Source organism: Streptomyces sp. NPDC001604, from assembly GCF_042893475.1.
Lineage (GTDB): Bacteria > Actinomycetota > Actinomycetes > Streptomycetales > Streptomycetaceae > Streptomyces.
This window is the reverse complement of sequence record NZ_JBIAUY010000004.1, coordinates 181,018-236,800: the sequence shown is the minus strand read 5'-3', so window position 1 is coordinate 236,800 and position 55,783 is coordinate 181,018. Positions and strand designations below refer to the sequence as shown.

The following is a 55,783-nucleotide window of genomic DNA, read 5'->3' as shown; positions in this document are numbered from 1 at the left end:
ACCCCCGAGATGATCCAGAACCTCAGCGCGGCGGCCGGAGAGCGGGTCTCCGTCTCCTTCACGCCGACCCTCGCACCGATGCCCCGCGGCATCCTCGCCACCTGCAGCGCGAAGGCGAAGCCGGGCGTGACCGCCGAGTCCGTGCGCGCCGCCTACGAGAAGGCCTTCGCCGACGAGCCCTTCGTCCATCTGCTGCCCGAGGGCCAGTGGCCCGCAACGGCGTCCGTCTACGGTTCCAACGCCGTTCAGGTGCAGGTCGCGTACGACGAGGCGGCGGGCCGCATCATCGCGATCAGCGCCATCGACAACCTGACCAAGGGCACCGCGGGCGGTGCCGTCCAGAGCATGAACCTCGCCCTCGGACTCGACGAGTCCACGGGGCTTTCCACGATCGGAGTCGCACCGTGAGCGACGCACGTGCAGCCACCGGGCCGCAGACAACGACGATGGCCGCACCGCTGCGCTGCACGGGCGGAGAAGCGAACAAGGAGACACAGTGAGCGTCACGGCAGCCAAGGGATTCACGGCGGCCGGCATCGCCGCCGGAATCAAGGAGAACGGCAACCCGGACCTGGCCCTCGTGGTCAACAACGGTCCCCGCCGCGCCGCCGCCGGTGTCTTCACCTCCAACCGTGTGAAGGCCGCACCCGTGCTGTGGTCCGAGCAGGTCCTGAAGAGCGGCCAGGTCTCCGCCGTCGTCCTCAACTCCGGTGGCGCCAACGCCTGTACGGGCCCGAAGGGCTTCCAGGACACGCACGCGACGGCAGAGAAGGTGGCCGAGGTCCTGGGCCGCGGCGCCATCGAGGTCGCCGTGTGCTCCACCGGCCTGATCGGCGTCCTGCTCCCGATGGACAAGCTGCTCCCGGGCGTCGAGACGGCCGCCGCCCAGCTCTCCGAGCACGGCGGCGAGAAGGCCGCCATCGCCATCAAGACCACGGACACCGTCCACAAGACGTCCGTCGTCACCAAGGACGGCTGGACCGTGGGCGGCATGGCGAAGGGCGCGGGCATGCTCGCCCCGGGCCTCGCCACCATGCTGGTCGTCCTCACCACCGACGCCGCCCTCGACAGCGACGTACTGGACAAGGCGCTGCGGGCGGCGACGCGCACGACCTTCGACCGCGTCGACTCCGACGGCTGCATGTCCACCAACGACACCGTCCTGCTGCTGGCCTCCGGCGCCTCCGAAGTCACCCCGGAATACGAGGAGTTCGCGGAGGCCGTACGGACCGTCTGCGACGACCTCGGCCAGCAGCTGATCCGCGACGCCGAGGGCGCCAGCAAGGACATCAAGGTCGAGGTGATCAACGCGGCGAGCGAGGACGACGCCGTCGAGGTGGGCCGCTCCATCGCCCGCAACAACCTCCTCAAGTGCGCCATCCACGGTGAGGACCCCAACTGGGGCCGCGTGCTCTCCGCGATCGGCACGACGAAGGCCGCCTTCGAGCCGGACCGGCTGAACGTCGCCATCAACGGCGTCTGGGTCTGCAAGAACGGCGGCGTGGGCGAGGACCGCGAGAAGGTCGACATGCGCTACCGCGAGGTGCACATCGTCGCCGACCTCGCCGCCGGGTCCGAGACCGCCACGATCTGGACCAACGACCTCACCGCCGACTACGTCCACGAGAACAGCGCCTATTCGTCATGAGCACCACTCGTAAGCACACCGCGCTCCCCAAGGCCCAGATCCTCATCGAGGCGCTGCCCTGGCTGGTCAAGCACAACGGCAAGACGGTCGTCATCAAGTTCGGCGGCAACGCCATGATCGACGAGGACCTGAAGGCCGCCTTCGCGCAGGACGTCGTCTTCCTGCACCACGCCGGTCTCAAGCCGGTCGTGGTGCACGGCGGCGGTCCGCAGATCAGCGCCGCCCTCGACCAGCACGGCATCGTCAGCGAGTTCAAGGCCGGCCTGCGCGTCACCACCGAGGACGCCATGGACGTCGTACGGATGGTGCTCGCCGGACAGGTCCAGCGCGAGCTGGTCGGGCTGCTCAACCAGCACGGCCCGCTGGCCATCGGCCTCACCGGCGAGGACGCGCACACCATCACCGCCACCAAGCACCAGCCCGAGATCGACGGCGAACTGGTCGACATCGGGCGGGTGGGCGAGATCACCGCGATCGACACGGGCGCGATCGAGGCTCTGCTCGCCGACGGCCGCATCCCGGTCGTCTCGTCGATCGCCCGCAGCCAGGACGACGGACATGTCTACAACGTCAATGCTGATACGGCGGCTGCGGCACTCGCTGCTGCTCTTGGAGCGGAGACTCTCATGGTCCTCACGGACGTCGAGGGTCTCTATGAGGACTGGCCGAACAGCGACGAGGTGATCAGCCGCCTCACCGCCTCCCAACTGGAGAAGCTGCTGCCGGAGCTGAGCTCCGGCATGGTGCCGAAGATGGAGGGCTGTCTGCACGCCGTCCGCAACGGCGTCACCACCGCCCGCGTCATCGACGGCCGGGTCCAGCACTCGATCCTGCTGGAGATCTTCACCGACGAGGGCATCGGCACGATGGTCGTGCCCGACGAGAATCCGCACGTACAGGGGGAGTCGTGAGCAACCAGGAACTGACCGCGCGGTGGCAGGGCGCGCTCATGAACAACTACGGCACCCCGCTGCTGCCCCTGGTGCGCGGCGAGGGCGCCAAGGTGTGGGACGCCGACCGCAAGCAGTACGTCGACTTCGTCGGCGGCATCGCGGTCAACGCGCTCGGCCACGCCCACCCGGCGATCGTCGAGGCCGTCAGCACGCAGATCGCGTCCCTGGGCCACATCTCCAACTTCTTCATGTCCGAGCCGACCGTGGCCCTTGCCGAGCGGCTGCTGCAGCTGTTCGGGCGGGACGGCAGGGTGTTCTTCTGCAACTCGGGCGCCGAGGCCAACGAGGCCGCCTTCAAGATCGGCCGGCTGACCGGGCGGACGCACATCGTCGCCACCGAGGGCGCCTTCCACGGCCGCACCATGGGCGCCCTCGCGATGACCGGCCAGCAGGGCAAGCGGGAGCCGTTCCTGCCGCTGCCGGGAGACGTCACGCATGTGCCGTACGGCGACGCACAGGCGCTCGCGGCCGCGGTCACCGAGGAGACCGCGCTGGTGATCCTGGAGCCGATCCAGGGCGAGATCGGCGTCGTCGTACCGCCCGCCGGGTATCTCAAGGCCGCCCGTGCGATCACCGCCGCGACCGGTGCGCTGCTGGTCCTGGACGAGGTGCAGACCGGAGTCGGTCGTACCGGCCACTGGTTCGAGTACCAGGCCCACGAGGGCGTCCTGCCGGACGTCGTCACGCTCGCCAAGGGCCTCGGCGGCGGGCTGCCGCTCGGCGCGACCGTGGCCTTCGGGCGCGCCGCGGAGCTGCTGCAGCCCGGGCACCACGGCACGACCTTCGGCGGCAATCCGGTCGCCTGCGCCGCCGGGCTCGCCGTCCTGGACACGATCGCGAACGAGGGGCTGCTGGAGAACGTCAAGCAGCAGAGCGAGAAGCTGCGGGACGGAATCGAGGCACTGGGCCACCCGTTGATCGACCATGTCCGGGGTGCGGGCCTCCTCCTGGGTATCGTGCTCACCGAGCCGCTCGCGCCCCAGGCGCGCCAGGCGGCTCAGGAGGCCGGATTCCTGGTGAACGCACCCGCCCCCGACGTCGTGCGGCTGATGCCGCCGCTGACTCTCGGCGACGACGAGGTGGACGCGTTCCTTCAGGCGCTCCCCGGCATCCTGGACCAGGCCAACGGGGACGGATCCGGAGAATGAGACGACGATGAGTCACGCGCAGGACGACGCACAGCACGCCGGGCCTGCCGTGCCGCAGACCCGCACCGCACGCCACCGCCGCATCGTGGACATCCTCAACCGGCAACCGGTGCGGTCACAGAGCCAGTTGGCGAAGTTGCTGGCCGACGACGGGCTGAACGTCACGCAGGCGACGCTGAGCCGGGATCTCGACGAGCTGAACGCGGTGAAGATCCGCAACAACGACGGTGACCTGATCTATGCGGTGCCGAGCGAGGGGGGTTTCCGGACCCCTCGGGCGCCGCTGGGGGAGTCGGCGAAGGAAGAGCGGATGCGGCGGTTGTCGCAGGAGCTGCTGATTTCTGCCGAGGCGTCGGCGAATCTTGTGGTGCTGCGGACGCCGCCGGGGGCTGCGCAGTTCTTGGCCTCGGCGATCGATCAGGCCGAGCTGCACGACATCCTTGGCACGATTGCCGGTGACGACACGTTGTTGCTGATCAGCCGGGATCCCAGTGGGGGGAGTGCGCTGGCCGAGCATTTGCTGAGGCTGGCTCAGAACGGGCATTGAGGGGGGTGGTTGCTGCCGTCCGCCGACTGCGACTTCGTCGTGGCTGGTCGCGCAGTTCCCCGCGCCCCTTCAGGGCGCTCCCGTCACCCGAGGCGAGATGCCAGGCCCCCTGTGCATCTCACCTCGTCGCCCGCCGTGATCAGTAGGGCCTCCACGTCCGGGAGGGACTCCAGCCAGCGCAGGCCCTGGTTGGAGCCCATGGCGAAGGCTGCTGTGGCCCAGCAGTCCGCCCAGGTCAGCTTGGGGGCCACCACGGTGACCGCCACCAGGTCGGTGACCGCGGAGCGGCCCGTGCGGGGGTCGACGATGTGGGCGCCGCGCTCGGCGGTGCCGGAGGTGGCCACCGCCAGCTCGTCGGCGCCGGCCGCGGAGACGACCGCCGCGAGGCCGCCCGGGCGCAGCGGGTCCGCCACCCCGACCCGCCAGGGCCGGTGCGGTTCGGGCATGCCGAGCAGCTGGACGTCCCCGCCGCCGTTCATGCTCACGCCGCTCACGCCGGGGGTGGCCGCCAGCAGCCGGGCCGCGCGCTCGGCGGCCCAGCCCTTGACGATGCCGGTCGGGTCCAGCCGCCCTTCGTAGCGCAGGCTGAACCAGCCGTCGCTCACCCGCTCCGCCTCGGCGCCCAGTGCGAGCACCTCGGCGACCTCGGGGGCGCACTGCTCGACGGCCAGCTCACCGCGTGCGAGCCGGGAGACCTGGCTGTCGTCGCGGTAGGTGCTGAACACCTCGTTCACCCGGTGCAGTCCGGCGATCGCCTCCGCCAGCGCCGCCTGCACCGCACCGGGCTCCCCGCCGCGGACGTCGAAGGAGAAGACGGTCCCCATGACCTCCTCCGCATGACGCACCGCGGCGGGAGCTTCTGCCGACTCGGCCACCGACTCAGCCACCGGCCTGGTCCAGCGCCGACTGCAGCGACTGCATGTAGCCGCTGCTGGTGTAGGTGGCACCCGACACCGCGTCGATCTTCGCGCTGCCGGCCGCCACCGCCTCCTGGTTGAGCTTCGGGATGGCCATTGCGGTCTTCTGGTCGCTGAGGCCGCCCTTGGGCGCCTGCACCGCGTCGGCCTTGGTGATCTTGCCGCCCGCGACGGTGATCCGGACCTGGACCGGCCCGTACTGGGTCTGCGCGACACTGCCGGTCACGGTCTTGGCCTGGGTGCTCGCGGAGCCCGAGCCCTGGGAGCTGCCGGACGCGGAACCCCCGCCGCTCTGCGAGGAACCGCCGCTGCCCTGCGAGGAACCGGCGCTCGCCTTCATCTTGTCGATCGCCGACTGCAGCGACTGCTTGTAGCCGTTGCTCGTGTACGTCGCCCCCGAGACCGAGTCGATCTGCGCGCTCTGCGCGGCGACCGTCTCCTTGGTCAGCTTCGGAATGGAGAGGGCGGTCTTCTGGTCGCTGGTGCCGCCCTTGGGCGCCTGGATCGCCTCAGCCTTGGTGATCTTGCCGTTGCTGACGGTCAGCCGGACCTGGACGTTGCCGTACTGCGTCTGGGCCACACTGCCGTCGACCGTGCCGCTCCCGGCGCCCGCCGTGCCGCCCTGCGGCGAGTCCTGCGCGGCCGCGGTCTGCTGCGGGGCCGCGCCGGCCGCCTGGGCGTTCGGGTCGGACGCCGGTTTCAGCGACAGCAGCAGTACGACGCCCGACACGGTGGCGGCGGTGGCCAGCACGACACGCCGGATGGGGTGACTCTTCTTCATCGCTTTCCCAGACTCCTGAAGTCCCGTCGCTCACATCTCGAACGACTCGTGATGGATGCGGCGGGCGGGCACTCCCGCCCCGCGCAGTGCTTCGTACACGCCCTGCGCGAACCCGGCAGGCCCGCACATGAAGACGTCGTGCTGTTCGATGTCCGGCAGCTTCTGCCGCAGCCGCTCCGCCGAGATGTCCGGGCGCTCCCCGTCCGGGCTGTTGACCGCGTACATCAGCCGGGCGCCGCGGTCGTCGGCGATGGCGGCGAGTTCGTCCCACAGGGCCAGATCCTGGGTGGTGTTGGCCCGGTACAGGAGCGTGATGTCGCCGGAGGCGCCGGGCAGGGTCTCGAACAGCGCCCGCATCGGCGTGATGCCGACGCCGCCGGCCACCAGCAGTACCTTGCCGCGGCTGCGCCGCTGCGCGGTCATCGCGCCGTAGGGGCCCTCGGCCCACACCCGGGTACCGGGCGTCAGCTCGCGCAGCCGGGCGCTGTGGTCGCCGATCGCCTTGACGGTGATCCGCAGCATGTCGGGACGCGGTGCCGCCGACAGCGAGTACGGGTGGGAGGAGAACCGCATGCCCGGCGCGAGGAACCGCCACCGGAAGAACTGCCCGGCCTCCGCGCCCATCCGGTGCAGCTTCCGCCCGCCGATCAGCACCGACACGATGCCCGGGGTCTCCTCGATCACGGCCTCGACGCGCATGCGGTGCCGCAGGTTCAGCCGGATCGGGGTGAGGATCCGGTACCAGATCACCAGCGCGGTCACCGACCCGTACAGCACGTACCAGAAGGTCTTCGCGGTCGGCTCGACGGCGAAGTCGTTGCCGGTGGTGATCTGGTGCCAGAACGTCAGGAACACCGCGCCGTACGTCAGCAGGTGGACGTGGTACCAGGTGTCGTACGGGATCCGGCGGCGGACCGGGCCGATCGACGTCAGCCCGATGACCACGAAAAGGCCCGTGCCGATGGCCGCCTTGCCCATGTCCGGCAACTGGTTGATGGAGTCGATCGTCTGCTGGACGATGTCGCCGAGCGATTTGCCCGCCTGCAGCGCATAGCCCCACATGATGAGGAAGATGTGCGCGAAGACCAGGCAGAGCGTGTAGCGGCCGCTCATCGCGTGCCAGCGCGCCACCCGGTCGGAGCCGACGCGCCGTTCGAGAGCGGGCACCCGGGCCATCTGCAGCACCACGAGCGCCATCAGATAACCCGCCAGCAGACCGGTGATCCGGCCCGCGTTGAGGATCTTGCCGTTCTGGTCGGCGATGGACGGCGTGTTGTGCCACCACAGCCACAGCACACCGACCGCGCCCGCCCATACGGCGAGCAGCAGGACGGTCGCCGGGGAGCGGCGCGGGCGGATGCGGCGCATCGTCTGGCGGCGGGCGGCGCGGCCGCCTGCGAGCGTGGTGGTCACTGTTCCTCCGGGGCGGGGGCAAGGGGGCTGTCGTGGTCCCTTGGCCCAGAGATACGTGGCGCGACGCCGGTGCGTTCAGCCGCGTGCCGAGTCCAGCGCGGACTGGAGTGACTGGCGGTAACCGTCACTTGTGTACGTGGCCCCGGAGACGGTGTCGATGTTCGCGCTCTGGGCCTGCAGCGCCTCGCTCCTGAGCCGGGGGAGGGCAAAGCTGTTGATCTCCTGGTCCCGCGGGTTCTCCGTCGGGTAGGTGACGGCGGTCACCTCGGTGAGCCTGCCGTTCTTGAGGGTGATACGGACCTGGACGGGGCCCCAGCGGGTCTGGACCGTGTCGCCGGTGACGGTCCTGGTGCCGGTGGCCGCGGCAGCGCTCGAACTGCCGGAGGGCGCGGGCACCGCCAGGGCCGCCGCCGGTGTCGAGTGCGGCTTCAGGGACAGCAGCAGCACCATCCCGGAGACGGTGGCGGCGCTCGCCAGCACGATCCGGCGCAGCGGGCGGTTCTTCTTCAACGCGTGCACTTCGCCTGCCTCACAGCTCGAACGACTCGTGGTGGATACGGCGGTCCGGCACACCCGCGGTGCGCAGCTCCTCGTACAGCTCGCGGGCGAAGCCGTGCGGGCCGCAGATGTAGACGTCGTGGCCCACGAGGTCGGGGAAGGACGCGCGCAGGGACTGGGCGGTGAGGCTGGGGCGCCGGCCGTCCGGCCCGTTGAGCGCGTACAGCACCTTGGCCCCGCGCCAGCGGGCGATGGCCTCCAACTCCCCGCCCAGCGCCAGGTCTTCGGCCGTGCGCGCCCGGTACAGAAGGGTGACCTCGCCGGGCAGCGTCTCGAACAGGGCCCGCAGCGGTGTGATGCCGACGCCGCCCGCGATCAGCAGCGACTTCTGCGCGGTCTGCCGGTCCTGGGTCAGCGACCCGTAGGGGCCCTCCGCCCACACCCGGGTGCCCGGCCGCAGCAGCGCGACGGCCGCGCTGTGGTCGCCGAGCGCCTTGACCGTGATCCGCATCAGGTCCTGGCGGGGCGTCGCCGACAGGGAGTACGGCGTCGACGCCCAGCCCATGCCCTCGCCGAGGAAGCGCCAGCGGAAGAACTGCCCGGCCCGCGCGCCCAGTTCGTCCAGCCGCTCGCCCCGTACGACGACGGAGTACACGCCCGGCGCCTCCTTGTGCACCGACTCCACCCGCAGCCGGTGCCGCAGGTTGAGCCGCAGCGGTACCAGGAGCCGGAACCACAGCACCAGGGCCGCGACGCCCAGGTACAGCGCGTACCAGGCGGCCGTGGCCGCGGTGTGGCCGTTGAACTCGTTGCCCAGGGTCAGCTGGTGGAAGAAGGCCAGGAACACCGCCAGGTACGTGAGCAGGTGGACGTAGTACCAGAACTCGTAGGAGAGCCGACGGCGGGCGGCGCGCGCCGAGGTGATGCCGACCGCGAACAGGATGACCGTCCCGGCAGTGGCTTTCAGCATGTCCGGGTAGTCCAGGACCACGGTGAGCGTCTCGTGCCAGACCGAGGCGCGGTCCTGGGCGGCGTACCCGAGGAGGATCAGCACGATGTGCGCGACCAGCAGGCACACGGTGTAGCGGCCGGCCATCGCATGCCAGCGGGCCACCCGGTCCGAGCCGATCCGCCGCTCCAGCAGCGGCACCCGCGCCATCAGACCGACCAGCACGGCGCAGGCGTACCCGCACAGCAGCCCGGCGATCCGCCCGGCCCCGGTCAGCCAGCCCGCCGCGCCCACCACCGACCCGGTGTCCGTCCACCACAGGGCGACCACGGCCGCCGCCCCGGCCCACAGCAGGGCGAGCACGGGGCCCGCGGGGGAGCGCCGCGCGGCCGGTGCCACGGCCGGTGCCGTCCGCCGCTCGTACACGGTGGTCATGTGTGCGTCCTTTCGCCTGTGTCCGGACGCAACTGTGCCGCCGCAACCTCTCAGCAGCCTCTGAACCGGCACCCTCTGAGCCCACTCAGAGGAAACTCAGAGCACCGGCGGCCGCCGCCCGCCCCGGCGAGGGGGGATCCTGGTAGGGCGATGAACACCACCCGCTCGGGCCGCCCCGCCCTCACCCGCCCCGACGGCACTCCGCTGCGCGTCCTCGTCGTCGACGACGACCCGGATCTCGCGGAGGTGCTCTCGGGTGCCCTGCGCTACGAGGGCTGGCAGGTCCGCTCGGCAGGCGACGGCGCCACCGCGCTGGCCGAGGCGCGGGAGCTGATGCCGGACGCCGTGGTGCTGGACGTGATGCTGCCCGACACCGACGGCTTCGCCGTGCTGCGCTCCCTGCACACCGTGAAGCCCGATGTGTGCGTGCTCTTCCTCACCGCACGGGACGCGGTCGAGGACCGCATCGCCGGCATCACGGCGGGCGGCGACGACTATGTCACCAAGCCCTTCAGCCTGGAGGAGGTCGTCGCCCGGGTCCGCGGACTGCTGCGCCGCGCCGGCATGGCACGCCAGCTGGACGAGGGCCCGCGGCTGACCGTGGGCGACCTGGTGATGGACGAGGAGGCCCGCGAGGTGACCCGGGCGGGCGAGCTGGTCGAGCTGTCGCCCACCGAGTTCGAACTGCTCCGCTTCCTGATGCGCAACCCGCGCCGCGTGCTCAGCAAGGCACAGATCCTCGACCGGGTCTGGTCCTACGACTTCGGCGGCCGCGCCCACGTCGTCGAGCTGTACATCTCCTATCTGCGCAAGAAGGTGGACGCGGGCCGCGAGCCGATGATCCACACGGTGCGGGGGGCCGGATACGTGCTCAAGCCGGTGACGCCATGAGGGTGCAGTGGCGGCGGCTGCCCCGGCCACGCACGCTCCGGGCCCGGCTCACCGTCGGCCTGGTGGTGCTGCTCGCGGTCAGCTGCGCGGCGGTGGGCCTCGCCGCCGTGATCGAGCTGAACGGCTTCCTCACCAGCCGCCTCGACGAGCAGCTGCAGCAGACCGGGAACCGATTCGCGGTGAGCCTCGAACACGGTGGCCAGTTGCCCAGCGACCACGACGCGGACAACCGCGGCGACGACCGCAGACAGGCCGCCGGCACCTTCGGCGCCCGCCTGGTCGACGGTACGGCCACCAACGCCGCGGTCATCCGGACCGGCGGAGTCGTCGACGTCACGCTGACGGCCAGGGACACCAGGCAGCTCGCCGCGGTCCCGGTCGACGGCAGGGGCCACAGCGTCCGGCTCTCCACGCTGCACGGCTACCGGGTGTCCGCGTCCAGGGGCCTCGACGGCGACGTCCTGATCACCGGGCTGCCGCTGGAGCCCGTGGAGGCCGCCGTCCACCGCCTCGAACTGGTCGCCGGGATCGTCTTCGGAGCCGCCCTCACCCTCACCGGCGTGGCGGGCGCCCTCTGGGTGCGCTGGTCCCTCAGACCGCTGAGCCGGGTCGCCGCGACCGCCACCCGGGTCAGCGAACTCCCCCTGGCAAGCGGCGAGGTGGCCCTGCCGCCGCGCGCCCCCGAGTCCGACCCGCGCAGCGAGGTGGGCACGGTGGCCGCCGCCTTCAACCGCATGCTGGGCCACGTGGAGGACGCCCTCACCCATCGGCACGCCAGCGAGGAACGGCTGCGCAGCTTCGCCGCCGACGCCAGCCACGAACTGCGTACCCCGGTCGCATCCGTCCGAGGCCACGCGGAACTGGCCCTGCTCCACCCCGGCCCGGTACCGCCGGAGATCACCCGAGCCCTGGAGCGCATCGCCGCCGAGTCGGGCCGCATGGGCGAGATGGTCGACGAGATGCTGCTGCTGGCCCGACTGGACGCGGGCCGCCCCCTGGAACGGCAACCCGTCGACCTCACCATGCTGGTCCTGGACGCCGTGACCGACGCCCGGGCCGCGGGCCCCGGGCACCGCTGGAGCCTGGAGCTGCCGGAGGAACCGGTCACGGTGAACGGCGACGCGCACCGGCTCCAGCAGGTGTTGGCCAACCTGCTGACCAACGCGCGAGTGCACACACCCGTGGGCACGAAGGTGACGGTGTCCCTCGACACCGAGGGCACCACCGTCCTCCTCAAGGTCCACGACGACGGCCCGGGCGTCCCCGAGGACATCCAGCCGGGCGTCTTCGAACGCTTCACGCGAGCCGAGCACCGCCGCCGCAAGGACGCCCCCGGCGGGGGCGCGGGCCTGGGCCTGTCGATCGTGGCAGCGGTGGCGGAGGCACACGGGGGGAGTGTGAGCCTGGAGAGCAGCGCGGGCTCGACCACCTTCTCCGTACGGCTCAGTACCGCGTGATCGCCGTACTCCCGCTCGCTGTTCCGACGGCGATGTGCGGCTCCTTCCCGGGAACCGCCCACTGGAGAATCGCCCGCATCGCGGACCTGGGCACGGACACACAACCCGCGGTGGCCCCACGCCCGTTGACATGCAGGAAGATGCCGGCGCCCCGCCCCCGTACGCGCTGGTGGTAGTTGAAGCCGATGACGAACGCATAGGCGTACTGCGTCCCGTACGAGGCGAGGTGCTCGGACTCGGACGCACGGCAGTCGGCCGGGCGCGGATCGGTCCAACGGTTGTAGGACGTCGAGGGGATGTCCTCGCACCACCACGAACTCTGCTTCACCGCACGGTACTTGTACCGGGTCCCGCGCGGCGCGGCCAAGATGCCGAAGGCGTACGGCAGGTCGTACAGCCCGGTCGGAGTCGTGTTCGTGTTCTGCCGGCGCGACGCCCCCTCCACGAGCCCCTTCGCCCCGTATCGCGCGGACGCCGAACCGGCCTTCACCCACCGGCCGCCCCGCAGGTCCCACCAGGTGACCGTGCCGGTCGTCGAGGCCGCCTTCGGGGCCACGGCGGTGATCAGCTGCGTACCGCCGCCCGTGTCGGCCATGCGGGCGGGAAGAGGCGCACCGGAGGCCGAGGCGGCCGGCACGGCACCGAGGACCAGGAGCGAGGCGCACACCAGGGCGCCGGCGACGAGAGCTGATCGCATGGCTCAGACCGTAGACGGGGGCAGCGGCAACGGCAGCCCGGGTAGGCCATCCAGGCTCGTGGCGATGTGCTCCTTCTTGGCGAAGTACTCGCCGAGCGAGGTGTCGTCCTCGCGCGCGAAGCGCTTGCCGTGCAGGTCGCGGTCCTCGTCGTAGGTCATGAACGGCACGGCGTAGCCGCAGGTGTCGCGGACGAGTTCGGCCGTCACGAGGATGACCGCCCGCAGGCCGTGCGGGGCCGGGTCGATGTCCGGGAAATGGGCGAGCAGTTCCTTGAAGCGGGGGTCGTCGCGGAAGACGGGCTCTCCGCGGCCGTGCACCCGCACGATGTTCGGCGGGCCCTGGAAGGCGCACCACATCAGCGTGATACGCCCGTTCTCCCGCAGATGCGCGATCGTCTCCGCGTTGGATCCGGCGAAGTCCAGATAGGCCACGGTGAGTTCGTCGATCACCGCGAAGGAGCCCTTGAGGCCCTTGGGGGAGAGGTTGACCGTGCCGTCGCCGGAGAGGGGCGCGGTCGCGGTGAAGAAGAGGGGCTGCGCCTCGATGAACCTGCGCAGCCTGCCGTCTATGCGTTCATAAGTCTTTCCCACGCCTCAAGATTATGAACGCAAACCTTTCGCCTGTCTAAAGGAATTATGGGCTCCGCTTGCAGGCCACCGGCCGTGGCCGCCCCGGCCGGCGCTGGATCGGGGCGGCCACAGCGCCTGCCACTCCTGTTACTTGGTGAGCGTGCAGGCGGCCAGGGAGTCCAGGCCGGTCGGCTTGGCGGAGGTGCGGCCGATAGCGATCGCGATGCGGTCGATGGTCGACTTCCGCTTGTCGGCCAGCGGGCCGAGGATCGCGTTCTGCACGAAGTTGGGGCCGCCCTGGCCGACCGTGCTCTGCAGCCGGTTGTTGGCCTCCTGGATCTGCGTCTGCAGCAGGGTGAGGTTGCGGGTGACCTCGGCCTGTGCGGAGGCGGGGATCGCCGGGAGCTTGGAGGCGACGTCCGGGCAGCTGATGGTGCCCGCGGCGGAGGCGCCGGAGCCGGCGTTGCCCGCGTTGACGTTGCCCTTGTTGGCGTTGCCCGCGTTGGCGTTCCCCTTGTTGGCGTTGCCCTTTGCGTTGCCCTTGTTGGCGTTGCCGGAGTTGGCGCCGGCGTTCGCGCCACCGGCGTTCAGGGTGCACGGCGCGAGCGCGTCCAGGCCGGTCGGCTTGGCCGCCGTACGCCCGATGGCGGTGGCGATGCGGTTGATCGTGGCCACCCGCTTGTCCTTGAGGGGCCCCAGGATGGCGTTGTTCACGAAGTTCGGGCCGCCCTGGCCGACCGTGCTCTGCAGCCGGTTGTTGGCCTCCTGGATCTGCGTCTGCAGCAGGGTGAGGTTGCGGGTGACCTCGGCCTGTGCGGAGGCCGGGATCGCCGGGAGCTTCGAGGCCACGTCCTGGCAGGTGATGGTGCCGGGGGACGCGGCCAGGGTCCGGGCGTTGTTCGCGCTGCCCTTGGACGGCGTCCCGGCGAGGGCGGAACCGGCGATCACCGCTCCGGACAGCGCCACCGCGGCAGCGCCACCGATGATCGCGACGCGACGCTTGTTGTACTTCGGAAGAGCCCTGGACATGCGGATGCCTCACTTGGGTCAGGAGTGGGTTTACAGACGCGGCGCCGGCGTTCGGGGTGAAGTACGAGTAAGCGGTTTCGTTTGTTCAACCGTCTTTCAGGACTTCTCCACACCCCGGGCTCCCGCCCGAGCTCGATTGACGAATCATGCAGAGCACTGCATACTCATGCATGTCAGTGAACGCGGTGTGAGGAGACCCCCGTGACCGAGCGCGTCGTACTCGCCTACTCAGGCGGTCTGGACACCTCCGTCGCCATCGGCTGGATCGCCGAGGAGACGGGCGCCGAGGTCATCGCCGTCGCGGTCGACGTCGGCCAGGGCGGCGAGGACCTGGACGTCATCCGCAAGCGCGCCCTCGCCTGCGGTGCCGTGGAGGCCGAAGTCGCCGACGCCAAGGACGAGTTCGCCGAGGAGTACTGCCTCCCGGCGGTCAAGGCCAACGCCCTCTACATGGACCGCTATCCGCTGGTCTCCGCGCTCTCCCGGCCGACGATCGTCAAGCACCTGGTCGCCGCCGCCGAGAAGCACGGCGCCACCACGGTCGCCCACGGCTGCACCGGCAAGGGCAACGACCAGGTCCGCTTCGAGGCCGGCATCGTCGCCCTCGCCCCCGGCCTCAAGTGCATCGCCCCGGTCCGCGACTACGCGATGACCCGCGACAAGGCGATCGCCTTCTGCGAGGAGAAGCAGCTCCCGATCGCCACCACCAAGAAGTCCCCGTACTCCATCGACCAGAACGTCTTCGGGCGCGCGGTGGAGACGGGCTTCCTGGAGGACATCTGGAACGCCCCGATCGAGGACATCTATGAGTACACCTCGAACCCGGCGACCCCGCGCGAGGCCGACGAGGTGATCATCACCTTCGAGCAGGGCGTCCCGGTCGCGATCGACGGCAGGCCCGTCACCGTCCTCCAGGCGATCCAGCAGCTCAACGAGCGCGCCGGCGCCCAGGGCATCGGCCGCATCGACATGGTCGAGGACCGCCTCGTCGGCATCAAGTCCCGCGAGGTGTACGAGGCCCCGGGCGCGATCGCCCTCATCACGGCCCACCAGGAGCTGGAGAACGTCACCGTCGAGCGCGAACTCGCCCGCTACAAGCGGCAGGTGGAGCAGCGCTGGGGCGAACTCGTCTACGACGGCCAGTGGTTCTCCCCGCTCAAGCGGGCCCTCGACGGCTTCATCGACGAGGCGAACCAGCATGTGAACGGCGACATCCGCATGACCCTGCACGGCGGCCGGGCGGTCGTGACGGGCAGGCGCTCCGGGTCGTCCCTGTACGACTTCAACCTGGCCACCTACGACACCGGCGACACCTTCGACCAGGCCGCGGCCAAGGGCTTCATCGACATCTACAGCCTGTCGTCGAAGATCGCGGCCCAGCGCCAGTCGCAGGCATAGCCTGACGTGACCTCGCGCGAGCGAGACTGTGCGCAATACCGACCAATCCTCCCTAGGAGCAACGCAAGTGAGCAGCAACAGCGGTGACGTACGGCTCTGGGGCGCCCGTTTCGCCGACGGTCCCTCCGAGGCCCTGGCGAAGCTGTCCGCCTCCGTCCACTTCGACTGGCGGCTGGCGCCGTACGACATCGCCGGTTCGCGAGCCCACGCGCGCGTGCTGCACAAGGCGGGCCTCCTCACGGACGACGAGCTGACCCGCATGATCGCCGGACTCGACCAGCTCGAGGCGGACGTGGCCGACGGCTCCTTCGTGGGCACGATCGCCGACGAGGACTGCCACACCGCGCTGGAGCGGGGCCTCCTGGAGCGCCTCGGGCCCGACCTGGGCGGCAAGCTCCGCGCGGGCCGCTCCCGCAACGACCAGGTGACGACCCTCTTCCGGATGTACCTCCGGGACCACGCCCGCACCATCGCCGGCCTGATCGCCGACCTCCAGGACGCCCTGATCGGCCTGGCGGAGGCGCACCCGGACGTGGCGATGCCGGGCCGCACCCACCTCCAGCACGCCCAGCCGGTCCTCTTCGCCCACCACGTCCTGGCCCACGCCCAGGCGCTGTCCCGGGACGCGGAGCGGCTGCGCCAGTGGGACGAGCGCACGGCGGTCTCGCCGTACGGCTCGGGCGCCCTCGCCGGCTCCTCCCTCGGCCTGGACCCGGAGGCGGTCGCCAAGGACCTCGGCTTCGAGCACGGCAGCGTCGGCAACTCCATCGACGGCACGGCCTCCCGCGACTACGTCGCCGAGTTCACCTTCATCACCGCGATGATCGGCGTCAACATCTCCCGGATCGCGGAGGAGATCATCCTCTGGAACACGAAGGAGTTCTCCTTCGTGACCCTGCACGACGCGTTCTCGACGGGCTCGTCGATCATGCCGCAGAAGAAGAACCCGGACATCGCCGAGCTGGCGCGCGGCAAGTCCGGCCGCCTGATCGGCAACCTGACCGGTCTCATGGCCACGCTCAAGGCCCTCCCGCTCGCGTACAACCGCGACCTCCAGGAGGACAAGGAGCCGGTCTTCGACTCCATCGACCAGCTGGAGCTGCTGCTCCCGGCCTTCACCGGCATGATGGCGACGCTCACCGTGCACCGCGAGCGCATGGAGGAGCTGGCCCCGGCCGGCTTCTCCCTCGCCACCGACATCGCCGAGTGGCTGGTCAAGAAGGGCGTCCCGTTCCGTGTGGCGCACGAGGTCGCCGGCGAGTGCGTGAAGGCCGCCGAGGCCGAGGGCAAGGAGCTGGACGAGCTGACGGACGAGCAGTTCGTCAAGATCTCCGCCCATCTGACCCCCGAGGTGCGCACCGTCCTGAACGTGCCGGGCGCCCTGGCCTCCCGCAACGGCCGCGGCGGCACGGCGCCCAGCGCCGTCGCCGTCCAGCTCGCCGAGGTGAAGGCGGACGTGGCGGCACAGCACGCATGGGCCACGGCCAAGCAGGTCTGACCGCCGCACCGCAGCGCACAGCAGGGCCCGGACAACGCGTCCGGGCCCTTCGTGCTGCCCGGGCCGTCAGGTAACGGATGAGATTCAGCCACTGGCCGAAACCTTGACGTGGCTCTACTCGGAGGTAACGATTCCGGTTACCCGGTCGACAATGCCGAACGCCGGTCGATCGCAGCCGAGCATGAAAGGGACGTCATGCGCGCCCGAGGTACCAGACGAACCGCCCGCCTTCTCGCCGTCACCGCCATAGCGGCCTTGTGTGCCTTCGGGCTCACCGCCCCCGCGGGCGCCGCCGACACCCCACCGCCCGGCTCCAACGACTGGTCCTGCAAGCCGGACTCGGCCCATCCGCAGCCGGTCGTCCTGGTGAACGGCACCTTCAAGACCTCGTCCGAGAACTGGCTGACCCTCTCGCCCGCGCTGGCGAACGCCGGTTACTGCGTCTTCTCCTTCGAGTACGGCGGCCTGGAGACCGCCCCGATCCCGGACTCGGCGGCCGAGCTGCGGGACTTCGTGAACGCCGTGCTCGGCGCGACCGGCGCCAAGAAGGTGGACATCGTCGGGCACAGCCAGGGCGGCATGATGCCCCGCTACTACGTGAAGTTCCTCGGCGGCGCGACCAAGGTCGACGACCTCGTCGGCATCGTGCCGTCCAACCACGGCACCACCAACCCCCTCGCCCTCGCGGCCGGCGCCACCGTCTGCGACTCCTGCGTCGACCAGACCGCCGGCTCGGACTTCCTGCAGAAGCTCAACTCCGACCCGGAGACCCCGGTGGGCCCCGACTACACGGCGATCGCCACCCAGTACGACGAGGTCGTGGTGCCGTACACCAGCGCCTTCCTCAAGGGCCCCGGCACGTACGTGACCAACGTCCGCCTCCAGGACCGCTGCCCGCTCGACACCACCGAGCACGACCAGGCGCCCAAGTCGCCGCTGGTCGAGCAGTGGGTCCTCAACGCCCTGGAACGCAAGGGCCCGGCCGACCCCGCCTTCGTGCCGCGCTGCGTCTGAGCAGGGCGGGCTGAACCGCACGAGGCTGGGTAGATTGGTGCGGGATCCCGCTCCTGGCGCGGGATCTCCTCCGCCGAACGTGCAGGGAGCCACCATGTGCTTCAGCCGCCTGGCCCACGCGACCACGCCCACCGCGCACATCGGACTGGGTCTCGCCGCCGTCGGCCGTCCGGGCTACATCAATCTCGGCCGGGACCAGGACCTCGGAGAGGACCGCAGCGCCGAAGCGATGCGCGCCCGCACCCACGAACTCCTCGACGCCGCCTACGCCCAGGGCGTCCGCTACTTCGACGTGGCCCGCTCCTACGGCCGCTCCGAGGAGTTCCTCGCCGACTGGCTGAACGCCCGCCCATCCTTCGTCGACATCGTCGTGGGCAGCAAATGGGGCTACACCTACACCGCCGACTGGACCACCGACGCCGAGAAGCACGAGGTCAAGGACCACAGCGTCCAGACCTACGAGCGCCAGCGCGCCGAGACCGCCGAACTGCTCGGCGACCGCCTCGACCTCTACCAGATCCACTCGGTGACCCCGGACAGCCCGGCCCTCACCGACAAGGAACTCCACGCCAAGCTGGCGGAGGCGGCCGCCCGGGGCACCACCATCGGCTTCTCCACCAGCGGCCCCGCGCAGGCCGAGGCCATCCGCGCCGCCCTCGATGTGACGGTCGACGGCGAGCCCCTCTTCCGTACCGTCCAGTCGACGTACAACATCCTGGAGACCTCGGCCGCCCCCGCCCTCGCCGAGGCGCACGAGGCCGGGCTCACGGTGATCGTCAAGGAGGGCATGGCCAACGGCCGCCTCGCGGACCCCTATGCACCGGACGCCCTGAAGGCCGTAGCCGCAGAAACGTCTCTGGGCTGCGACGCGGTGGCGCTCGCCGTGATCCTCCGCCAGCCCTGGGCGGGGGTCGTGCTGTCCGGCGCGGCGACCGCCACCCAGCTCGCCTCCAACCTGCACGCCGCGGTCGTGGACCTGAACGAGGACCAGTTGGCCCGCCTGGCCGAACTGGCGGAGGATCCGCAGGCGTACTGGGAGCGGCGCGGGCAGCTGCCCTGGCACTGAAATCGCCGGAACCCTCAACCCCGTGAGACGCGCATGCCCACAATGAGACATTCATGTCTCACGTGCGTTATTGTCGTCTCATGGCCGTCGACCGTGACCACGTACTGCGCACCGCCGCAGCCCTGCTGACCCGCAAATCCACCGCGACCATGGACGAGGTCGCCAAGGCCGCCGGGATCAGCCGCGCCACGCTGCACCGCCACTTCGCGGGCCGTGACGCACTGGTACGGGCGCTCGAGGCGCTCGGCATCGCGGAGTGCGAGGCGGCGCTGGACGCCGCCCGGCTGGACGAGGGAACCGCGAGCGAGGCCGTGCGCAGGCTGGTGAGCGAGATCCAGCCCGCCGCCGGACTGCTCGCCTTCCTGTACGGCGAGAGCCAGCTCTGGGAAACCGGCCAGGACGCGGGCTGGCAGCGGCTCGACGCCCGCATGGGCGCGCTGTTCGTACGCGGACAGCAGGCGGGCGAGTTCCGTATCGATCTCACCCCCGTCTGGCTCACGGAGGCTCTCTACGGCCTGATCGCCTCGTGCGCCTGGGCCATGCAGGACGGCCGCGTCGCCCCCAAGGACTTCACCCACATGGTCGCCGAGCTGCTGCTCGGCGGCGCGCTACGGAGAGAGGAATCATGACCAGCACCCTGCAGCCGGCGACCACGACCGAGGCGGTGAAGCGCCCGGGCCGCTGGCTCGCGCTGTCCGTCCTGGTGCTCGCCGTGCTGCTGGTGGCCGTCGACGCGACCGTCCTCGGTCTCGCGACCCCCTACATCAGCGAGGACCTCAAGCCCTCCGGCACCCAGCTCCTGTGGATCGGGGACGTCTACTCCTTCGTCATCGCGGGCCTGCTGGTGTCGATGGGCAGCCTCGGCGACCGAATGGGCCGCAAGCGGATCCTGCTCGGCGGCGCCACGGCGTTCGGTGTGATATCCGTGCTCAACGCCTATGCGACGACACCCGAGTTGATGATCCTGGCCCGCGCGCTGCTCGGCGTCGCGGGAGCCACCCTCATGCCCGCCACCCTCGCCCTGATCCGCAACCTCTTCCACGACCCGCGCGAACGCAGCCTCGCGGTCGGCATCTGGGGCGCGACGGCGTCCGCGGGCACGGCGATCGGCCCGATCGCCGGCGGTTTCCTCCTCGAGCACTTCTGGTGGGGCTCGGTCTTCCTGATCAACCTGCCCGTGATGGTGGTCCTGGTCCTCGTCGGCATCCGCACCCTGCCCGAGTCCCGCAACCCGAACCCGGGCCCGTGGGACCTGGCCGGCGTCGCCCTGTCACTGGTCGGTGTGATCGGCATCGTCTACGCGGTCAAGGAGGCCGCGACCCACGGCTTCGAGTGGCCGACGCTCGCCGCGGGCGCAGTGGGCGCGACGGCGCTGTACCGGTTCATCCGCCGCCAGCTCACGCTCCCCACCCCGCTGCTGGACATGCGTCTGTTCCGCAACCGCGGCTTCAGCGCCGCGGTCCTGGCCGACCTGCTGACCATCCTCGGCCTGTCCGGCCTGGTCTTCTTCCTCTCCCAGTACCTGCAACTCGTCCAGGGCAGGCACCCGTTCGAGGCGGGCCTGGCCGAAGTGCCCGCGGCGGTCGGTGCGGTGGCGGCGGGTCTCGTCGCCGGTCGCGCGGCCCGTCGTTTCTCCGTTCGGACGGTCGTCGCGGGCGGCCTGGCGGCGGTGGGCCTCGCACTTGCCGTCCTGACGACCCTGGACCAGTCGACGGGCTATGCCGTCCTGGGCGCCGCCCTCCTGGTGGTGGGCATCGGCGCCGGGTTCTCCTTCACCGTGACCGCCGACGTCATCCTCTCCTCCGTACCGAAGGAACAGGCGGGCGCGGCGTCCGCCGTGTCGGAAACGGCGTACGAACTGGGCGCGGCCCTGGGAATCGCCACCCTGGGCTCGATCGTGACGGGCGTCTACCGCGACTTCGCTGCTCCGACAGGCACTCCGGCAGGGGCGCACGAGTCACTGGGGGGCGCGGTGGAGGCGGCGGCCGGCATGCCGACGGATACGGCACAGACGATGCTGTCGTCCGCCCGGGAGGCCTTCGTCAACGGCCTCGCGCTCGCGTCGGGAGTGGGCGCAGCGGTCCTGCTCGCAACGGCAGCGGCAGCATGGTTCATGCTGAGAGACGAGCGGCTGGACACCAGGCCTTAAGGGGCGCGGGGCTGTATCGATTTGCGGCTCCGCCGCGTGGGCGCGAGCAACCACGACGCACCCGCACCCGAAAACCGCCCGACCGCCGGAGGTGCTACGCGGCCTTGGCCTTGGTCGCGTACATGTCCACGTATTCCTGGCCCGACAGCCGCATGACCTCGGCCATCACGGAGTCGGTAACCGCCCGCAGCACGTACCGATCGCGGTCCATCCCGTCGTACCGCGAGAACTCCATGGCCTCGCCGAAACGAACAGTGACGCGGCCCGGCCGGGGCATCCCCGCCCCGCCCGGCTGCAACTTGTCCGTCCCGATCATCGCGAAGGGAACCACCGGCGCCCCCGTCATCAGCGTCAGCCGCGCGATGCCGGTGCGCCCCCGGTACAGCCGGCCGTCGGGCGACCGCGTGCCCTCGGGGTAGATCCCGAAGACCTTGCCCTCCTCCAGCACTCGGCGCCCGGTCATCAGCGCGGCCACCCCGCCCCGGCCGCCGTCGCGGTCCACCGGGATCATGCCGACGCCGGTGAAGAACCAGGCCATCAGCCGGCCCTTGAGGCTCTTGCCGGTGACGTACTCGTCCTTGCCGATGAAGAACACCTGGCGGTCGCAGACGAGCGGCAGGATCATCGAGTCGATGAAGGTCAGGTGGTTGCCGGCCAGGATGACGGGACCGTCGCCCGGGATGTGCTCCGCGCCCTCCACCCGTGGGCGGAACATCAGGCGCATGATCGGTCCGAGCACTGCCTTGATGAGCGCGAAGCGGGACAACGGGCCCTCCGGTGTCAAGGGATTCGGTATGAGTATGTGCAGGTGAGGACGATACTCGCGGTCACCGGGGTCTTGCACATCGGGTTCACGGAGGTCTTACGCACTGTTGACGCGGGTTTACCTGGGGTGACGCCGCGTTGCCTGCCGGTAACAGGCCGGAACGATGTGACGGACGACTCGCCGCCGAACGGGCGAGCGGAGCGGGCCCCTTCAGCCCTCGTCGCATCCCGTTCCCCGTACGACCCCATACGACATCCCGAGTCACCCGCATGTTCCGGCCAACGCCTCCCTCGCGTCATGTCCACGCCCCTACGATCGGCGCGCCGACAGAACAGATCGAGCCGACGTCAGGGGAGGCGCTCATGGGAACGCAGGAGAACGAGCAGACAGGCGGCACCGGACGACGGGCACTCCTCGGCGCGGCGGTACTCGGCGCGGGCGGAGCCGTCCTGGGCCTGTCCGGCACGGCGAGAGCCGCGGGCGCCGGCCAGGCGTACGGCGGGCTGAAGAGCCTGCCCAAGCCGACGATCATCGGCCACCGCGGGGCCAGCGGCTACCGGCCCGAGCACACCTTCGGCTCGTACAACCTGGCCCTCGACCTGGGCGCCGACGTCGTCGAGGCCGGCGACCTGGTCCCCACCAAGGACGGCCATCTCGTCTGCCGGCACGAGCCGGAGATCGGCGGGACGACGAACGTCGCCGACCATCCCGAGTTCGCCGACCGCAAGACCACCAAGGTCCTCGACGGCGTCTCCGTCACCGGCTGGTTCACCGAGGACTTCACCCTCGCGGAGCTGAAGACGCTGCGCGCGGTCGAGCGGATTCCGGCCAACCGCCCGCACAACACGATCTACAACGGCCGCTGGGAGATCCCCACCTTCGAAGAGGTCCTGAAGTGGCAGGACGAGCAGACCCGCAAGCGCGGCAAGCAGGTGTGGATCTACCCGGAGACCAAGCACCCCACCTACTTCCGCAAGCTGGGCCTGGGCCTGGAGGAGCGGGTCGCCAAGCTGCTGCACAAGTACGGCAAGGACCGGCGGAACTCGCCCGTCATCCTGCAGTCCTTCGAGCCGAGCAGCATCCAGCGCCTGAACAAGCTGGTCGACAACCCGCTGGTGGTGCTCCTGTCCGCCGCGAACAGCCGTCCCTGGGACTTCGTCGAGGCGGGCGACCCGCGCACCGTCGCCGACCTGATCACGCCGAAGGGTCTCAGGGAGATCGCCGGTTATGCGCAGGGCCTCGGCCCGACCCTCGACCTGATCATCACCAAGAAGGCGGACGGCAGCCTCGACAAGCCGACCACCCTCGTCGCCGACGCGCACAAGGTCGGCCTGATCCTGCACCCCTACACCATGCGCAACGAGAACCCGTTCCTGCCGGCGGAGTACCGCAAGGGCACGGCCGCGGACGCGTACGGCGACCCCTTCGGCGCCTTCAAGACGTACTTCGCCACCGGCATCGACGGCGTCTTCACGGACAACGCCGACACCGGCGTGCTGGCCCGCGAGGACTTCGTCAACGGCTGAGCCCCTTGCCCCGGTTGGGGTGAACCATCGGCCGTCCGGGCAACTCGGCCCCGGGCGGCCGCGTCGAACCGCATATGACGCACGACCTGGTTGCCGCTCTGCGCCCGTTACTCACCGCCGAGGCCTCCGCCGAGGCGCATGCCTCCGGAGCCGAGCCGGGCGACCTGGAGCAGGCGGTCTGGCTCCGCCTCCTGGAACACCTCCAGGCGGACGGCCCGCCGCCGGACCCCGAGCGCTGGCTGCGCAGCGCTGTCCGCTCCGAGGTGCGCCGCACCCGCCGTACGAGCCGACACGAACGTCCGTACGACATCGAGCCGGCCGACGACGTCGAGCGCGACCCCGAACAGCTCGCCCTCGCGGCGGCCCGCGGCCGGGCCCTGCGCGACGCCGTCCGCCGCCTGCCCGGCCGCTGCCCCAGCCTGATGGAGGCCCTGCTGTCCCCGAAGGACCTGACATACCGGGAAATCGCGGGGGAGTTGGGTATCTCACAGGGCAGTCTCGGCCCGGAACGTTCCAGATGCCTGGGTTGTCTTCGTCGTTTGCTCTCGCCGGAGGTTGCGGCCCGCGAACCGCGGGGATAGGAGTGAGGGACAACGTGGCGATCAGGTGAGCGGGAGGCGTGCGCACATGGGCATGAGCGTGACCATCTCGGTGGCGACCGAGCAGGATGCAGAGCAGATCTTCAGGCTCCAGTACCTGTGCTTCCAGAGCGAGGCGGCGCTGTACGGCAACTACCGCATCGACCCGCTCGTCCAGAGCCTGGACTCGGTCCGCCAGGAGGTGGCCGCCGACTGCGTCTATGTGGCGCGGCTCGGCGAGGAGGTCGTCGGCTCGGTCCGCGGCCGCGTCACCGAGGACGGCTCCGCCTCCATCGGCAAGCTGTGCGTCCACCCCCGTCTGCAGGGCCACGGCATCGGTGCGCGGCTGCTGCGCGCGGCCGAGTCGGCGCTGGCGGAGGAGCGCGGCGCCAAGGTGTTCCGCCTCCACACCGGCCACCGCAGCGAGGGCAACCTGCGGCTGTACCGCCGGGTGGGCTACCAGGCCGTGGGCACCTCGCAGGGCAGCGACGGGGTGCCGATGATCGTGCTGGAGAAGCCGGCCGAGGCGTACGTGGCTACTGCGTGACGGTGCGGTTCCTGCGCAGCCAGTACAGCGCGGACAGCGGCAGCAGTACGGGGATGAAGACGTACCCCATGCCGTAGTCCGACCACACCGTCGCGTCCGGGAAGGCGGAGGGCTCGACCAGGGTCCAGGTGCCGACGACCAGTACACCCGCGAGTTCGGCGGCGCAGCACACCTGTGCCGCCTTGCGGGCGGTTTCGCCGCCGCGGACCAGCGAGTACGTGATGAACCCGTAGACGACGCCCGCGACGGCGGACAACGAGTAGGCGAGCGGTGCCCGGTCGAACTCGGTCGCGATCTGGTAGACGGACCGCGACACGGCGCCGACGACCATCACGCCGTAGAACCAGACCAGCAGCATCCCCGGCCCGCTGATCAGCCGCGTCCTCGTGGGCTTCTCCTGCACCGAGGTCACCTCAGCCTCCCCAGATGTCGTAGAGCCGCACTTCGAGAACGGCCAGGACGATACCGCCGGCGGCCACCGTCACCGAACCCCAACGGGTGCGCTCCGCCAAGGACATGAACCCCGCCGCCGGCACACACGCGAACGCGCCCAGCAGATACGCCACGAAGATCGTCGTGCCCTGCTCCGGCTTCTCGCCCCGCGCCAGCTGCACGATCCCGATCACCAGCTGCACCACGGCCAGCAGCGACACCACGGCCATGCCGATGAAGTGCCAGTCCTTCGTCGGCTGGTCTCGATAGGCGGCCCAGCCGCACCAGGCGGCGAGCAGCAGCGCGGCGACACCGGTCGCCAGCGTCAGGGCATCAAGCATGCAGCGACCTTATTACGGCCCAAAAGACCTGCCGCGCCCGGCCCGGGCGGTCCCTGCGCGGCCGACGCCTGTCCATCACTGTCCGCCATGTGGACAGCGGGTTCTCGGTCGCTCCGATACGTCTGCTTTACTGATCGCATGACCACGACGAGCTGCCGCACCCTTGCGACCGAGGCGACCATGACGCCCGGTGCTCGTTGTATGTGTCGAATGCGCGCCTTCTAGAGGGCCCCTGCACCACCCCCTGAGCCTCGCGCCCCGAAGCGAGCCGCCGTGGCATGTCCGTACGCCGTCCGCCGTATGTGACCGAGCCCGCCGCGCATGACTTTCCCTTCCGTACCAGGGCACACCCACGCCCGCGTACTCGACAGTGACGGAAAACCCAGTGATCACGACTTCAGGCCTGACCAAGGTCTACCGCTCACGCGGCCGTGAGGTCACCGCCCTGGACGGCGTGGACCTGCATGTCCGCGAAGGCGAGGTGTACGGCGTCATCGGCCAGTCCGGCGCCGGCAAGTCCTCCCTCATCCGCTGCGTCAACCTGCTGGAGCGGCCCACCGCCGGGACGGTGACCGTTGCCGGGCAGGAGCTCACCGCCCTCGCGGGGCGCGGACCCCGCGCCGGCAAGGAGCTCCGTCGGGCGCGCAGCCGTATCGGCATGGTCTTCCAGCACTTCAACCTGCTGTCCACGCGGACGGTCCAGGACAATGTCGAGCTGCCGCTGGAGATCCTCGGCAGGTCCGGCAAGGAGCGCTCCCGCAAGGCACTCGAGCTGCTCGACCTGGTCGGCCTCGCGGACAAGGCGAAGGCCCACCCCGCCCAGCTCTCCGGCGGCCAGAAGCAGCGCGTCGGCATCGCCCGCGCCCTGGCCGGCGACCCGAAGGTGCTGCTCTCCGACGAGGCGACCAGCGCCCTCGACCCGGAGACCACCCGCTCCGTCCTCCAGCTGCTGCGCGACCTGAACCGGCAGCTGGGCCTGACCGTCCTGCTCATCACCCACGAGATGGACGTCGTGAAGTCGATCTGCGACTCGGCCGCCCTGATGGAGAAGGGCCGCATCGTCGAGTCCGGGACGGTGAGCGAACTGCTCGCGACGCCCGGCTCCGAGCTGGCCTCCGCCCTCTTCCCGGTGGACGGCGAGGCCACCGGTGACGACCGCACCGTCGTCGACGTCACCTTCCAGGGCGAGGCCGCGACCCAGCCCGTCATCTCGCAGCTCTCGCGCACCTACAACATCGACATCTCGATCCTGGGCGCCGCCATCGACACCGTCGGCGGACTCCAGGTCGGCCGGATGCGCATCGAACTGCCGGGCCGCTACGAGGACAACGTCGTACCGATCGGCTTCCTGCGCGAACAGGGCCTGCAGATCGACGTGCTGGGCCAGGAGCCCGTACTGCTCAAGGAAGGTGCCGAGCTGTGACCTGGTCGGAGATGTCGCCGCTGCTGTCGCAGGCGTGTTGGGACACCCTCTACATGGTCGGCTGGTCCACGCTGATCGCCGTCGTAGGCGGGCTCCCGATCGGCATCCTGCTCGTCCTCACGGACCGGGGCGGACTGCTGCAGAACGTCCTCGCCAACAAAATCCTCGGGCAGATCGTGAACGTCGCCCGCTCGATGCCGTTCATCATCCTCATGGTCGCCCTGATGACCTTCACCCGCTGGATCACCGGCACGACCATCGGCCGCGAGGCCGCCATCGTGCCGCTCGCCATCGGGGCGATCCCGTTCTTCGCGCGTCTTGTCGAGACGGCTGTCCGCGAAGTGGACGGCGGGCTCGTCGAGGCCGTGCAGTCGATGGGCGGCAACACCTGGACCGTCGTCCGCAAGGTCCTCGTCCCCGAGTCGCTGCCCTCACTGATCGCCGGCACCACCACCACGATCGTCGCCCTCATCGGCTACTCCGCGATGGCCGGCACGGTCGGCGCCGGCGGCCTCGGCGACATCGCCATCCGCTACGGCTACCAGCGCTTCGAGACCGAACTCATGTGGATCACCGTGGCGACCCTCGCCGTCGTGATCTCGGTCATCCAGTTCGCCGGCGACTACGCGGCCCGCTCGCTCCACGGACGCGGCGGCCGCTCTGGCCCGGCGCCGAAGCTGCGCCTGCTGAAGGCCGAGGAGCCGGCCTCGGCCGACGTCGGCCACGCCGCCTGAGCACCCCACAGACTCCCCGCACCACCAGCCGCGGGGTCGCTCCACCCTTAAGGAAAGGCACTTTTCGTGCGTAACACCGCAAAGCTCACCGCCGCCGTCCTCGCCGCCGGAGCCCTCACCTTCGGGCTCACCGCCTGCGGTTCGGGCACCGACTCCGCCTCGAGCTCCTCCGACTACAGCGGACCGCTGATCGTCGCCGCAAGCCCGACCCCGCACGCCGAGATCCTGGACTTCGTCAAGAAGAACCTGGCGAAGAAGGCCGGACTCGACCTGCAGGTCAAGGAGTTCCAGGACTACATCGTCCCGAACACCGCGACCGAGGACGGCTCGGTGGACGCCAACTACTTCCAGAACCAGCCGTACCTCGACGACTTCAACAAGAAGCGCGGCACCCACATCGTGCCCGTCGTCACCGTGCACCTGGAGCCGCTCGGCCTCTACTCCCACAAGGTCAAGAAGGCCGACGCGCTGAAGAGCGGCGCCACCATCGCCGTCCCGAACGACGCCGTGAACGAGGCCCGCGCCCTCAAGCTGCTCGCGGCCAACGGACTCATCACGCTCAAGGACGGCGCGGGCAGCGAAGCGACCCCGCAGGACATCGCCAAGAACCCGAAGAACCTCAAGTTCAAGGAGGTCGAGGCGGCCCAGACCGCGCGCTCCCTGGACGACGTGGACGCCGCGGTCGTCAACGGCAACTACGCCATCTCCGCGGGCATCAAGCCCGCCAAGGAGGCCCTCGTCCTGGAGTCCGCGAAGAACAGCCCCTACGGCAACTTCCTCGCGGTGAAGAAGGGCAACGAGAAGGACCCGCGGGTGAAGAAGCTCGCGGGGCTGCTCACCTCGCCCGAGGTGAAGAAGTTCATCGAGGACAAGTACCAGGGCTCGGTCATCCCGTCCTTCTGAACCTTCTCCTGACGGCACGTATACGGCGTATCGCCACGCACGGGGTCCACTCGCTCACCTGGTGTGGGCCCCGTGGTGCGGTTCCGTGCCGACATGCTGCATGCTGGGCAGTTCAGCAGGCCCCGAAGGTTTTCCGAAGGTTACGGAGTGGCGCATGACTAGCACCTTCCCCAACATCTCCATCAGCACGGAGCGGTTGGTGCTGCGGCCCCTCGACGAGGACGACGTGAACGGGCTTGCCGAGATGATGAACGACGAGCAGGTCGGCGCCTGGACCGACGTCCCCCAGCCCTTCACCGAGGACCAGGCCCGCCACTGGATCACCGAGTACGCCCCGACCGAGCGGGCGGCGGGCCGCGGACTCGATCTCGCCGTCACCGAGTTCCTCACCCAGCGCCTGGTCGGCATCGTCCAGCTCGCCAAGACCAACTGGCACGTGCGGTCCACCGAGCTGTCGTACATCATCGCCCCATGGGCGCGCGGCGAGGGCTACGCCTCGGAGGCCGCGCTCGCCACCGCCCAATGGCTCTTCGGGGACCAGAAGTTGGAGCGCATCGAGCTGCGCACCGCCGCCGACAACACCGCCTCCCAGCAGGTCGCCCAGAAGATCGGCTGTATCAGCGAGGGCGTCCTGCGCAACGCCTGCATAGCCCACGTCCGCGCCGAGGACGGGACCTGGAGCGACGTACGCACCGACTTCATCGTGTGGAGCCTGCTGCCGGAGGACCTCGACGGCGCGGGCGAGGAACTGGCCGACAGCGGCGGTTTCACGACCTTCACCGACTGGAACTGAAACCTGGGGGCTCGAGGGCCCGCACCTGACACCAGGTACCCTCACGGAGCCCGACCTGCGTAAAACCCCTGGAGACCGACGACGATGGCCGACCGTGTCACGGTGATCGGCTGGGACGGCTCGCCCCTGACCGCCGCGGCCCGCTCCGCCCTGGGCGCCGCCACGCTGGTGGCCGGTGCCGCCCACCACCTGGCGCTCCCCGAAGTGCCGCCCCGCGCCGAGCGCATCCGCCTCGGCAGTGTCGAACTCGCCGCCCGCCGCATCGCCGGCCACCGCGGCACCGCGGTCGTACTGGCCGACGGCGACCCCGGATTCTTCGGCGTCGTACGGACCCTGCGCGCACCCGAGTTCGGCCTCGAGGTCGAGGTCGTCCCCGCCGTCTCCTCCGTGGCCGCGGCCTTCGCCCGCGCCGGTATGCCCTGGGACGACGCCCAAGTGGTCGTCGCACACCGCCGCACCCTGCGACGCGCAGTGAATGTGTGCCGCGCCCACACCAAAGTCGCCGTCCTCACCTCACCCGGCGCAGGCCCCGCCGAACTCGGCCTCCTCCTCGAAGGCGTCCACCGCACCTTCGTCATCTGCGAGGAACTCGGCACCGACCGTGAACAGGTCACCGTCGTCACCTCCGACAAGGCCCCCGACCACACCTGGCGCGACCCGAACGTCGTCATCGTCATCGGCGGACCCGCCGGCCCCGGCGTCCCCGGCGAGGGCGGCGGCTGGCTCGCCGGACGCGACCCGGGAGCCGGACCGCGCGGCTGGACACAGCCCGCCGAGGCCTACGACGGCCCGCTCGGCGAGGGCGAGACGGATCTGCTGCGCGCCGCCCAACTCGCCCGGCTCGGCCCGCGTGTGGGGGACCTCGTCTGGGACATCGGCTGCGGCAGCGGCGCCTTCGCCACCGAGGCCGCGCGCGCCGGGGCCGCCGTCATCGCCGTCGACCGGGCCCTGGAGGCCTGTGCCCGCACGGACGCCGCCGCCCGGCACTTCGGCGTCCAGCTGCAGATCGTGCAGGGAACGGCCCCGCACGTCCTGGAGAACCTCCCCGAGCCGGACGTCGTCCGGGTCGGCGGCGGGGGAGCGGCCGTGGTCTCGGCGGTCGCCGACCGCCGTCCGCAGCGCATCGTCACCCACGCCGCCACCCGCGACGCGGCCGAACTGATCGGCCGGGACCTCACCGAACACGGCTACCAGGTCGAGTGCGCCCTGATCCAGTCCGTCGAACTCGACACGAGGGCCTGGACGGAGACGGAGCGGAGCGTCGCGTTCCTGCTCAGCGGAGTACTCCCGGGGCGCACGTCGTGACCCTGGCGCCGTCCCAGTGATCCTGGTTTCTGCCGTCCCGGTGATCCTGTAGTCGTACCGCTCGCGGTAGGCTGGCCGACCGTTGTACCGCACCAGGTGGCCCGGAACTTCGTTCGTCAATGTCCGGAAAACGCGCCCCTTTTGGGGTGGGTGCGGTACGGCAGAACCGGAGGACGCGCAACGTGGCGCAGTCCACAGCGGGTCGTCGCGGATCAACCTGTCGTGACGGAGGAACGGCCGGGACAATGCCACTGAATGGCTTTGTCGCCTTTTGGGGACGGGTCGTTCGTGCCGCTGGGCAGGCACGCTCGTTCTTCACTGCGGGGGCGGTCGGTGCGCCGCTCCCGGTGGGCTGGACGTAGAAGCACTAACCGATGGGCGAGGGGTACGCATGACCGACACCGGCCAGGTCCCGGGCGAGGGGCTGCCGGAGAGCGCAGGCATGGTGGAACAGCCGGGCGTCCACGCGCACGGTGCGTACACCTACCTCTCCGAGACCACCGCCGAGGACGAAGACCTGTTGCTGCTGCCGGGGGCCCAGAGCCCGTGGGGCAACGAGGTCGCCCCGCCCGCGCCGGAGCCGGTCGTCGAGGCCGTCCACGAGCCGGGCCCGCACGAGACGGCGGGCCGCGACAGCGGCTCGGTCGACCTCGGCGGCGTCCGCCTGCCCAACCCGACGCCCGCCCCCGCGCCGGTGACGCCGCGTCGCCCGCTGCACCTCGGCCCGCCGATCCCCGACACCTCGGCAAGCCCGGTCCGCTCCCTCGCCGACCGCGGCCCCGCGGGCGCACCGGTACGCCAGCCCGCCACGCCGGCCACCGGCCCCGAGTACTTCGACGCCCCCCAGCCGCACCAGATGCCTCCGCAGGGCGCGGCCCCTTGGGGCGCCCAGGCGCAGGCCGCGGTGCAGGCAGGGGTACCGGTGAACGCCCAGGCACCGGCTGCGGAAACGGTTGTTCCGGCGGCCGAACCGAGCGCGGAGCCGGCCGCCGCGCAGCCCGTCATGGCCCACGTCGCCACGGAGTCCGCTCCGGCTGCGCAGAGCGGTGACGTCGGCGTGGCCCACGGCCCCGAGGGCGGGCACATTCCGGTGGGGGTGTCCGCCGTGGAAGGCGGGCAGGCCGCCGGGGGCGCCGCGGACGGTCCGGTTGCCGGGGACGGGCACGTCGGTCCAGGCGGGTTCGCAGCCGCGGCGAGTGCGCACGGGGCTCCGGGCGGGTACGCCGCGGACGGCGTGCAGGCGGCTCCTGCGGGAGCCACCGAAGACGTGGAGCAGGGGGCGGTTCCCCCGGTGGCCTCGCACACCGCGCAGGAGGGGCTGGTCGGTTCCGCGCCCGAGGCCGCGCAGACGCCCGTGGCCGGAGTCGCCCCCGAAGGCGGGCGGCCCGCTGCGGCCGTGCCCGGCGTGGAGGCCGCACCCGCTACCGAGCCTGCACCCGAGGCCGTGCCGGTTCCCGGAGCGGCACCCGCCCCGGAGGCCGGACAGGTTCCGGAGGCGGCCCACGCGCCGGAAGGGGCGGCGACGGTTGAGGCCACACCCGAGGGTCTTACGCCTGCGGCTGCCGCGGTCGCCGAGGGGCTTGCGCCAGAGGGCGCGCCGGTCATCGAGCCCGTCACGTCGGAGGGCGCACCGCTCACCGAGGCCGCTGCGCCCGGCAGCGAGCAGCCTGCCGCCGTGGCGCCCGAAGCGCCGCAGGTCGCCGAGGCCGTGGCGCCCGCGAGCGAGCAGTCGGCCCAGGCCGTCGCGCCGGGAGCCGGGCACTTCCCCGAGGCAGTCGCCCACGAGGCCGTGGCCGCCGAGGCCGGTCAGCTCCCCGAGGCCGTCGCACCGGAAGCCGCACAGCTCTCCGCCCCGGCCGCACTGCACACCGAACAGGCGCCTGAAGCAATCGCTCCCGAGGCCGCACAGGCACCCGAGACCACGGCGCCGGACGCCGGCCAAGCTGCCCACGCCGCCGACCTGGCGGCGGCCCAGCCCATCGTTCTGGAGCCCGCCCAGGCTGTCACCGCCGAACCGGCCCAGGTCATCGCCGAGCCCGCCCCGACCGCCGAGGCGCCCACGCACGTGCCCCAGGCCGCGGAGGCCGCCGGAGCCACCCCCTTCCCGGCAGCCCCGGACGCGGCGCAGCCCGTGGCGCCGGCCGGAGACGCAAGCACCGCTCCCGAGCCCTCACCCCTCGTGGCAGCGGAGCGCCAGAGCAGCCCGGTCCAGTCCGCCCAGCACGCACCGTCGCCCGCACAGGACGCCGAAGCGCAGCCCGAGGCCGCTGCCGTCGCCGACCCGGCCCCCGCCGCCGTGCCTCCGGCGCCCTCCGTCCCGGCCGCCGAACCGGCCGACGCGGGTGCCGACCGGGCGCACTCCGCAGAGCCCCTGGCACCCGAGCCGGCCGTAGTCTCCGCCGAGGCCCCGCCCGCACCCCCGGTTGACGAGGCTGCGGACCCGGCCCGACCGGATCCCGCCACGGAGCCCCTCCAGCCGCTCGCCGCGGAGACGGCGGACCCGCAACCGGACGCGTCCCTCGGCCAGTTCGTCCTGGTGGACGGCTCCGTGCCGACCACCCCGCACCTCGCCCCGACCCCACCCCACGCACTCACCCTCCCCCCGGAGGAAGCGCAGGCGCCGGAGCCGATCGTGAAGGTCCCCGCCCCGCGGGAGGCCGACCCCGACCTCGTACAGCACGCGGAGGACCTGGACACCAGGGCCGCCGACCAGGAAGAAGAGAGCACGGCCGCAGTGGAAGAAGTACGACAGTCCACCGGCCCGGCCGCGCCCGCCTACGACGACGCGGAGCGCGAGGCGGTCATGAAGGTCATGCGCGAGCGCCGCGACATCCGCAACGGCTTCCGCAGCGACCCCATCCCGCACGAGGTGTTGCTCCGCGTCCTGGAGGCCGCGCACACGGCCCCGTCCGTCGGCCACTCGCAGCCATGGGACTTCGTCGTCATCCGCTCCGCCGACACCCGCCGCAGCATGCACGAACTGGCCATGCGCCAGCGCGACGCGTACGCGAAGTCGCTGCCGAAGGGCCGGGCGAAGCAGTTCAAGGAACTGAAGATCGAGGCCATCCTCGACACCCCGGTGAACATCGTCGTCACCGCCGACCCGACCCGCGGCGGCCGCCACACCCTGGGCCGCCACACCCAGCCGCAGATGGCGCCGTACTCGGCCGCGCTCGCCGTGGAGAACCTCTGGCTCGCCGCCCGCGCCGAGGGCCTCGGCGTCGGCTGGGTCAGCTTCTTCGACGAGCGCGAGATGGTCCGCGCGCTCGGCCTGCCCGAGCACCTGGAGGTCATCGCCTACCTGTGTGTCGGGTACGTCGACGAGTTCCCGGACGAGCCCGAGCTGATGCAGGCCGGCTGGTCCAAGCGCCGCCCGCTGTCCTGGGTCGTGCACGAGGAGACGTACGGCCGTCGCGCGCTGCCCGGTGAGGAGCCGCACGACCTGCTCGCCGAGACCGTGGCCCAGATCCGTCCGCTGGACGCCAAGGCGCTGGGCGAGGCCTGGGAGCGGCAGAAGCGCATGACCAAGCCGGCCGGTGCGCTCGGCATGCTGGAGATCATCTCCGCGCAGCTGTCCGGGCTTTCGCGCCAGTGCCCGCCGCCGATCCCGGAACCCGCAGCCGTCGCGATCTTCGCGGGTGACCACGGTGTGCACGCTCAGGGCGTCACCCCCTGGCCGCAGGAGGTCACCGCCCAGATGGTGGCCAACTTCCTCGGCGGGGGAGCGGTCTGCAACGCCTTCGCCGGTCAGGTCGGCGCCGAGGTGTGTGTGGTGGACGTCGGTGTCGCTGCCGACCTGCCCGCCACCCCCGGCCTGCTGCCCCGCAAGGTCCGCGCCGGCACCTCCGACATGACGACCGGGCCCGCGATGACCCGCGAGGAGGCCAAGCAGGCCATCGAGGTCGGCATCGAGACGGCCCGCGACCTGGTGGCGGCCGGCAACAAGGCGCTGCTGACGGGCGAGATGGGCATTGCCAACACCACGGCGTCCGCCGCCCTGATCTCGGTCTTCACGGACACCGACCCGGCCGAGGTGACCGGCCGCGGCACCGGCATCAACGACGAGACCCTGGCCCGCAAGACCGAGGTCGTCCGCCGCGCCATCGAGGTCCACCAGCCGGACCCGGCCGACCCCATCGGGGTCCTGGCCGCGATCGGCGGCTTCGAGCACGCGGCGATGGTGGGCCTCCTGCTCGGCGGTGCGTCCCTGCGCACCCCGGTGATCCTGGACGGCGTCAGCGCCGGCGCCGCGGCCCTGGTCGCCCGTGCGATCGCCCCCGAGGTCCTCGCGGCCTGCATCGCGGGCCACCGCAGCGCGGAGCCCGGGCACGTGGCGGCCCTCAACAAGCTGGGCCTCCGCCCCCTGGTCGACCTCGACCTCCGCCTCGGCGAGGGCACGGGCGCCCTGCTGGCCTTGCCGCTGGTCCAGAGCACGGCCCGGGCCATGAACGAGGTGGCGACGTTCGACTCGGCGGGGGTGACCGAGAAGTAGGACAGGAGCGAGAGGGCTCGGGGGAATCCCCCCGAGCCCTCTCGCCCGTGGGTCGGGGGGCAGTCGTTCCGCAGGGCGATGGGGGTCCCCCCGCTCGAGCGCAGCCGAGAGTGGGGGAGGGCGGGCACCGACCCACGCACCCGCGCCCGGCAACGGCGCCCAACCACCGGACACCTGAGCCGCCAAGCCCACCCGACCCTTAAAATCTGCACGTCAGGGCCCCCGCCAAGCCCCCAGAGGAGCCGCACCCTCATGGCCGAAAACCCCGCCTACCCCGTAGGCCTCCGCCTCACCGGCCGCAAGGTCGTCGTCCTCGGCGGCGGCCAGGTCGCCCAGCGCCGCCTCCCGGCCCTGATCGCAGCAGGCGCGGACATCCTCCTCGTGTCCCCGGAGGCGACCCCCTCCGTCGAGGCCATGGCCGACGCGGGCGAGATCACCTGGGAGAAGCGCCCGTACACGACCGGCGACCTCGCCGACGCCTGGTACGCCCTGATCGCCACCAGCGACACCGAGGCGAACACCGCGGCCTCCGCCGAAGCCGAAGCGCACCGCGTCTGGTGCGTCCGCTCCGACGACGCCGACGCCGCCACGGCCTGGACCCCGGCGACCGGCCACAGCGAGGGCGTCACGGTCGCCGTCCTCACCACCGAGGCCCGCGGCCGCGACCCCCGCCACACTGCCGCCATCCGCGACGCGGTCGTCGAAGGCCTGCGCGACGGCACCCTGGTGGCCCCGCACCACCGCACCCGCACCCCCGGTGTCGCCCTCGTCGGCGGCGGCCCCGGCGACCCGGACCTGATCACGGTCCGCGGCCGCCGCCTGCTCGCCGAGGCCGACGTCGTCATCGCCGACCGCCTCGGCCCCCGCGACCTCCTCGCCGAACTCCCGCCGCACGTCGAGGTGATCGACGCGGCGAAGATCCCGTACGGCCGCTTCATGGCCCAGGAGGCCATCAACAACGCCCTGATCGAGCACGCCAAGCAGGGCAAGTCCGTCGTACGGCTGAAGGGCGGCGACCCCTACGTCTTCGGCCGGGGCATGGAGGAGCTGAACGCCCTCGCCGAGGCCGGCATCCCCTGCACCGTCGTCCCCGGCATCTCCAGCTCGATCTCGGTCCCGGGCGCGGCCGGCATCCCGGTCACCCATCGGGGCGTCGCGCACGAGTTCACCGTGGTCAGCGGCCATGTCGCCCCCGACGACGAGCGCTCCCTGGTCGACTGGGCGTCCCTGGCGAAGCTCACCGGCACGCTCGTGATCCTCATGGGCGTCGACAAGATCGGAAAGATCGCCGAGACACTGGTCGCCCACGGCAAGCCGGCCGACACCCCCGTCGCCCTCGTCCAGGAGGGCACCACGGCCGCCCAGCGGCGCGTCGACGCGACCCTGGCGACGGTCGGCGAGACCGTGCGTACGCAGGAGGTCAAGCCGCCGGCGGTCATCGTCATCGGCGCGGTCGTCGGCGTAGGCCCGCAGACGTCCGCGTAACCGCGGGTAACCCAACTCGTACACAGCCGTTGGCACCACACCCAGGACAAGGCAGTATCACCCTGTGGCCGATCTCATCACCGTTGAGGATCCCGACGACCCGCGCCTGCGCGACTACACAGGCCTGACCGACGTGGAGCTGCGCCGCAAGCGTGAACCGGCCGAGGGCCTGTTCATCGCCGAGGGCGAGAAGGTCATCCGCCGGGCGAAGGACGCCGGGTACGAGATGCGCTCGATGCTGCTGTCCGCGAAGTGGGTGGACGTCATGCGCGACGTCATCGACGAGCTCCCGGCACCGGTGTACGCGGTCAGCCCGGACCTGGCCGAACAGGTCACCGGCTACCACGTGCACCGCGGCGCGCTCGCCTCCATGCAGCGCAAGCCGTTGCCGACCGCCGCCGACCTGCTCCAGACCACCCGCCGGGTCGTCGTCATGGAGTCGGTCAACGACCACACCAACATCGGCGCGATCTTCCGCTCGGCGGCCGCCCTCGGCATGGACGCGGTCCTGCTCTCCCCGGACTGCGCGGATCCGCTGTACCGCCGAAGCGTCAAGGTCTCGATGGGTGCGGTCTTCTCCGTCCCCTACGCCCGCCTGGACACCTGGCCCAAGGGCCTGGAGTCGGTCCGCGAGGCGGGCTTCACGCTCCTCGCGCTCACCCCCGACGAGAAGGCCAGGTCCCTCGACGAGGCCGCCCCGCACAAGATGGACCGCGTGGCCCTGATGCTCGGCGCCGAGGGCGACGGCCTGTCCACCCAGGCCCTGGTCGCCGCCGACGAATGGGTCCGCATCCCCATGTCCCACGGCGTCGACTCCCTCAACGTGGGCGCGGCGGCCGCGGTCGCCTTCTACGCGGTGGCCACGGGCCGCCCGGCGGGATAGTCCGGTGCCGAAGCGGGAGGCGATCGTGGCGGTCCTGCACCGGGGCGGCCGGGTACTGGCGATCCGCCGCGGCCCCGGCGTCCCCCGCCCCGGCTACTGGCAGCCCCTCAGCGGCAAGGTCGAACCGGGGGAGACCCAGGAGCAGGCCGTGGTCCGTGAGGTCCGGGAGGAGGTCGGCCTCACCGTCTCCCCCCTCGCCAAGGTCTGGGAGTCGGAGACCGACGACGGTCTCTTCCGCCTCCACTGGTGGACGGCGGACGCGACCACCGGCGAGATCGTCCCCGACCCCGTCGAGGTCGCCGAGACCCGCTGGGTCACCCCCGAGGAGTTCCTGGCGCTGACCCCCGTCTTCGACGGCGACCGCGAGTTCTTCGAAAGAAACCTGCCGGGGCTGTGAGCCCTCAGTCCACGTGGGCGCGCCCCGGCTCCACGTGCTGTTGCCGCTGCGGTACGACACCGTCGCCGCCGCCCAGTCCTCGCGACGGCCCCTGGCACCCCTGTGCCGCGGCGATGCCGAGCGCCACCAGCAGCGTCACGACGACGAACACGAACAGCCGCTGCCGCAGCAACCGCGGATTGGCGGGCCGCCGTCCCGTCCCCGTGGGCCTGGGCGCCGGACGGCCGGTTCCGCTGCGTGGCGCGGGCCGGGCCCCCGTGCCCTGGCGGGGCATGGGGCGCGACCCCGGGGCGGGCCGGGACCCGGAACGCTGGGGCGGCGGGGGGCCACCGCGGGAGCCGCCGTTGCCGCCCCGCGCAGGAGCGGCCCCGCCCCGCACCGGAGGAGCCCCACGCGACCCGGCGGAGGCGCCCCGCGACGGGGGACCTGCCTGCGGGCCGGAGGGACGACGGTGTTCGCGCTGCTGCTCCGGATAGGTCTCGACGAGCCGCCCGGTGGGCCGGTCCGCCTCCGCGGAACGCGGCGCGGGCGGACGCGGGTCGGCAAGCCCCTGCGCCTCACGGGCGGCGATCTCCTTGAGCCGCAGCGACAGCTGAAGCGTGCTGGGCCGCTCCTCGGGGTCCTTCGCCAGACAGGCCCGTACGAGCGGAGCCAGCGCGTCCGGAACGCCGTGCAGCTGCGCCTCTTCGTGTACGACGCGGTACAGCATCACCTCGGAACTGCCGTGCCCGAAGGGCGAGTCACCCATCGACGCGTACGCCAGGGTCGCCCCCAGCGAGAACACGTCCGTGGCCGGGGTGACGGCGGCACCGCGCACCTGCTCGGGCGCGAGGAAACCGGGGGAGCCGACGGCCGTGCCGACATGCGTCAGCGTGGACGCCCCGGTCGCCCAGGCGATACCGAAGTCGATGATCCGCGGCCCCTTCGGGGACAGCAGGATGTTCGACGGCTTGAGATCCCGGTGCACGACACCGGCCTCGTGCACCGCTACGAGCCCCTCGGACAGGGCGGCTCCCACCGCCGCGACGTCCGCGGCACTCAGCGGCCCCTCGTCGGCGACCTTGTCGTGCAGCGACGGGCCGGGCACGTACTGAGTGGCGAACCAGGGCCGTTCGGCGTCGAGGTCGGCGGCGACGAGCCGAGCCGTGCACCCGCCCCGGATCCGCCGCGCGGCGGAGACCTCCCGCGCGAACCGGGACCGGAACTCCTGGTCCTCCGCCAGATCCGGCCGGATGACCTTCAGTGCGACCCGCTGTCCCTTCTTGTCGGAGCCCAGGTACACGACGCCCATTCCACCCGCGCCGAGCCGTCTGTGAAGCCTGAACGAGCCGACGACGCGCGGGTCCTCGCGCCTCAGGCGCATCATCGCCATGTTCATCCCCGCTGCCCGGTCCGTGTGACGTGGCACAGCTTACGTTTCCACGGCCGCCCGCGCGCAGAGGCCGCGCCCTCTCGCCCAGATCGATTGTCAGTGCCGGGTGGGAGACTTGAAGGGTGGTCAGGGACCGGTCGAGCAGGCGGACTTCACAGGTCCGGCGACCTCAACCACCCATCGACGAAGGGGGATTGAACACGTGAAGGGTGATCGCGTGGAAATAGTCGTGGATGCGGGGGACACGACCCGCACCTACGAGGTGGTGGCGAGCAGGGCGGGCCGTCGGGTGGAGACTGCGGTACGCCGAGGTGTCGTGGAAGTGAGCGAAGTCACCCGCAACGGGTCCGTGGTCCGCACGGCCCGCTTCATGGCGAACCGGGTGCTGGCCCTGGTCGAGCAGCCGATCCCGAGGGAGGACGGCTCGGAAAAGGCCGGGCACACCGGGCGTCCCCTCCGGGAAGACCCTGAGACCTAGGACCTCGTCTCCACCCAGGGGAGTACGCCCCAGCTCACGGCTCATCCTCCGGGAGGCCCGGCAATCGGTACGAGGGCATGACGTGCGGCAAGCGCCGGACGCCTAGATTTGAGGTCAAGCGGCGGGTGCAGCACTCGTCCCCCGAGGTCAGACACCCGCCGCTGCCAACGACAACTGAGAACGGTCAGGAGAGGGACCATGGCCCTGACGGCACCGCGGACACTGATCCGCACCCAGGAGCGCACTGCAATCCGCCGCCGCACGGGCCGCCGCCACCCCCTGGTGGCGACGCTCATGGTCCTCCCCCTGGCGGTCCTGCTCTTCTTCGTCTTCGACGGCTGGGAGACAGTGGCCACACAGGCGTCGTCCGTGGGCGTGATGCTGGGGCGCTGAGCGGCGACCCCAGGCCCGGAAGAGCGGTCCGGGCGGGGACATCCACCCATGAAACCCCGTGGGGACGGGGGTGCGGCGGACGGCAAAAATGCCGGCGCAGCTGGGGAGCTGCGCCGGCATTGCTTTTTCCCCCTCCCGACCACCGATGACATGTGGCCAGGCGTCGGTCAGGCATTCTCAGCCCGTCCGGCGTTTGAGGGTGAGGCCGTTCAGGCCGATCGGGGTCCGGGGCGGAGCCCCGAAACGGGGTGCTGGGGCGGAGCCCCGCGAGGGGTTCTCAGGGTTCAGGACGGAGTCCCGCGAAGGGGCAGGCCGTACGGGCCGGGGCTGGCCCCCGCACTCGCGGTGCTGGGGCGGAGCCCCGCCAGGGGTGCAGGGGACGCAGCCCCCGCCCGGGTTCGGGGGCGGGGTCGAAGGGCCGGCAGCCCTTGGGTATGGGACGGGTAGGGGCGGCGGAGGCGCATTCATCAGCGGCCCCCGGCCACGGGCAGCCCAACCACCGCCGAGCGCCATACCCACCCCCACCACCCCGCCGTACCCTCGCGAGAGACCCGCCGCCCCCAGGGAGCCCCGTGACCACCCCCTTGCTCACCGAACTGACCATCCGAGCCAAGGCCGAGGCCCACTCCCGCACGGACACCTGCCCCTGCGGCGCAGCCACCCTCGCCGACCGCCCCGACGCCACCGTCGTCCGCCACGCCGACACGGTCGCCAAGGCCCACGCCCCCCACACCTCCCGCGCCGACCTCACCCCCCGCCTCACCACCGCCACCCACCTCCCCGGCATCCTCCTGCCCCCGCTCGCCCCGACCCCCGTCGACCTGCACGGCCGCCTCGTCACGTTCTGGCCCTACGGCACCCCCGTGGACCCGGACGCCCCCGAGGCCGCCCCCTGGGAGCCCGCAGCCACCCTCCTCGCCCGCCTCCACCGCACCCCCGTCGAAACCCCCCTCCCGTCCATGCGAGGCCCCGCCAAGGCCGCCCGAGCCGTCGCCCGGCTCAGGGCAACAGCCGCCGCCCACCCCGCCACCGCACCGGTCCTGCAGGCCTGGGACACCCTCCCGCCCTGGGCCCGGGCCGAGGCCCCCATGCCGGACACCACCACTCTGTGCCACGGCGACCTCCACCTCGGCCAGCTGGTCCGCCACCCCGCCCCCGACGGCCCCTGGCTGCTCATCGACGTCGACGACCTCGGCACCGGCGTCCCCGCCTGGGACCTGGCCCGCCCGGCGGCCTGGTACGCCTGCGGCCTCCTCCCACCGCACGAGTGGCTCCGCTTCCTCACCGCCTACCGCACGGCCGGCGGCCCGGCCGTCCCCGCCGACGGCGACCCCTGGCCCGCCCTGGACGTCCCGGCCCGCGCGCTCACGGTGCAGACGGCCGCCCGCGCCACAGCCAAGGCAGCGGCGCAGGACCGCCCCCTGGACGAGGTCGAAGTGTCCATGATCGACGCATGTGCCCGAATGGCTGCCCTGCCGCCGGAGTTGACCCCGGAATTCGCGAAGTAGGGTGCAACCGACCGCCCCCTGACAGAGTCTGTCCTGGCGAAACGCGAAGCAGGACCGACCGGCGAGGAGTTGAGCCGACCATGCAGTGTCCGAAGTGCCATGCGCCGATGCACACGTACAACCGCAACGGTGTCCAGATCGAGCAGTGCAGCGGCTGCCGCGGGATCTTCCTCGACTACGGCGAGCTGGAGGCGCTGACCCGCCTGGAGTCCCAGTGGTCCCAGCCCGCGCCGCCGCCCCCGCCCGCCCCGCAGGCGTACCCTGCCCCGCCCGCCCCCGCCTGGGGCGCCCAGCACGGCGGCCACGGAGGTCACTACGGCGGCCACCACGGCGGTCACCACCGCCACAAGAGCTTCGGCCACATGCTGTTCTCCAGCTGACGGCACACGACGAAGCCCCCGGCCGTACGAGACGGCCGGGGGCTTCGGCTGGTGCGCGATACTGGGATTGAACCAGTGACCTCTTCCGTGTCAGGGAAGCGCTCTCCCGCTGAGCTAATCGCGCAGGTGAACAGGTGCACCTGCATGTGATGCGTACTGCGTGCGCGATACTGGGATTGAACCAGTGACCTCTTCCGTGTCAGGGAAGCGCTCTCCCGCTGAGCTAATCGCGCGGGTGTGGATCTCGCCGTACGTGCTGGAAGATCCAGTGGACGATACTGGGATTGAACCAGTGACCTCTTCCGTGTCAGGGAAGCGCTCTCCCGCTGAGCTAATCGTCCTTGGAGGTGGAGACGGGATTTGAACCCGTGTAGACGGCTTTGCAGGCCGTTGCCTCGCCTCTCGGCCACTCCACCAGGAGTGCAGGGGCTCGGGAAGATCCCCTGTTTCCATCGAGCGGACGACGAGGCTCGAACTCGCGACCTCAACCTTGGCAAGGTTGCGCTCTACCAACTGAGCTACGTCCGCTTGTCGTTTCGGTCCGCTCTCGCGGCCCGGCGACGAGTTGAACTCTAGCGGATTCCCGGGCCAGCACAAAAACGCGTTTGCGCAGCGTGCTGCGCTGCACCTGCTCGCGTACATGGTCAGGGCCCCCGAAGGGACACGGCAGGGCCACCTTCACGACACCCGCCCTAGACTCGACTGCGTGCTCGACCTCCCTCCTCTCGCCCGCTTCGGTGACCGCGTCGCCACCGGACTCCTCGACGTCACCAGCGATCCCGCGGCCCTCGACTCCACCGGTTTCTGGGCCGTCGTGGCGGACTTCGAGGGCCGGCTGACCTGCGCCCGCTTCCGGGACGTACGAGTGGAGCCCGTGCCCGCCCCGGTGCCGGGAGAGTGGCGGGGACCGGCCGCCGGTGACTGGAAGTCCTCGCTGGACCACGGCGCGTACACGGCCGGTGTGCGCCGGATCCGCGAGCACATAGCGGCCGGCGAGGTCTATCAGGCGAACCTCTGCCGGGTGCTCTCCGCGCCCGTCGCGCCCGACGCGGACGTGGACGCACTGACCGCGCTGCTGGCCCGCGGCAACCCCGCACCGTATGCAGGAACGATCCGGCTGCCCGGGTACGGGGTCGAGATAGCGACCGCCTCGCCCGAGCTCTTCCTGCGGCGCGACGGCCGTGTCGTGGAGTCCGGGCCGATCAAGGGCACCGGGCGCACCGAGGCGGACCTCCTGGAGAAGGACTACGCCGAGAACGTGATGATCGTGGATCTGGTCCGCAACGACATCGGGCGTGTCTGCGCCACCGGCAGCGTGAGCGTCCCCGATCTGTGCGCCGTCGAGAAGCACCCTGGGCTCGTCCATCTCGTGTCGACGGTCCGCGGCGAGCTGCGGGCCGGCGCCGGCTGGCCCGAACTGCTCGACGCGGCCTTCCCGCCCGGATCGGTCACCGGTGCGCCCAAGTCCAGCGCCCTGCGGATCATCGACGCCCTGGAGACGGCGCCCCGCGGCCCGTACTGCGGCGGCATCGGCTGGGTCGACGCGGACCGGGGAGCCGGCGAGCTGGCAGTCGGCATCCGCACCTTCTGGATCGACCGCGCCGAGGGCGTCCTGCGCTTCGGGACGGGCGCCGGCATCACCTGGGGCTCCGACCCGGAGGCGGAGTGGCGGGAGACCGAGCTGAAGGCGGCCCGACTGCTCGCGGTAGCGTCGGGGACGTACGAGGTGAGTGGAGAGGGACTACAGACGTGAAGATCTGGCTCGACGGCGGGCTGCAGGACATCGAGTCCGCCCGCGTCTCCGTCTTCGACCACGGGCTGACCGTGGGCGACGGCATCTTCGAGACGGTGAAGGCGACGAACGGGAAGACGTTCGCGCTGACCCGGCACCTCGACCGGCTGACCCGCTCCGCGCGCGGCCTCGGCCTGCCCGACCCCGACCACACCGAGATCCGCCGCGCCTGCGCCGCCGTCCTCGAGGCCAACCCGATGCCGCTCGGCCGGCTGCGCATCACCTACACCGGCGGCCACGGCCCGCTCGGCTCCGACCGCGGTGAGCACGGCCCGACCCTCGTCGTCGCCCTGGGTGAGACCACCCGCCGCCCCGACTCCACGGCCGTGATCACGGTCCCGTGGACCCGCAACGAACGCGGCGCCCTCACCGGCCTGAAGACGACCTCGTACGCCGAGAACGTCGTCGCCCTCGCCCGGGCGCACCAACACGGCGCGTCGGAAGCCCTGTTCGCGAACACCGTCGGGCAACTCTGCGAGGGCACCGGCTCGAACGTCTTCGTCGTCCTCGACGGCGAGATCCACACCCCGCCGGTCGCCTCGGGCTGCCTCGCGGGCATCACGCGCGCGTTGGCCGTCGAGTGGACCGGCGCCAAGGAGACCGACCTGCCGCTCGACGTCCTGGAGCGTGCGGACGAGGTCTTCCTCACCTCCACCCTGCGCGACGTCCAGGCCGTGCACCGCGTCGACGACCGCGAACTGCCGGGCGCACCGGGCCCGGTGACCGCCAAGGCCATGCGGATCTTCGACGAGCGGTCCGGCGAGGACCTGGATCCGTGACAGCTCGGGAAAACAGGCTGCCGACGGGCGGGTCAGGCGGGTAGAACACCCCTGATGACCACGACCCTGCGGCCGATCGAGCCGCTTCAGCACAACGCCGACGGGACGCGTTCGCGCCGTTTCCAGGTGTGCGTGAACAGCCGGCCGGTGGGCGCGATACACCTGGGCACGTCCGCTGCCTTCGGTGACAAGGCCGCCCACATCCTCGACCTGCGGATCGAGGAGCCGGACCGCCGCCGCGGCCGGGGCACCGTGGCCGCGCTCGCCGCGGAGGAGGTGGCGCGTGGGTGGGGGTGCACGCGGATCGAGGCGACCGTCCCTGCGGGGGCCGGGGCGGTGCTGCGGCTCAGCGAGGTGCTCGGCTACGTCGTGCGCAATCGCGGAATGGAGAAGCGCCTCGCACCGACCGCACCCGAACTGCCTGAGGGCAGCCGGGCCCGCCCCATGACGGAGGCCGAGTTCGTCATCTGGCAGGAGCACGAGTCGGAGGACTACGCCCGCACCTTGATCGAGCGGGGCGTGCCGGAGGCCGATGCGTACGACAGGGCACGCCGTGACCACGAGAGGCTGCTGCCGGACGGACTGGCGACCGAGAACGCCACGTTCAGCGTCCTCGAACACGAGGGCACGCGCTTGGGCATCCTGTGGCTGGCGCTGCGCGGGGAGAAGGCCCATGTGTGCGACGTGGAGGCCGATGCCGCACACCGCGGACACGGCCACGGCCGCACGCTCATGCTCCTGGCCGAGATCCAGGCACTCGCCGCGGGCCGTGACGTCGTCAGTCTGAACGTGTTCGCCGGGAATACCCCGGCCGAGCGGCTCTACGACTCACTCGGCTACCGGACGACGCAGTACACCCTGTACAAGCCACTGCTCTGAGCGGACCCGCGCCCCGTCGGGGCGCGGGCTGTGCCGATCCGCGGCTCCGCCGCGGGGCGCGACCAGCCCCGACGGCGCTGCGGACGACAATCCATGGCCCTGCATTGGCCGTGCATTCCGCATTCCGCGGAGCGCCGTGCAACTGGTCAGGCTCCCGCCTCGGCCAGCAGCCGGTCCACGATCTCCTCGATCCGCTCCCGCAGCCCCTCCTGGCTCTTGCCGCCGTCCAGGCGCTGACCGTCGATGACGTACGTCGGGGTACCGGTCACGCCGATCGCCTTGCCCTCGGCCTGGTCGGCGTCGACGATCAGGATGTGCCGGCCGTCGATCAGCGCGGTGTCGAACTCCTCGGCGTCCAGACCGAGTTCGGCGGCCACCTCGACCAGGAAGGGTTCTCCCTTACGGTCCAGCTCCTCGACCCGCGCCAGCACGGCCTCGACGTAGGCCCAGCCCTTTCCCTGCTCGAGGGCCTCCTCGGCGGCCTGCGCGGCGGCGAAGGCGTGCTTGTGCTTCTCCAGCGGGAAGTGCCGCAGCCGCAGCTCCAGCCGGTCGCCGTAGCGGGCGCGCAGCGCACGCAGATCGTCGAGGGCGCTACGGCAGTCCGAGCACTGGAGTTCGCACCAGACGTCGAGGACGGGCGCGGCGGGAGGCACGGGGGAGGAGTCGCTCATGCCGTCAGTCTCCCAGTTCGGACGCGGTCGACCCAATCGGAGCCCGGCCTCGGTGACCTGGGCCCGGGACCCTGATCCACAGCCGGGGGAGTGCCCGGGACCGGCACCTTCGGAGGAGCCGACCCGGAGATGTCCCTGATGTCCGCCAGGACCATGGCCGCGCGGGGTCCGGGCGGTGCAGGATGGAAGGGACGAAGTGCCCCTGCCCGATCGAGCCCTGCCTGGAGGACCGGATGATTGCCGAGACCGTCTGTTCCGCCGTGTCCGCGGCCGGCCTGGGCATCGCGGCGGTCACTGCGTACCGCAAGCGCTTCCTGGCAGCCGCCCGCATCGCCGCCTACTCACTCGTCCCCATCGGTCTGGTGATGACCGGCACCGTGCAGTGGCTGGCGGACACCGCCTTCAGTCCGACGGCCTGGGCGGGCTTCGGCGTGCTCGGCGCCGCCTGGCTGCTGTTCTCCACCACGCGCGCAGTGGAGCGCCGCCGGGGCGGCACCCGCAAGGAGCGCAGGGAGGCCAGGGCCGCGGGGCAGCGCGAGGCGGTCGCTCCGACGGCGTCCGCGCCTTCCCTGGGCCCGGGTGCCCGTCCGGCGACGCGGCCGGCGAGTACGACCCGCACTCAGTCGGCGGACGACTTCAGCGACATCGAGGCCATCCTCAAGAAGCACGGCATATGACGGGCGCATGACGACTGAAACGACACAGTGGATCAAGGCTGTGGCGTGAAATGATCACGACCCGAACCGGACTTCACGGAATCCGGCGAACTGCCGGTCATTCCGGGCGTGTTGAGCGCACCGGACCTGCGGAGTGCGCCATCATCGCCGCGAGATGCTGGACACGGAACACGGCGATACCGCGCCGCCGAAGGACGAGCCGCGCGGATGCCTCTTCGCCCTTTCCCAGCCACCGCTGATGATCTTCCTTGCGGTGATCGGGTGTCTGCTGCTCATGGCCTCGTTGCACGACCTGCTGATGCTGTGAGCCGTACCCGTGGTCCCCTGCGCCACCCGCCGGGGACCACGTCGACATCCTTGTCCGGCGGCTCGTGTGTCAGCCCGCCGCCTCCTTGCGCCGTGCCCGGTATGCGGCCACGTGCAGACGGTTTCCGCAGGTGCGGCTGTCGCAGTAGCGACGCGAGCGGTTGCGGGAGAGATCGACGAAGGCGCGCCGGCAGTCGGGGGCCTCGCACCGGCGCAGCCGCTCCTGCTCACCGGCCACCACGAAGAAGGCCAGCGCCATCCCGCAGTCGGCCGCGAGATGGTCGGCGACGGAGGCACCGGGCGCGAAGTAGTGCACGTGCCAGTCGTAGCCGTCGTGGTCCGTGAGGCGCGGAGTCGTACCCGCGGCGGCGACCAGCTCGTTGATCACGCCGGCGGCGGTCCGGGCGTCGTGCGCCGCGAAGACCGAGGCGAACCGGCCGCGGATCTTGCGCACGGCCGAGAGGTCGAACTCCGAGAGCGCCCCCACATCACTGATTTCGTGGTTTCGTACGAAATCCTCGAGAGCCGCGACGTCGGGCAGTCCGTCCGGTGCCGCTTGGTCCTCCGGTGCGGTGTTCACCAGATCCACCACGGTGTCGAGCGCGCACCGGGTGTCGTGGGTGATCAGCACGTTTCGCTCCCTGGCCTGGGGGTCGGGCGGACGCCCGCCTCATGCTGGCCGATGGTAGTGGCTTGCCGCCCGGCTGCGGGCGGCCCTGCCACCGGGGCACCTTCCCCCCTGCCCCACGCACACACCGGCGCCGCCCCCACGACTCGATCGCGGCGGCGGCGCTGATGCGTACCGTATGCAGTTGTTCTGGCCCGAGCCGTCTCCCCGAGTCGACGGCGCCGGGCGGCTTCGTGGTGCCTCGCCCTAGCTCTCCGCCAGGATGTGCGAGAGCTCCTGATCGAGATCGAAATGCCGGTGTTCCGTGCCGGGAGGCACGGCGGCGTCGGTTCGCTTCAGGAAGGACTCCAGCGCCCGCGCCGGGGCTTCCAGCAGGGCCTCGCCCTCCGGAGAGCTCAGCGCGATGCACACGACCCCCTGACCGTGACTGCGCGACGGCCAGACACGGACGTCGCCGGTGCCGGTGGGCCGGTGCAGCCCCTCCGCGAGGAGGTCGCGGGCGAACACCCACTCGACGGTCTCCTCGGCTCCGGTGTGGAAGGTGGCGTGCACGGCGTAGGGGTCGGCCGTGTCGTACCGCAGGCCTGCGGGGACAGGCAGGGAGGACTCGCTCGACACAACGAGGCGCAGGTGCAGCTCGCAGCTGACCGTGGTGTTCATAAGCGCCAGGGCCTTTCGCTCAGTGTGCGCTCGGGGATTCGCACGTCGGCGAAATCGACATGCCACCTACGGTGCCGTTGTAAACCCCTCTGAGTGTTTTGCGTGCCTTTACGTAACTCTTCCGGCCGATGGGTCGTTCGCACGGTACGGCCATTCCGGTGACTGGTTTCCGCTCAGTAAAGTAAGGTAAAGTTTGGCCGTATGAATACGGGGAGTAACCGGACCGAGGGAGTGCCGGGCGAGGCTGCCGTGGAATCGCACGAGACGAGGCCGGGCGGGGCGCAGGACGAGCACGGGCTCGGCTCCAAGGCGCCGGCGTTCATCAAGAGGCGTCGCGCCCTGCATCTGAGCTGGCAGGTCGGGGTCTTCGTCGTCGGTCTCGCGGTCGTGGTCGCCGGCATCGTCATGCTGCCGCTGCCCGGGCCCGGCTGGGTGGTGATCTTCGGTGGCATGGCCATCTGGGCGACCGAGTTCGTCTGGGCCCAGCTGGTGCTCCGCTGGACGAAACGCAAGGTCACCGAGGCGGCCCAGCGGGCCCTCGACCCCAAGGTGCGGCGCCGCAACATCACGCTGACGGCGATCGGTCTCGTGATCGTCGGCGTGCTCGTCGGGACCTACCTCTGGAAGTTCGGCGTCGTGATGCCCTGGAAGATCAAGGACCAGTGAGCCACGCGGCAGGCGCGGGTGTCGCCGGGCGCCGGTTCCTACTGGTCACAGGCACCCGCTGACATGGGGTAATGTTCTTCCTGCGTCCGGGCGATTAGCTCAGTGGGAGAGCGCTTCGTTCACACCGAAGAGGTCACTGGTTCGAACCCAGTATCGCCCACCCGGACCGGCGGCCCCTCTGCGAGAGCAGACGGGCCGCCGTCGTACGAGCCCCCTCGGACGGGTCCCGCGCTCCGGCGGATTTCGGCCGAGCAACATCCTTGTGCGGACGACCAGTTGATGTTCGGTTCGTCGGTCGCAAGCCTCTCACCTGTGACATCGCGCCTCCGGCCGCGCATGCCGGCGCTTATGTGCCGTCAACTCGTCCGGCTGCTCGGTAAGAAATTCCTGTCCGAATCGTTGACGCACCCCGAGGCCCTCCGTAGCTTGTGGCGGCAAGCGCTTACTTGAAACGATTCATGCAGCTGGCGATGATGCCGGGGAGGGGCCCGACTGTGGGAACCAGCAGGAATGTTGAGAGGCGTACGATCCTCAGGGCCGCGGGGGCGTCGGCGGCCGCGCTGGGGCTGGCCGCGACGACGGGCTGCGGCGGCGACAGTGGCACCTCCGCCGACGGAACGGTGACGATCCGTTACTCGTGGTGGGGCGCCGACGAGCGGGCCAAGAAGATCAACCAGACCATCAAGCTCTTCGAGAAGAAGTATCCGAAGATCAAGGTGAAGACGGACTTCCAGGACTACGCCTCATTCTGGGAGAAGTTCCAGACGCAGGCGGCCGGTGGAAATCCACCGGACGTTTTCCAAAACGCCGTCACTTTCCTTCGGAAGTACGACAAGAGAAGCGTCCTGCTCGACCTCAAGTCCCAGATCGACGCGGGGAATCTGAGTCTCGGCGACTTCCGTGCGGGCGTCACCGAGGTCGGCGAGGTCGACGGCAAGCAGCTCGGCATCCCCGTCGGCTCCAACACGATGGCGCTGGTCATCGACAAGAAGGTCTTCCAGAAGGCGGGTGTCGAGCCGGCCACGGGCTGGACCTGGGACGACTACTTCAAGGCCCTCAAGAGCGTCCACGACAGGACCAAGGTGCCGGGCGACACGGGCTACTTCAGCATCATGTACCTGTACGACCTGTATCTGCGGCAGAACGGAAAGGCGTTCTACACCAAGGACGGGCTCGGTTTCGACAAGGCCGATCTGACGGAGTGGTGGCAGGACGGCTACGGCCGCGTGAAGGCCGGCATCATCACCGACCCCAAGATCGTCGAGCAGGACCGGCCCAAGTCCTCCCTCTCCGCCGGCCATGGGGCCTCGGAATTCACCTGGGACAACTTCACCGTCCGCTACACGGCCGAGGGCAGCAGCGAGTACGGCCTAGCGCCGATCCCCACCATGGACGGAAAGCACACCGGGCAGTACCTGGCCTCCCTGATGCTGAGCGCCTCCGCGCGCACCCGGCACCCCAAGGAAGTCGCCCAGTTCATCGACTTCATGGTCCACGACCCGGAGGTCGGCAAGATCATGGGCTACGACCGGGGCATCCTCGCCTCGACCCAGCAGTACGACGCGTTCAAGCCGACCGACCCGGTCAACAAGGAGATCGCGCAGTACGAGGCGGACACCGCCAAGGCCGGAGTCCTCGGAACGATCACCCCGCATCCCTCCGGCGCCGACACCATCGAGGCGGCCTTCCTGCGGATCGGCGGCGACCTGGCCCAGGGCAAGACGAAGCCCTCCGCCGCGGTGAAGCAGTTCTTCGACGAGGCGCAGGCCGCCTTCCAGGCGTAGCGCTCCGCTGGGGGCGCGGTGGGCGTTGAGTTTTGTCCGCTGCGCCGTCGTGGCTGGTCGCGCAGTTCCCCGCGCCCCTACAGGGCGCCACCCCAACCGCAGTCGCCTTCGCCGAGGCCCCCTGGCCCGGAACCGATTGGGAAGCACCGTGACGCTCGTCAAGGAATCACCGCCCGCCGCCCGGAAGGCCCGTCCCGCCGCCCCCGCCGCCGTCAAGCGGCGGGGGCGGCGGGAGAACCTCGCCGGCTATCTCTTCATGTCCCCGTGGATCGCGGGCTTCCTGCTCCTGACCGCGGGCCCCATGGCCGCCTCGCTCTACTTCGCCTTCACCGACTACAACCTCTTCAACACCCCGAAGTGGGTCGGTCTCGACAACTTCACCAAGATGTTCGACGACCCCCGCTGGCAGAAGTCGGTGGAGGTCACCGCCAAATACGTGATCATCGGCACCCCGCTGAAACTGCTGCTCGCCCTCGGGGTCGCCCTGCTGCTCGCGCAGAGCCGCCGCGGACAGGCCTTCTACCGGGCCGCGTTCTACGCACCCTCGCTCATCGGCGCGAGCGTCTCGGTCGCCTTCGTCTGGCGGTCGATCTTCTCCGACGACGCCGTCGTCGACCGTACGATGTCGGTCTTCGGCATCCACGTCGGCGGCTGGGTCGGCAACCCCGACTGGATCCTCTACTGCCTGGTCGCGCTCACCGTCTGGCAGTTCGGCGCGCCCATGGTCATTTTCCTGGCCGGGCTCAAGCAGGTGCCCAGGGAACTGTACGAGGCCGCCGAACTGGACGGGGCCGGGGCCTTCCGCAAGTTCTGGAGCATCACCCTGCCGATGATCTCCCCGGTGCTGTTCTTCAACGTCCTGCTGGAGACCATCCACTCGTTCCAGATCTTCGGCTCGGCCTACGTCGTCTCCAACACCGCCTGCGGCCCGGCCGACGCCACGCTCGTCTACACCTGCTACCTCTACCAGCAGGGCTTCAGGAACGCCCAGATGGGCTTCGCCTCCGCGATGGCCTGGATGCTGCTGCTCGCCGTGGCCCTGGTGACCGCCGTCCTGTTCTGGTCCCAGAAGAAGTGGGTGCATTACGAGAACGACACGGAGGACGCCCGATGAGCGCCACCACCCCCGCCACCCGGAAGCCGCTCGGTGGTCTCGGCCGCAGGCGCGCCGGCTCGCTCGTCTGGCACATCGGCTCACTGCTGGTCCTCGCGGTCGTCCTCTATCCCGTCGTCTGGGTGATCGGCGCCTCGTTCAAGCCGAGCAAGGACATCATCAACAGCCTTCAGCTGTTCCCCGCCCATCCCGTCCTGGAGAACTTCAAGGGCCTGGCCGACGGCATGGCCGACATCTCGATCTGGACGTTCTTCCAGAACTCCCTCCTGTACGCGGGCGGCGCCGTCGTCGGCATCCTGATCTCCTGCTCGCTGACGGCGTACGCCTTCGCCAAGATCAGGTTCGCGGGCCGGAACCTGCTGTTCTCGCTGATGATCGGCACGCTCCTGCTGCCGTACCACGTGCTGCTGATCCCGCAGTACGTGATGTTCCAGAAGCTGGAGCTGATCAACACCTATGTGCCGCTGCTCCTGGGCAAGTACCTGGCCACGGACGCCTTCTTCGTCTTCCTGATGGTGCAGTTCATGCGCAACCTGCCGAGGGAGCTGGACGAGGCCGCCCGGATCGACGGCTGCGGGCATCTGCGGATCTACTGGTCGATCGTTCTGCCGCTGTGCCGGCCCGCGCTCATCACCAGCGCCATCTTCACCTTCATCAACGCCTGGAACGACTTCATGGGCCCGCTGATCTACCTCAACGAGCCCGGCAAGTACACCGTCTCCCTCGGCATGATGATGTTCCGCGACTCCGACGGCGTCGCCGCCAACTACGGCGGGCTCATCGCGATGTCGCTGGTGGCGCTGCTGCCGGTACTGCTGTTCTTCCTCGCCTTCCAGCGCTATCTGATCGACGGTATGGCGACCTCCGGACTGAAGGGCTGAGGCGGTCACCATGGCCGGAGTGCGGGTGAAGGCACATAAGGAGTCGGTGTTCGCGGAGCGGTTCGGGGTCTTCGCCGAGTGTCTGCTCACCGGCGTGTGGATCGCGGTGGCCTCGCTGGGAGTGGTGACCTTCCCGGCCGCCTTCGCCGCCGGGGCGCGGCATCTGCGCCGTCGCACGGGCCATGAGGGCGGTGGCTGGCGGGAGTTCGCCCGCGACTTCCGTACGGCCGTGCGGGGCGGATGGGCCGCCGGGCTCGCCGGGTGGCTGGCGGCGGGCCTGGTCCGGGTGGACGTCCAGGCCGCGCGCGCCGGGCTGCCCGGGGGGCCGTTCGTGGGTGCCGTCGGCCTGTTCGCGCTGATCGGCCTCGTCGTGGCCGGGCTGCGTGCGGCGGCGGTGTGGGAGCCGGGTGCGGTGTGGCGGGTGCTGCTCGCCGAGGCCGGCCGCCGTACCGTCCTCGACCCCGCCGGATCCTTCCTGCTCGTCGGCGGAGTCGTCCTCGTGGTCTGTTCCGCCCTGCTGATCGCGCCCCTGGCGGCCCCCGTCCTGGGGGCCGTCGCGGCTGCGGCCGTCGCCGTGGAGGAGCGGTACCGACGCCGCTGACGGGCGGCGCCCCTCGTACCAGGTCGGCGCGCCCAGCGACCGTACGTCTCACTGTCATGCCCCTGACCAGCCGTACGCGAAGAAAAGTCCCTCCCGGAAGGAAAGGCTGAACTCTCATGTCTCCCATCCCCCGCAGGTCCCTCCTCAAGGCGGCCGCCGTCGCCGGAGCCGCCGCGCAGTTCAGCTGGGCCCCAGGAGCCAAGGAGGCGCAGGCCGCGCCCAGAGCCGAGGCCGCGGCCAGTGATCCCGTGACCCTGGACTGGCTGGAGGACGGCGGCCTGGGGGCCGCGCCCGGCTCCACCGTGGGCGTCCCCTGGCCGAAGGGTGTCCACCAGCCCGATCAGGCCTTCGCGCTCACGGACGCCGACGGCAAGGCCGTGCCCGTGCAGTCCTGGCCGATCGCGTACTGGCCGGACGGCTCCCTCAAGTGGTCGGCCCACGCGGTGAGTTCGGGCTCCGGAAAGCTCACGCTCGCCGCCGGTGACGCGGCGGCCCCCGACAAGAAGGTCACCGTCGACAAGAGCGGCGGCACCGTCGACGTCTCGACAGGCGTGATCACCGCCAGGATCGGCAAGAACGGTTCGACGATCATCAAGTCGGTGACCCGCGGCTCGACCGAGATCGCCAGGAACGGGCGGCTCGTCCTGATCCGCCAGCCGGAGATCGAGGACGAGGACCAGGGCACCGTCAGGACCGAGCGCTTCGACGGCGCGATCGGCGCGGTGACGGTCGAGCAGGAGGGCCCGGTCCGGGCCGTGGTGCGCATCGACGGCAAGCACCGCAAGGGCGACCGGAGCTGGCTGCCGTTCACCGTCCGGCTGTACTTCTACGCCGGCGCCGACTCCTTCCGCATGGTGCACACCATCACCTACGACGGCACCCAGGAGCCCGGCAAGCCGAGCGGCGACTTCATCCGCGGGCTCGGGGTGCGCTTCGGCGTCCCGATGCGGGACGCGTCGTACGACCGGCACATCCGCATCGGCGGCGAGGGCACCGGACTGCTGCGGGAGGCGGTCAAGGGCATCACCGGCCTGCGCCGCGACCCGGGCGCGGCCGTGCAGGCGGCCCAGTACGCGGGCCAGAAGCTGCCCGACCCCGCCACCTGGGACCAGCGGGTGACGACCCGGCTGCAGTACGTCCCGGAGTGGGGCGACTACACCCTTTCCCAGCTCTCCGCCGACGGCTTCACGCTCCGCAAGCGCACCAGGAAGGGCTACGGCTGGATCGCCGCCGGCGGCGGCAGGCGCGCCTCCGGCTTCGGCTACGTCGGCGGCGTGAGCGGCGGATTCTCCTTCGGCCTCAGGGACTTCTGGGAGAAGCACCCCGCCCAGCTCGACATCCGCGACGCCCACACCGACGAGGCCGAGGTCACCCTCTGGCTCTGGTCGCCCGAGGCGCAGCCCATGGACCTGCGCTTCTACCACGATGGCATGGGCCAGGACACATACGCCAAGCAGCTCGAAGGCCTCAACATCACCTACGAGGACTACGAGCCGAAGTTCGGCACCCCCTACGGCATCGCCCGCACTTCCGAACTCCTCTTCTGGGCCAACGAGTCGACCCCGGCCGGCGAGAAGCTCGCCCAACAGGTCGAGGCCGTACGCGTGCTGCCGCAGCTCGCCGCCCCGCCCGGGCAGCTCATCAAGGCCAAGGTCTTCGGCCCGGGCCTGTACTCCGAACCCGACCGCTCCACACCGGCCAAGGCGAAGATCGAGGACCACCTCGACTTCCTCTTCACCTACTACAAGGACCAGGTGGAGCAACGCCGCTGGTACGGCTTCTGGGACTACGGCGACTTCATGCACACCTACGACACCGTGCGCCACCAGTGGCGGTACGACGTCGGCGGCTACGCCTGGGACAACTCCGAGCTCTCACCGGACATCTGGCTCTGGATGGCGTACCTCCGCTCCGGCCGCGCGGACATCTTCCGCTTCGCCGAGGCCCTCACCCGGCACACCGGCGAGGTCGACGTCTACCACCTGGGCGACTGGGCGGGCCTCGGCACCCGGCACGGCGTCCAGCACTACGCCGACAGCGCCAAGCAGCAGCGCATCGCCAACACCACCTACCGGCGTTACTACTACTTCCTCACCGCCGACGAACGCGTCGGCGACCTCATGCACGCCAACGTCGACTCCGACGAGACCTTCCTGGTCCTGGACCCGCAGCGCAAGGTGCGGACGGACCCGTACACCCCGGACCGGCACGCCCTGTCGATCGGCTTCGGCACCGACTGGAGCGGTCTGGTGTCCGCGTGGCTGACCGAGTGGGAGCGCAAGGGTCCCAAGTGGGAGAAGGCCAAGGCGCGGGTGCTGTCGACGATGGAGGGCATCGCTGCCCAGCCCAACGGCTTCGTCCAGGGCAGCGGGCTGTACGACCTCGACACCGGCAAGTTCGCCGTCGCCTCGACGCCCGTGGTCTCCGTCTCGCACCTCTCGGCCGTCTTCGGGCTCAACGAGCTGTGCGCCGAACTCATCGACCTCGTCGACATGCCCGAGTTCAACCAGGCGTACTTCGACTACTGCCGGTACTTCAACGCCACGAAGGC

General features: G+C 70.9%; 55 protein-coding genes and 6 tRNA genes (2 of these 61 running past the window's edge). 41 read left to right on the top strand and 20 right to left on the bottom strand.

Going from position 1 to position 55,783, the window contains the following annotated elements:
* From argC to ACFY1E_RS14160, 5 genes are all read left to right on the top strand, one after another.
* Positions 1-408 carry the 3' portion of an N-acetyl-gamma-glutamyl-phosphate reductase gene (argC, locus tag ACFY1E_RS14180; protein ID WP_389075330.1) on the top strand. 621 nt of this gene lie to the left of the window's left edge, so the window shows 408 of its 1,029 coding nt (coding positions 622-1,029); its start codon lies beyond the left edge, outside the window; the stop codon is at positions 406-408.
* Positions 409-496: 88 nt separating this feature from the next.
* On the top strand, positions 497-1,648 hold the full coding sequence (gene argJ, locus ACFY1E_RS14175) for a bifunctional glutamate N-acetyltransferase/amino-acid acetyltransferase ArgJ (RefSeq protein WP_389075328.1): 1,152 nt from the start codon (positions 497-499) through the stop codon (positions 1,646-1,648).
* Positions 1,645-2,559, top strand: coding sequence for an acetylglutamate kinase (gene argB, locus ACFY1E_RS14170; RefSeq protein ID WP_115909264.1), 915 nt, complete (start codon positions 1,645-1,647; stop codon positions 2,557-2,559). Before argJ ends, argB begins: the two co-directional genes overlap by 4 nt.
* The gene (locus ACFY1E_RS14165) at positions 2,556-3,749 is read left to right on the top strand and encodes an acetylornithine transaminase (protein WP_389075326.1); all 1,194 of its coding nucleotides are present in this window, start codon (positions 2,556-2,558) and stop codon (positions 3,747-3,749) included. The genes argB and ACFY1E_RS14165 overlap by 4 nt, the downstream gene beginning before the upstream one ends.
* Before the next feature lie 7 nt (positions 3,750-3,756).
* Positions 3,757-4,296, top strand: coding sequence for an arginine repressor (locus ACFY1E_RS14160; RefSeq protein ID WP_351466396.1), 540 nt, complete (start codon positions 3,757-3,759; stop codon positions 4,294-4,296).
* Between the two features lie 83 nt (positions 4,297-4,379).
* On the opposite strand, the gene ACFY1E_RS14155 is transcribed toward ACFY1E_RS14160, so the two are convergent.
* The 5 genes from ACFY1E_RS14155 to ACFY1E_RS14135 all read right to left on the bottom strand — a co-directional run bounded on the left by ACFY1E_RS14155 (position 4,380) and on the right by ACFY1E_RS14135 (position 9,289).
* A complete protein-coding gene (locus ACFY1E_RS14155; RefSeq protein ID WP_389076023.1) occupies positions 4,380-5,120 on the bottom strand; it encodes an FAD:protein FMN transferase in 741 nt (246 codons plus the stop codon).
* Between the two features lie 55 nt (positions 5,121-5,175).
* A complete protein-coding gene (locus ACFY1E_RS14150) occupies positions 5,176-5,994 on the bottom strand; it encodes an FMN-binding protein (RefSeq protein ID WP_389075324.1) in 819 nt (272 codons plus the stop codon).
* A gap of 30 nt (positions 5,995-6,024) precedes the next feature.
* Complete coding sequence (locus ACFY1E_RS14145; RefSeq protein ID WP_389075322.1) at positions 6,025-7,407, bottom strand: ferric reductase-like transmembrane domain-containing protein; 1,383 nt, start codon at positions 7,405-7,407, stop codon at positions 6,025-6,027.
* A 75-nt stretch (positions 7,408-7,482) separates the two neighbouring features.
* Positions 7,483-7,926: an FMN-binding protein gene (locus tag ACFY1E_RS14140; RefSeq protein WP_389075320.1), complete on the bottom strand. Its 444-nt coding sequence runs from the start codon at positions 7,924-7,926 to the stop codon at positions 7,483-7,485.
* A 10-nt stretch (positions 7,927-7,936) separates the two neighbouring features.
* Complete coding sequence (locus ACFY1E_RS14135; RefSeq protein WP_389075318.1) at positions 7,937-9,289, bottom strand: ferric reductase-like transmembrane domain-containing protein; 1,353 nt, start codon at positions 9,287-9,289, stop codon at positions 7,937-7,939.
* 150 nt (positions 9,290-9,439) lie between these two features.
* Between ACFY1E_RS14135 and ACFY1E_RS14130 the strand changes: the two genes are divergently transcribed.
* Together ACFY1E_RS14130 and ACFY1E_RS14125 are read left to right on the top strand one after the other, a co-directional pair.
* Positions 9,440-10,180, top strand: coding sequence for a response regulator transcription factor (locus ACFY1E_RS14130; protein ID WP_389075316.1), 741 nt, complete (start codon positions 9,440-9,442; stop codon positions 10,178-10,180).
* Positions 10,177-11,637 (top strand): sensor histidine kinase, encoded by a 1,461-nt coding sequence (locus tag ACFY1E_RS14125; protein ID WP_389075313.1) that lies wholly within the window; start codon positions 10,177-10,179, stop codon positions 11,635-11,637. Before ACFY1E_RS14130 ends, ACFY1E_RS14125 begins: the two co-directional genes overlap by 4 nt.
* Here the strand turns inward: ACFY1E_RS14125 and ACFY1E_RS14120 are convergent.
* From ACFY1E_RS14120 to ACFY1E_RS14110, 3 genes are all read right to left on the bottom strand, one after another.
* Positions 11,624-12,334: a L,D-transpeptidase gene (locus tag ACFY1E_RS14120; RefSeq protein ID WP_389075311.1), complete on the bottom strand. Its 711-nt coding sequence runs from the start codon at positions 12,332-12,334 to the stop codon at positions 11,624-11,626. The two genes, ACFY1E_RS14125 and ACFY1E_RS14120, sit on opposite strands and share 14 nt — an antisense overlap.
* Before the next feature lie 3 nt (positions 12,335-12,337).
* Positions 12,338-12,925: a pyridoxamine 5'-phosphate oxidase family protein gene (locus ACFY1E_RS14115; protein ID WP_389075309.1), complete on the bottom strand. Its 588-nt coding sequence runs from the start codon at positions 12,923-12,925 to the stop codon at positions 12,338-12,340.
* A gap of 126 nt (positions 12,926-13,051) precedes the next feature.
* Positions 13,052-13,933, bottom strand: coding sequence for a hypothetical protein (locus tag ACFY1E_RS14110; RefSeq protein WP_389075306.1), 882 nt, complete (start codon positions 13,931-13,933; stop codon positions 13,052-13,054).
* Positions 13,934-14,134: 201 nt separating this feature from the next.
* Between ACFY1E_RS14110 and ACFY1E_RS14105 the strand changes: the two genes are divergently transcribed.
* From ACFY1E_RS14105 to ACFY1E_RS14080, 6 genes are all read left to right on the top strand, one after another.
* Positions 14,135-15,331: an argininosuccinate synthase gene (locus ACFY1E_RS14105; RefSeq protein WP_389075304.1), complete on the top strand. Its 1,197-nt coding sequence runs from the start codon at positions 14,135-14,137 to the stop codon at positions 15,329-15,331.
* Between the two features lie 67 nt (positions 15,332-15,398).
* Complete coding sequence (gene argH, locus ACFY1E_RS14100) at positions 15,399-16,829, top strand: argininosuccinate lyase (protein WP_389075301.1); 1,431 nt, start codon at positions 15,399-15,401, stop codon at positions 16,827-16,829.
* A 195-nt stretch (positions 16,830-17,024) separates the two neighbouring features.
* Positions 17,025-17,843 carry an alpha/beta fold hydrolase gene (locus ACFY1E_RS14095; RefSeq protein ID WP_389075298.1) on the top strand — a complete coding sequence of 273 codons (819 nt, stop codon included), beginning with the start codon at positions 17,025-17,027 and terminating at the stop codon, positions 17,841-17,843.
* Between the two features lie 94 nt (positions 17,844-17,937).
* A complete protein-coding gene (locus tag ACFY1E_RS14090) occupies positions 17,938-18,909 on the top strand; it encodes an aldo/keto reductase (protein WP_389075296.1) in 972 nt (323 codons plus the stop codon).
* Between the two features lie 80 nt (positions 18,910-18,989).
* Positions 18,990-19,538, top strand: coding sequence for a TetR/AcrR family transcriptional regulator (locus ACFY1E_RS14085; RefSeq protein WP_389075293.1), 549 nt, complete (start codon positions 18,990-18,992; stop codon positions 19,536-19,538).
* On the top strand, positions 19,535-21,058 hold the full coding sequence (locus tag ACFY1E_RS14080; RefSeq protein ID WP_389075292.1) for an MFS transporter: 1,524 nt from the start codon (positions 19,535-19,537) through the stop codon (positions 21,056-21,058). Before ACFY1E_RS14085 ends, ACFY1E_RS14080 begins: the two co-directional genes overlap by 4 nt.
* A 94-nt stretch (positions 21,059-21,152) precedes the next feature.
* On the opposite strand, the gene ACFY1E_RS14075 is transcribed toward ACFY1E_RS14080, so the two are convergent.
* Positions 21,153-21,824: a lysophospholipid acyltransferase family protein gene (locus tag ACFY1E_RS14075; protein WP_351466442.1), complete on the bottom strand. Its 672-nt coding sequence runs from the start codon at positions 21,822-21,824 to the stop codon at positions 21,153-21,155.
* Between the two features lie 362 nt (positions 21,825-22,186).
* Between ACFY1E_RS14075 and ACFY1E_RS14070 the strand changes: the two genes are divergently transcribed.
* The 3 genes from ACFY1E_RS14070 to ACFY1E_RS14060 all read left to right on the top strand — a co-directional run bounded on the left by ACFY1E_RS14070 (position 22,187) and on the right by ACFY1E_RS14060 (position 24,475).
* On the top strand, positions 22,187-23,350 hold the full coding sequence (locus ACFY1E_RS14070; RefSeq protein ID WP_389075288.1) for a glycerophosphodiester phosphodiesterase: 1,164 nt from the start codon (positions 22,187-22,189) through the stop codon (positions 23,348-23,350).
* A gap of 74 nt (positions 23,351-23,424) precedes the next feature.
* On the top strand, positions 23,425-23,931 hold the full coding sequence (locus ACFY1E_RS14065) for a sigma-70 family RNA polymerase sigma factor (protein ID WP_389075286.1): 507 nt from the start codon (positions 23,425-23,427) through the stop codon (positions 23,929-23,931).
* Between the two features lie 46 nt (positions 23,932-23,977).
* Complete coding sequence (locus tag ACFY1E_RS14060; RefSeq protein ID WP_351466450.1) at positions 23,978-24,475, top strand: GNAT family N-acetyltransferase; 498 nt, start codon at positions 23,978-23,980, stop codon at positions 24,473-24,475.
* Here ACFY1E_RS14060 and ACFY1E_RS14055 read toward each other — a convergent pair.
* Complete coding sequence (locus tag ACFY1E_RS14055) at positions 24,465-24,887, bottom strand: hypothetical protein (RefSeq protein WP_389075283.1); 423 nt, start codon at positions 24,885-24,887, stop codon at positions 24,465-24,467. The genes ACFY1E_RS14060 and ACFY1E_RS14055 overlap by 11 nt on opposite strands.
* A gap of 1 nt (position 24,888) precedes the next feature.
* Positions 24,889-25,248, bottom strand: a complete 360-nt coding sequence (locus ACFY1E_RS14050) for a hypothetical protein (RefSeq protein ID WP_389075281.1) — start codon at positions 25,246-25,248, stop codon at positions 24,889-24,891.
* Between the two features lie 385 nt (positions 25,249-25,633).
* Between ACFY1E_RS14050 and ACFY1E_RS14045 the strand changes: the two genes are divergently transcribed.
* From ACFY1E_RS14045 to ACFY1E_RS14005, 9 genes are all read left to right on the top strand, one after another.
* Entirely contained in the window at positions 25,634-26,671 is a 1,038-nt protein-coding gene (locus tag ACFY1E_RS14045) for a methionine ABC transporter ATP-binding protein (protein WP_389075279.1), read from the top strand.
* Positions 26,668-27,405: a methionine ABC transporter permease gene (locus ACFY1E_RS14040; protein ID WP_389075276.1), complete on the top strand. Its 738-nt coding sequence runs from the start codon at positions 26,668-26,670 to the stop codon at positions 27,403-27,405. Before ACFY1E_RS14045 ends, ACFY1E_RS14040 begins: the two co-directional genes overlap by 4 nt.
* A 66-nt stretch (positions 27,406-27,471) precedes the next feature.
* Positions 27,472-28,308, top strand: a complete 837-nt coding sequence (locus ACFY1E_RS14035) for a MetQ/NlpA family ABC transporter substrate-binding protein (RefSeq protein WP_389075274.1) — start codon at positions 27,472-27,474, stop codon at positions 28,306-28,308.
* Positions 28,309-28,462: 154 nt separating this feature from the next.
* Positions 28,463-29,101: a GNAT family N-acetyltransferase gene (locus tag ACFY1E_RS14030; protein ID WP_389075271.1), complete on the top strand. Its 639-nt coding sequence runs from the start codon at positions 28,463-28,465 to the stop codon at positions 29,099-29,101.
* Positions 29,102-29,185: 84 nt separating this feature from the next.
* Positions 29,186-30,406: a precorrin-6y C5,15-methyltransferase (decarboxylating) subunit CbiE gene (gene cbiE / locus ACFY1E_RS14025; protein ID WP_389075270.1), complete on the top strand. Its 1,221-nt coding sequence runs from the start codon at positions 29,186-29,188 to the stop codon at positions 30,404-30,406.
* Positions 30,407-30,797: 391 nt separating this feature from the next.
* Positions 30,798-34,898, top strand: a complete 4,101-nt coding sequence (cobT, locus tag ACFY1E_RS14020; RefSeq protein ID WP_389075267.1) for a nicotinate-nucleotide--dimethylbenzimidazole phosphoribosyltransferase — start codon at positions 30,798-30,800, stop codon at positions 34,896-34,898.
* A gap of 252 nt (positions 34,899-35,150) precedes the next feature.
* Positions 35,151-36,383 carry a uroporphyrinogen-III C-methyltransferase gene (gene cobA, locus ACFY1E_RS14015; RefSeq protein ID WP_389075265.1) on the top strand — a complete coding sequence of 411 codons (1,233 nt, stop codon included), beginning with the start codon at positions 35,151-35,153 and terminating at the stop codon, positions 36,381-36,383.
* A gap of 64 nt (positions 36,384-36,447) precedes the next feature.
* On the top strand, positions 36,448-37,266 hold the full coding sequence (locus ACFY1E_RS14010; protein WP_389075262.1) for a TrmH family RNA methyltransferase: 819 nt from the start codon (positions 36,448-36,450) through the stop codon (positions 37,264-37,266).
* Positions 37,267-37,270: 4 nt separating this feature from the next.
* Positions 37,271-37,663, top strand: a complete 393-nt coding sequence (locus tag ACFY1E_RS14005; RefSeq protein WP_389075260.1) for an NUDIX domain-containing protein — start codon at positions 37,271-37,273, stop codon at positions 37,661-37,663.
* Between the two features lie 4 nt (positions 37,664-37,667).
* Here ACFY1E_RS14005 and ACFY1E_RS14000 read toward each other — a convergent pair whose 3' ends face one another.
* Positions 37,668-39,041 carry a protein kinase gene (locus ACFY1E_RS14000; protein WP_389076020.1) on the bottom strand — a complete coding sequence of 458 codons (1,374 nt, stop codon included), beginning with the start codon at positions 39,039-39,041 and terminating at the stop codon, positions 37,668-37,670.
* Between the two features lie 196 nt (positions 39,042-39,237).
* Here ACFY1E_RS14000 and ACFY1E_RS13995 point away from each other — a divergent pair, with 196 nt between their 5' ends.
* From ACFY1E_RS13995 to ACFY1E_RS13980, 4 genes are all read left to right on the top strand, one after another.
* On the top strand, positions 39,238-39,513 hold the full coding sequence (locus ACFY1E_RS13995; RefSeq protein ID WP_344405710.1) for a hypothetical protein: 276 nt from the start codon (positions 39,238-39,240) through the stop codon (positions 39,511-39,513).
* A 198-nt stretch (positions 39,514-39,711) separates the two neighbouring features.
* Positions 39,712-39,906 carry a hypothetical protein gene (locus ACFY1E_RS13990; protein ID WP_389075257.1) on the top strand — a complete coding sequence of 65 codons (195 nt, stop codon included), beginning with the start codon at positions 39,712-39,714 and terminating at the stop codon, positions 39,904-39,906.
* A 572-nt stretch (positions 39,907-40,478) separates the two neighbouring features.
* Positions 40,479-41,414 (top strand): phosphotransferase family protein, encoded by a 936-nt coding sequence (locus ACFY1E_RS13985; RefSeq protein ID WP_389075256.1) that lies wholly within the window; start codon positions 40,479-40,481, stop codon positions 41,412-41,414.
* 80 nt (positions 41,415-41,494) lie between these two features.
* Positions 41,495-41,794 carry a zf-TFIIB domain-containing protein gene (locus ACFY1E_RS13980; protein WP_115909298.1) on the top strand — a complete coding sequence of 100 codons (300 nt, stop codon included), beginning with the start codon at positions 41,495-41,497 and terminating at the stop codon, positions 41,792-41,794.
* Positions 41,795-41,843: 49 nt separating this feature from the next.
* Here the strand turns inward: ACFY1E_RS13980 and ACFY1E_RS13975 are convergent.
* The 5 genes from ACFY1E_RS13975 to ACFY1E_RS13955 all read right to left on the bottom strand — a co-directional run bounded on the left by ACFY1E_RS13975 (position 41,844) and on the right by ACFY1E_RS13955 (position 42,322).
* Positions 41,844-41,918, bottom strand: a tRNA-Val gene (locus tag ACFY1E_RS13975).
* Between the two features lie 37 nt (positions 41,919-41,955).
* A tRNA-Val gene (locus tag ACFY1E_RS13970) sits at positions 41,956-42,027 on the bottom strand.
* Between the two features lie 36 nt (positions 42,028-42,063).
* Positions 42,064-42,135, bottom strand: a tRNA-Val gene (locus tag ACFY1E_RS13965).
* A 1-nt stretch (position 42,136) separates the two neighbouring features.
* Positions 42,137-42,210, bottom strand: a tRNA-Cys gene (locus tag ACFY1E_RS13960).
* 39 nt (positions 42,211-42,249) lie between these two features.
* Positions 42,250-42,322 (bottom strand) — tRNA-Gly (locus ACFY1E_RS13955).
* A gap of 178 nt (positions 42,323-42,500) precedes the next feature.
* Here ACFY1E_RS13955 and ACFY1E_RS13950 point away from each other — a divergent pair.
* From ACFY1E_RS13950 to ACFY1E_RS13940, 3 genes are read left to right on the top strand one after another with little or no spacing between them, the layout of a single operon-like run.
* Positions 42,501-43,547: a chorismate-binding protein gene (locus ACFY1E_RS13950; RefSeq protein ID WP_389075253.1), complete on the top strand. Its 1,047-nt coding sequence runs from the start codon at positions 42,501-42,503 to the stop codon at positions 43,545-43,547.
* Positions 43,544-44,365: an aminotransferase class IV gene (locus ACFY1E_RS13945; RefSeq protein ID WP_389075251.1), complete on the top strand. Its 822-nt coding sequence runs from the start codon at positions 43,544-43,546 to the stop codon at positions 44,363-44,365. Before ACFY1E_RS13950 ends, ACFY1E_RS13945 begins: the two co-directional genes overlap by 4 nt.
* A 54-nt stretch (positions 44,366-44,419) precedes the next feature.
* Positions 44,420-45,244 carry a GNAT family N-acetyltransferase gene (locus tag ACFY1E_RS13940; protein ID WP_389075248.1) on the top strand — a complete coding sequence of 275 codons (825 nt, stop codon included), beginning with the start codon at positions 44,420-44,422 and terminating at the stop codon, positions 45,242-45,244.
* 146 nt (positions 45,245-45,390) lie between these two features.
* Here the strand turns inward: ACFY1E_RS13940 and ACFY1E_RS13935 are convergent, their stop codons facing one another.
* Positions 45,391-45,915: a DsbA family protein gene (locus ACFY1E_RS13935; protein WP_389075246.1), complete on the bottom strand. Its 525-nt coding sequence runs from the start codon at positions 45,913-45,915 to the stop codon at positions 45,391-45,393.
* Between the two features lie 233 nt (positions 45,916-46,148).
* Between ACFY1E_RS13935 and ACFY1E_RS13930 the strand changes: the two genes are divergently transcribed.
* Together ACFY1E_RS13930 and ACFY1E_RS13925 are read left to right on the top strand one after the other, a co-directional pair.
* Entirely contained in the window at positions 46,149-46,592 is a 444-nt protein-coding gene (locus ACFY1E_RS13930) for a hypothetical protein (protein ID WP_389075243.1), read from the top strand.
* A 154-nt stretch (positions 46,593-46,746) separates the two neighbouring features.
* The gene (locus tag ACFY1E_RS13925) at positions 46,747-46,899 is read left to right on the top strand and encodes a hypothetical protein (RefSeq protein WP_180292031.1); all 153 of its coding nucleotides are present in this window, start codon (positions 46,747-46,749) and stop codon (positions 46,897-46,899) included.
* 69 nt (positions 46,900-46,968) lie between these two features.
* On the opposite strand, the gene ACFY1E_RS13920 is transcribed toward ACFY1E_RS13925, so the two are convergent.
* Both ACFY1E_RS13920 and ACFY1E_RS13915 read right to left on the bottom strand, forming a co-directional pair.
* Positions 46,969-47,529, bottom strand: a complete 561-nt coding sequence (locus ACFY1E_RS13920; protein ID WP_389075240.1) for a CGNR zinc finger domain-containing protein — start codon at positions 47,527-47,529, stop codon at positions 46,969-46,971.
* A 243-nt stretch (positions 47,530-47,772) separates the two neighbouring features.
* Positions 47,773-48,186 (bottom strand): SsgA family sporulation/cell division regulator, encoded by a 414-nt coding sequence (locus ACFY1E_RS13915; RefSeq protein WP_004002642.1) that lies wholly within the window; start codon positions 48,184-48,186, stop codon positions 47,773-47,775.
* Between the two features lie 201 nt (positions 48,187-48,387).
* Here ACFY1E_RS13915 and ACFY1E_RS13910 point away from each other — a divergent pair, with 201 nt between their 5' ends.
* From ACFY1E_RS13910 to ACFY1E_RS13880, 7 genes are all read left to right on the top strand, one after another.
* Positions 48,388-48,852: a TIGR02611 family protein gene (locus ACFY1E_RS13910; RefSeq protein ID WP_389075238.1), complete on the top strand. Its 465-nt coding sequence runs from the start codon at positions 48,388-48,390 to the stop codon at positions 48,850-48,852.
* Between the two features lie 88 nt (positions 48,853-48,940).
* Positions 48,941-49,012 (top strand) — tRNA-Val (locus ACFY1E_RS13905).
* A gap of 334 nt (positions 49,013-49,346) precedes the next feature.
* The gene (locus ACFY1E_RS13900) at positions 49,347-50,636 is read left to right on the top strand and encodes an ABC transporter substrate-binding protein (protein WP_389075235.1); all 1,290 of its coding nucleotides are present in this window, start codon (positions 49,347-49,349) and stop codon (positions 50,634-50,636) included.
* A gap of 148 nt (positions 50,637-50,784) precedes the next feature.
* Positions 50,785-51,750, top strand: a complete 966-nt coding sequence (locus ACFY1E_RS13895) for a carbohydrate ABC transporter permease (RefSeq protein WP_389075233.1) — start codon at positions 50,785-50,787, stop codon at positions 51,748-51,750.
* Entirely contained in the window at positions 51,747-52,631 is an 885-nt protein-coding gene (locus ACFY1E_RS13890; protein ID WP_389075230.1) for a carbohydrate ABC transporter permease, read from the top strand. Before ACFY1E_RS13895 ends, ACFY1E_RS13890 begins: the two co-directional genes overlap by 4 nt.
* A gap of 10 nt (positions 52,632-52,641) precedes the next feature.
* Positions 52,642-53,232: a hypothetical protein gene (locus ACFY1E_RS13885; RefSeq protein ID WP_389075228.1), complete on the top strand. Its 591-nt coding sequence runs from the start codon at positions 52,642-52,644 to the stop codon at positions 53,230-53,232.
* 116 nt (positions 53,233-53,348) lie between these two features.
* On the top strand, positions 53,349-55,783 hold the 5' portion of the coding sequence (locus ACFY1E_RS13880; RefSeq protein ID WP_389075225.1) for a Tat pathway signal sequence domain protein. The gene runs 301 nt beyond the window's last position; only the first 2,435 of its 2,736 coding nucleotides appear in the window; the start codon lies at positions 53,349-53,351; its stop codon lies off the right edge, out of view.

Coding starts and splice junctions, on each gene's coding strand:
- ACFY1E_RS14070 (WP_389075288.1), top strand. CDS start 22,187: ATGGGAACGCAGGAGAACGAGCAGACAGGCGGCACCGGACGACGGGCA.
- cbiE (WP_389075270.1), top strand. CDS start 29,186: ATGGCCGACCGTGTCACGGTGATCGGCTGGGACGGCTCGCCCCTGACC.
- ACFY1E_RS13910 (WP_389075238.1), top strand. CDS start 48,388: ATGAATACGGGGAGTAACCGGACCGAGGGAGTGCCGGGCGAGGCTGCC.
- ACFY1E_RS13990 (WP_389075257.1), top strand. CDS start 39,712: ATGGCCCTGACGGCACCGCGGACACTGATCCGCACCCAGGAGCGCACT.
- ACFY1E_RS13915 (WP_004002642.1), bottom strand. CDS start 48,186: ATGAACACCACGGTCAGCTGCGAGCTGCACCTGCGCCTCGTTGTGTCG.
- ACFY1E_RS13885 (WP_389075228.1), top strand. CDS start 52,642: ATGGCCGGAGTGCGGGTGAAGGCACATAAGGAGTCGGTGTTCGCGGAG.
- ACFY1E_RS14085 (WP_389075293.1), top strand. CDS start 18,990: ATGGCCGTCGACCGTGACCACGTACTGCGCACCGCCGCAGCCCTGCTG.
- argB (WP_115909264.1), top strand. CDS start 1,645: ATGAGCACCACTCGTAAGCACACCGCGCTCCCCAAGGCCCAGATCCTC.
- ACFY1E_RS14120 (WP_389075311.1), bottom strand. CDS start 12,334: ATGCGATCAGCTCTCGTCGCCGGCGCCCTGGTGTGCGCCTCGCTCCTG.
- ACFY1E_RS14030 (WP_389075271.1), top strand. CDS start 28,463: ATGACTAGCACCTTCCCCAACATCTCCATCAGCACGGAGCGGTTGGTG.
- ACFY1E_RS14150 (WP_389075324.1), bottom strand. CDS start 5,994: ATGAAGAAGAGTCACCCCATCCGGCGTGTCGTGCTGGCCACCGCCGCC.
- ACFY1E_RS14060 (WP_351466450.1), top strand. CDS start 23,978: ATGGGCATGAGCGTGACCATCTCGGTGGCGACCGAGCAGGATGCAGAG.
- ACFY1E_RS14095 (WP_389075298.1), top strand. CDS start 17,025: ATGCGCGCCCGAGGTACCAGACGAACCGCCCGCCTTCTCGCCGTCACC.
- ACFY1E_RS14130 (WP_389075316.1), top strand. CDS start 9,440: ATGAACACCACCCGCTCGGGCCGCCCCGCCCTCACCCGCCCCGACGGC.
- ACFY1E_RS14065 (WP_389075286.1), top strand. CDS start 23,425: ATGACGCACGACCTGGTTGCCGCTCTGCGCCCGTTACTCACCGCCGAG.
- cobA (WP_389075265.1), top strand. CDS start 35,151: ATGGCCGAAAACCCCGCCTACCCCGTAGGCCTCCGCCTCACCGGCCGC.
- ACFY1E_RS14050 (WP_389075281.1), bottom strand. CDS start 25,248: ATGCTTGATGCCCTGACGCTGGCGACCGGTGTCGCCGCGCTGCTGCTC.
- ACFY1E_RS14080 (WP_389075292.1), top strand. CDS start 19,535: ATGACCAGCACCCTGCAGCCGGCGACCACGACCGAGGCGGTGAAGCGC.
- ACFY1E_RS13890 (WP_389075230.1), top strand. CDS start 51,747: ATGAGCGCCACCACCCCCGCCACCCGGAAGCCGCTCGGTGGTCTCGGC.
- cobT (WP_389075267.1), top strand. CDS start 30,798: ATGACCGACACCGGCCAGGTCCCGGGCGAGGGGCTGCCGGAGAGCGCA.
- ACFY1E_RS14125 (WP_389075313.1), top strand. CDS start 10,177: ATGAGGGTGCAGTGGCGGCGGCTGCCCCGGCCACGCACGCTCCGGGCC.
- ACFY1E_RS13935 (WP_389075246.1), bottom strand. CDS start 45,915: ATGAGCGACTCCTCCCCCGTGCCTCCCGCCGCGCCCGTCCTCGACGTC.
- ACFY1E_RS14160 (WP_351466396.1), top strand. CDS start 3,757: ATGAGTCACGCGCAGGACGACGCACAGCACGCCGGGCCTGCCGTGCCG.
- ACFY1E_RS14000 (WP_389076020.1), bottom strand. CDS start 39,041: ATGAACATGGCGATGATGCGCCTGAGGCGCGAGGACCCGCGCGTCGTC.
- ACFY1E_RS14110 (WP_389075306.1), bottom strand. CDS start 13,933: ATGTCCAGGGCTCTTCCGAAGTACAACAAGCGTCGCGTCGCGATCATC.
- ACFY1E_RS14135 (WP_389075318.1), bottom strand. CDS start 9,289: ATGACCACCGTGTACGAGCGGCGGACGGCACCGGCCGTGGCACCGGCC.
- ACFY1E_RS13940 (WP_389075248.1), top strand. CDS start 44,420: ATGACCACGACCCTGCGGCCGATCGAGCCGCTTCAGCACAACGCCGAC.
- ACFY1E_RS13980 (WP_115909298.1), top strand. CDS start 41,495: ATGCAGTGTCCGAAGTGCCATGCGCCGATGCACACGTACAACCGCAAC.
- ACFY1E_RS14090 (WP_389075296.1), top strand. CDS start 17,938: ATGTGCTTCAGCCGCCTGGCCCACGCGACCACGCCCACCGCGCACATC.
- ACFY1E_RS13925 (WP_180292031.1), top strand. CDS start 46,747: ATGCTGGACACGGAACACGGCGATACCGCGCCGCCGAAGGACGAGCCG.
- ACFY1E_RS14155 (WP_389076023.1), bottom strand. CDS start 5,120: ATGGGGACCGTCTTCTCCTTCGACGTCCGCGGCGGGGAGCCCGGTGCG.
- ACFY1E_RS13930 (WP_389075243.1), top strand. CDS start 46,149: ATGATTGCCGAGACCGTCTGTTCCGCCGTGTCCGCGGCCGGCCTGGGC.